Consider the following 57204-nt stretch of genomic DNA (forward strand, 5'->3'; position numbering starts at 1 on the left):
GGCGCCCCTCCACCCTCCTTCGCCTCTGCGAGGCTCCGGACGGTCCCCCTCCCCGCGAAGCGGGGAGGAGACTGGGGGTGCGCCCCTCCACCCTCCTTCGCCTCTGCGAGGCTTCGGACGGTCCCCCTCCCCGCGAAGCGGGGAGGAGCGTGCGGTCGGCGCCCCTCCACCACGCTACGCGTGGTCCCCCTCCCCGCGAAGCGGGGAGGAGACGGAGGGTGCGGCCCTCCACCCTCCTTCGCCTCTGCGAGGCTCCGGACGGTCCCCCTCCCCGCGAAGCGGGGAGGAGACGAGCGGTGCGCCCCTCCACCCTCCTTCGCCTCTGCGAGGCTCCGGACGGTCCCCCTCCCCACGAAGCGGGGAGGAGACGAGCGGTGCTGCCGCCGCTTGGCTTGTCGCCAGTCGCCGCATAGAAGGCCCGGATGATGAAGACCGAAAAACTGATCGCCGGAAACTGGAAGATGAACGGCCTGGGCGGGAGCCTGGGTGAGGTGGAGGCGCTGCGTGCCGCACTGGCCGAGGCCGCGCCGGCCTGCCGCGTCGCCCTGTGCCCCCCGGCGACCCTGATCGAGCGGATGGCGCGGGCGGCGGGTGAGGGTATCGAGATCGGTGGGCAGGACTGCCGGGCCGAGAGCCACGGAGCCTTCACCGGCGACGTCTCGGCCGCGATGCTGAGGGATGCCGGCGCGACGCTGGTGATTCTGGGGCATTCGGAACGTCGCCAGGGGCATGGCGAGACAGACTCGGTTGTCGCCGCCAAGGCCGAGGCGGCCCTGTCCGTCGGGCTGGAGCCGATCATCTGCGTCGGCGAGACACTGGAACAGCGCGAGGCCGGTCGGGCGGTCGAGGTGGTGCGGGGACAGGTCATGGCCTCCCTCCCGGCGATCCTGGCTGAAAAGGGCGCGTTCGCCGTGGCCTATGAGCCGGTCTGGGCGATCGGTACGGGGCTGACGCCATCGCTGGAGCAGATAGAGGCGGTTCACCGGGCCGTTCGCGCGGCGATGATCGAGCGACTGGGTCCGGCCGGTGCCGCCCGGCCGATCCTGTACGGCGGTTCCGTCAAGCCGGACAATGCGCGCGAAATCCTGGCCGTGCCCGAAGTGGGCGGTGCCCTGGTCGGCGGGGCCTCGCTGAAGGCGGCGGACTTTCTGGGGATTGTCCGGGGCGTGTGACGGGGCCGGGATCAGCAGGGCCGGGCGTCGATGCCCGCCATCCCTAATCCCTATTCCCTAGTTCCTCCCCAAATGTTAGACGCCGCCGCTTGATCGGTGCCGTCCCGCGCCACACATAACGGCTGCCATGCTCCAGACCATTCTCCTCGTCGCCATGATCCTCATCTCGGTCGCGCTTGCCGGCGTGATCCTGATCCAGCGTTCCGAGGGCGGTGCCCTCGGCATGGGGGGAGGCCCCTCGGGCTTCATGACCGCGCGCGGCGCGGGCAATCTGCTGACCAAGACGACCTGGGTGCTGGCGACGCTGTTCTTCCTGTGCGCCATCGGCCTGACCATCCTCGGCAATGTCGAGCGGGCCAATCGCTCGATCGTGGATGCGGACGCCGTGGGTGAGCTGATTGCGCCCACAGCGTCGGACGCGGTCCCGGCCGTTGATCCGGCGGTTCCGGCGCAACCGGTCGCGCCGTCGCTCCAGAATCTCGAATCCAGCCTGGCGGGCGTGTCCTCTGCTCCGGCCCCTTCCACGGCTCCGGCGCCGGCCCAGCCGGCCCCCGCAAACTAGAAAGGCGGGGACCTTATCCCCGCCTTCCTCGCCCGCCCTCACAGTCTTCGCATCAGCCCGCTCGAATCAGCGGTAGAGTGACCCCCCATGGCCCGTTACGTGTTCATCACCGGCGGCGTGGTTTCCTCCCTTGGAAAAGGCCTCGCCTCCGCCGCTCTCGGCGCGCTTCTGCAAGCGCGTGGTTACAAGGTCCGGCTGAGGAAGCTGGACCCGTATCTCAACGTCGATCCGGGCACGATGAGTCCTTACCAGCACGGTGAGGTCTTTGTGACGGATGACGGGGCCGAGACTGATCTCGACCTCGGTCACTATGAGCGGTTCACAGGCGTCTCCGCCGCCCGGTCCGACAACATCACGACCGGCCGCATCTATTCGACCATCCTGGAGAAGGAGCGGCGCGGCGACTATCTGGGGGCGACCGTGCAGGTGATCCCGCACGTGACCGACCAGATCAAATCCTTCTGCCTGACGCCCGCCCTGACCGACGAAGGTGAGGATGCGGATTTCGTGCTGGTCGAGATCGGCGGCACGGTCGGCGACATCGAGGGTCTTCCGTTCTTTGAGGCCATCCGCCAGTTGGGCCAGGACCTGCCGCGCGGCCAGTCGTGCTTCGTGCACCTGACCCTGCTGCCGTTCATCAAGACGGCCGGCGAGATGAAGACCAAGCCGACCCAGCACTCGGTCAAGGAGCTGCGATCGATCGGCATCCAGCCCGATATCCTGCTGTGCCGGTGCGAACTCCCGATCCCGCCCGAGGAGAAGCGCAAGATCGGCCTGTTCTGCAATGTGCGCCCGACCGGCGTGATCCAGGCGATGGACGCCGCCGACATCTACGCCGTGCCGCTGGACTATCACCGCGAAGGACTGGACGCCGAGGTGCTGGCCCATTTCGGCATCACCGATGCGCCGGAACCCGACCTGACGATGTGGCAGGAAATCGCCCGGCGTCGGCTGCACCCCGACGGCGAGGTCACGGTGGCGGTGGTCGGCAAATACACGGTCCTGAAGGACGCCTACAAATCCCTGATCGAGGCTTTGCAACACGGCGGGGTCGCCAACAACGTCAAGGTCAATATCGACTGGGTCGAGGCAGAGACCTTCGAGGGCGACCGCGAAGCCTGCGACGCGCGCCTGCAGACGGCCCATGCCATCCTGGTGCCCGGCGGCTTCGGCGAGCGGGGCTCGGAGGGCAAGATCGAGGCGGCCCGGTTCGCCCGTGAGCGCAAGATTCCCTATTTCGGCATCTGTTTCGGCATGCAGATGGCGGTGATCGAGGCGGCCCGGAACCTGGCCGGCTATCCCAAGGCCTCATCGACGGAGTTCGGACCCACGACCGAGCCTGTGGTCGGCCTGATGACCGAATGGACCCAGGGCAACCAGCGCGTCCTGCGTCAGCAGGGCGGCGATATGGGCGGGACCATGCGTCTGGGGGCCTATGACTCGACGCTGAAGCCGGGGTCGAAGATCGCGGAAATGTATGGTTCGACGACGATCAGCGAGCGGCACAGGCATCGCTACGAGGTCAACATCAACTACCGCGAGGCCATCGAGCAGAAGGCCGGTCTGATCTTCGCCGGCCTGTCGCCGGACGGCGTCCTGCCCGAGACGGTCGAGCGCGAGGATCACCCGTGGTTTGTGGGTGTCCAGTATCACCCTGAGCTGAAGAGCCGACCCTTCGCCCCGCACCCCCTGTTTGCGGGCTTCATCGAGGCGGCCGTGGTGCAGAGCCGTCTGGTCTGAGTGCGGGGGCGGGCCGGTGCAGCGGCCCGGGCGTCCCTCAGTCCTGCCCGGCCCGGGGATGGGCCGATGGATCGGCGTCGCCGGACGTCTCGCGCAGGCCTTCGAACGGTCGGCGGTCCTGGCAGCGGACACACACGCGGGTGCCGGGCTGACTGCGGCTGTCGACGTAGACATGCCCTTTCAGGCGGCACTGAACCGACCGGAACAGGGCCTTCGTCTGTTTGAACATGGTCTTTCCGCCCGAGGGAGATAGTTCCAGCGTACACCAAACACCGTTACATTTTCCATTTTGCAGGAAAATGGGCGACTCACCTTGCCGGAGCGGTTCATCGCCCTGCAGCGTTACTTCCGGAGTCGCGCCCGCGACGGCCCTGTGGGCTCAACATCCATAACCCAGCCGGAGCGCCGTTCCATGCCGTCCCTGAAAGCCGCCTACCCCCTCTACCTGGCGAACAAGGCGATCACACCCAACCAGGACCTGGAGGTGACCGACAAATACTCGGGCAAGGTGGCGACGCGGGTGGCCCTGGCTGACCCCGCCCTGATCGATCGTGCCATCTGCGCGGCGGTCGAGGCGACCGGGCCCATGGCGCGGATGGCGGCCTATGAGCGGCAGGCCGTGCTGGCCCATTGTGTGAAACGCTTCCAGGAGCGGGCCGACGAACTGGCCCATGCCCTGTGCATCGAGGCCGGAAAGCCGATCCGGGACTCGCGCGGCGAGGTGACCCGACTGATCGATACCTTCCGCATCGCCGCCGAGGAGTCGGTACGCATGACCGGAGAGGTCCAGCCGCTCGACATTTCGCCGCGCGCCAGGGGCTATCAGGGGATGTGGAAACGCGTGCCGATCGGGCCGTGCTCCTTCATCTCGCCCTTCAACTTTCCGCTCAACCTGGCCGCCCACAAGATCGCACCGGCCCTGGCGGTCGGGTGTCCATTCGTGATGAAACCCGCATCGCGGACGCCGCTGGGGGCCTTGATCATCGGCGAGATTCTGGCCGAGACGGATCTGCCGGCGGGGGCCTTCTCCATCCTGCCGGCCACGCGCGACGGGGCTGACCTGTTCACCACCGACGACAGGCTCAAGCTGCTGTCCTTCACCGGCTCACCGGAGGTCGGCTGGGCGCTCAAGGCCCGGGCCGGAAAGAAGAAGGTGGTGCTGGAGCTGGGGGGCAATGCCGCCGTCATCGTCGACCGCGACAGCGATCTGGAAGACGCGGCCGAGCGGATCATCTTCGGGGCCTTCTACCAGTCGGGCCAGTCCTGCATCGGGGTGCAGCGGATCCTGATCCACGACGATGTCTATAAGCCCTTGCGCGACCTGCTGGTCGGGAAGGCCCGGGCCCTGATCTGCGGCGATCCGCGCGAGGAGACCACCTTCATCGGTCCGATGATCGACGAGACGGAGGCGGCCCGGCTGGAGGCCTGGATCCATGAAGCCCGCAGTGCCGGTGCGACGGTGCTGTGCGGCGGCAACCGCTCCGGAGCGATGCTGGACGCGACCCTGCTGGAGGGTGTCGGACGAGGCTTGAAAATCCGTGAGGAGGAAGCCTTCGGGCCGGTGGCGATCCTGTCGCGGTTTTCGGATTTCGAGGCGGCCCTGGCCGAGGTGAATGACTCAAGGTTCGGTCTGCAGGCGGGCATCTTCACGCGCGACATTCACAAGGCGATGCGGGCCTGGGATGTGCTCGAGGTCGGCGGCATCCTGATCGGGGACGTGCCGAGCTATCGCGTCGACAACATGCCCTATGGCGGGGTCAAGGACTCCGGTCTGGGCCGCGAAGGCGTGAAATTCGCCATGGAGGACATGACCGAGATCCGGAACCTGGTCATCCGGCAGCGGCCGGTGGAGGGGTCGTCGGCAGGTCCTGCGACATAAGGGGGTTTGGTCGGCCCGACTTGCCGCAAAGCATGAACGCTTTGTCACGCGCTGACCGGTTGTGACCCTGTCCAGCCTGGGCCATGCTCGGCGGAACGGGATTGAGCCCGGTGGGGAGGAAAAGATGCGTGTCCGTATGATGTTGGCCGGCGTTGCGGCGGCGGGATTGTTTGCGTTTCCGGCGATGGCCGAGGACGGCCAGTACGCACCGCAGCTGACCCGGATCGTGACGGAAGCGGCCGCCGGGACCTGCCTGGCCGAGTTGATGGCCCAGCCGCTTCTCGATGCCTGCAATGCCCAGATCGCGGCGATGTCGCCGGGTCTGAACGCCCTCGGGCCGGTCGAGACGATGACCTTTGTGAGTGCCGAGGAAACACCCGGCGGCCGGGTCGAGTCCTACAGCGTCAAATTCGCCGGTGGCCGGACCATGACCTGGTTCATCGGCCAGGAGTCCGAAGGCAAGTTCGCCGCCGTCGGGGCGGGGGGCTAGGGATTTGGCGGCGTCCGCGGGCATTCTGCTGGCCGGTCTGATTGCGCTCACCGCAGGGCAACAGACGCCGCCGATCTTCCAGCCCGGCGCACCCGGGACCGCGTCGCGCGTGGTCACGCCCGCCGAGGCGATTGCGCTCGGTCGCTCGACCTTTACCCACGATGACGTGGCCTTCATGCAGCATATGATTGTCCACCATGCCCAGGCGGTGGAGATGGTCGAACTGCTCAGGACGCGGGGGGTCCACCCGACCGTGCGGCGGCTGGGGGAACGGATCGCCCTGAGTCAGGATGCCGAGATCGCCCTGATGCGGGGCTGGCTGAGCGATCGTGGCCAGCCGCTGGAGATGCCGGGCATGGGCGGCGGACACGCCGGAATGGACCATTCGCACCATGCCGGCCACGCAATGCCGGCCTCTGACACACCGATCATGGCCGGCATGCTGTCGCCGGCGCAGATGCAGGCGTTGGCCGCGGCGAGCGGTCCCGCCTTCGACCGCCTTTTCCTTGAAGGCATGATCCGGCATCATCAGGGTGCGCTCGACATGGTCGACGCCCTGCTGGCCAATCCGGGCGCGGCCGAGGATACGATGCTGTCCGACTTCACCACCTCCGTCGTCGCCGACCAGTCGGCGGAGATTCTGCGTATGCAATCCCTTTTGTCTGAGCTCTGAACCCCTTCCTGAAGGACCGGCCATGAACGTTCGCAGCAGCCTGCTTTCCACTGTCGCCGTGCTTGGCATCCTGTTGTGTGCCGGTGGCGCTGCGGCCCAGTCCGCCGCCCCGCCCGCTGCACAGGAAATCAGGGCTGACGGCCGCACCACCCTGTCGGCCGGCCTCGCTGATGCGGGCCAGCTGGCATCGGGCATCGCCCTGGAGCACGCCATCGGCAAGCCAGCGGGATTTGTCGACCCCGACATCGGCTTCTCGCCGCCGACCAGCCGTGAGGAAGGCGAGGCGATGATGGCCCGGGCGAGGGGTAATCCGAACTTCAGCGTGCTCGGCATGGCCAATACCGACATGGCGGTGTCAGACGGCAAGCTGTTCGTCGGCAATTTCAATGGTTTCAATGCCTATGACATCTCCGGCGACGGACCGCCGCAGCTGGTCATGTCGGTGGTCTGCCCCGGCGGCCAGGGCGATGTCTCTGTCCATGGCGACCTGCTTTTCATGTCGGTCGAGGAAAACCGGGGGCGGCTCAACTGCGGTACTGCGACGACGTCGGACGACGTTACCGCCCAACGGTTCCGGGGCGTCCGGATCTTTGACATCAGCGACCTGAACGCGCCGCGCCAGATTGCTGCTGTCCAGACCTGCCGGGGCTCGCACACCCATACGCTGGTTCCGCATCCGACCGACGCCAACGTCCTCTATGTCTACAACTCCGGTACCTCAGACGTCCGCGGCGCGGCGGAGCTGGCCATCTGCACGGACGGTCAGCCGGACCGGAATCCCGAAACCGCCCTGTACTCGATCGATGTGATCAAGGTGGAGCTGGACCGACCGCAGGACGCGGCGATCGTCAATCGCCCGCGCATCTTCGCCGACAGCCAGACCGGCCGTGTGGCGGGCCTCTGGCGCGGCGGCCGGTCCGGGATCGCGACCCAGGACACGGCCCAGACCAACCAGTGCCATGACATCACCGTCTATCCCGAGATCGGCCTGGCCGCGGGGGCCTGCAGTGGCAACGGCATCCTGCTGGACATCTCCGATCCGGAAAATCCGCGCCGGACGTCGGACATCTTCGATCCCGACATGGCCTATTGGCACTCGGCCACCTTCAACAATGCCGGCGACAAGGTCGTGTTCACGGACGAGTGGGGCGGCGGCATCGGGGCCCGTTGCCGGGCCACAGACCCTGCGACCTGGGGCGCCAATATGGTGGCCACCATCGAGAACCGGACCCTCGCCGGCAAGAGCTTCCACAAACTGCCGAGCGCCCAGGGCGCGACCGAGAACTGCGTCGCCCACAACGGGATGATCATCCCCGTTCCGGGCCGCGACCTGATGGTCCAGGCCTGGTACCAGGGCGGGGTCTCGATCATGGAGTTCACCGATCCGGCCCGGCCGGTCGAAATCGCCTTCTTTGATCGGGGCCCGATCGACGCCAGCCGGCTGTACGTCGGCGGTTCCTGGTCGGCCTACTGGTTCAACGGCAGGATCTATTCGAGCGAGATCGCTCGCGGCCTCGATGTGCTGCGGCTGGTCCCGAGCGAGCATCTGTCGGCGGCCGAGATCGCCGCCGCCGAGGCTGTGACGGCGGAGACGATCAATCCCCAGACCCAGACCCGCATCGTCTGGGCTGATACGCCGGATGTGGCCGCGTCCTATCTGGACCAGCTTACCCGGGTCGGGGGCGTGGAGGCCGGCCTTGCCGGGCAGGTTCAGGCCCGTATCGATACCTGGCGTCGGGGTCGGGCGGACAAGCGGGCTTCGGCAGAGCTGTCGACCGCCCTGGCCGCGGCGGCCAGCAGCGCGACCGGGCTGAATGCCACGCGGCTGAAAGCCCTGGCCGACCTGTTCGGACGCCGGGGTCGCTAAGGGACCCCATCGGACGCGGTCGCCGCCGGGTCGGGGCGGTGGCAAGATCCACACAGAGCGCTCAGCGCGACCGGCGGAGCTCCCGGGGGCGCTGTCGGTCCAGTGACGGCGTGTGTCCGCCAAAGGCCGCCCAGACCGCTGATGGAGATGGTGTTTCGCGAAGCTGATTTCGTTGAATCGCTAGCGATCGCCTGCCGATGTCATCCGACGGGCGGTGCGGCGTTAGCCCAGCCTCCGCCCGGGTTTGCGGAACGTCCCGGTCCGGCAACGACGGTCGGGCAGGTCGCACCCCGTTCCGCGATCCGGCCTGTCCGGCCCGGCGAGTGCAAAATCCTGTCAGTTTATGGCTGCAAGCTCGATAATCGGGGCCGGTCCGTTTGCAGGGTTCGTATTGTAGGATTCCGACATGACCGATCTGCCTGCATCCAACCCCGACATCCATCGCGACTATCCCATTGATGACAGTGTTCTGGCGGCCTTTCGCCGGGACGGCTTCGTTCATCTGCGGGATGTGCTGCCGGCCGAGGTGCTCGCTGACTACGGACGCGAGATCACACGTCTGACGATCGCCCTGAACACCCAGACGCTGCCGCTTGAGGAGCGCACGACCTATGATCGGGCGTTTCTTCAGGTGATGAACCTGTGGCAGCAGAGCCCGGTGGTGCGGGACTTTGTTTTTGGCCGGACGCTCGCCAGGATCGCCGCCGACCTGCTCGAGGTCCAGGGTGTCCGGCTCTACCACGACCAGTCCCTGTACAAGGAGCCCGGGGGTGGCATTACCCCCGCGCACGCTGACCAGTACTATTGGCCGCTGGCAAGCGACCGGACCGTGACGGCATGGATCCCCCTGCAGCCTGTTCCACGCGAGTTGGGGCCCCTGGCCTTCTATGCAGGCAGTCACCGGTCGGTCCTCGGGCGCGATCTGCCGATCTCCGACGAGAGCGAGGCGGCGATCACCGCCGCCATGGAGGCGCAGGCGTTCCCGATCGTCGATGAGCCCTTCGATCTGGGCGATGTCAGCTTTCATGCCGGCTGGCTGTTCCACAAGGCGGGCCCCAATGTGTCGAGGACGCCGCGATCGGTGATGACCATCATCTATATGGACGCCGCGATGCGTCTGGCAGAGCCGGTCAACGAGCCGCAGAGGGCGGATCGCGACCGGTGGTGCAGCGGTGTCGAAACCGGCGCGATTATCGATACTCCGGGGAACCCGCTGCTCTTTGACCGGGCCGCCGCATGAGGCCCGGGATCAGCCGACGCGGGGTGATCGGCACCTTGGCGGCTGCCCCGGTGCTGGGTGCAGGGCCGGTGCGGGCCCGGTCGAACGGCTCGTTCACCCGCTATGTGGACCCCTTCATCGGCACCGACGGCACCGGCCACGCCTTTCCCGGTCCCTGTCGCCCGTTCGGCATGATCCAGCCGGGGCCGGACAACGCTGACAGCGGCTGGGACTTTACCAGCGGCTATCAATACCGCGCGCCGCGCATCCTCGGCTTTTCCCAGACCCGGGCCAGCGGCACCGGCATCCCCGAGCTGGGCGACGTGCTGCTGCAGCCGGTTGCCGATCCGCGAGAGGATCTGTCGAGTGCCTATGACAAGGCGAGCGAGGTCGCGAGGCCGGGCTACTATGCGGTTCGGCTGACGGACAATGCGTGTCTCGTGGAGCTGACGTCCTCGCTCCGCGTCGCGCTCCATCGCTATCATTTTGCGCGGGCCGGGCGGGTTCATGTGCTGGTCGATACGCACCATCGGCTGCGGTTTCTCGAAGGCGAGCGGGTTACCGCCGCCAGCGTCACCCCCCGGTCAGACGGCGTCGACGGCACGGTGGATTCGACCAACTGGGCGACGCGGACGATGGCGTTCGCGCTCGATTTCGACCGTCCGGTCGTATCGGTGCGCGAGTTGCCGAAACGTCCCGGCCAGATCGCGCCGCGTTTCCTGCTCGGTTTCGATGTCGGGGACGATGGGCGGCTCGAGGCCCGGGTGGCCCTGTCGACGATCGACGTCGACGGCGCACGCCGCAATATGGCGGAGTTGCCCATCTGGGACTTCGACGCCGTGGCGCGCGCCGCGGACGCTGAATGGGACGCGCTGCTGGGCCGGGTCGAGATCGACGCCGATGAGACGACCCGGCGGATATTCTATACCGCGCTCTATCACCTCATGCTTCAGCCGAGCACGATCTCGGACATCGACGGGCGCTATCGGGGGGCAACCGGCTCGGTCGCCACGGCGCGTGGCCGCGTCTACTATTCCACGCTCTCGCTGTGGGACACCTTCCGGGCCGCCCATCCGCTCTACACCCTGCTGGTGCCGGAGCGGGTCGATGATTTCGTCCTGACCCTGCTGGACCATCATCGGGCCCAGGGGCATCTGCCGCTCTGGCCGATCTGGGGTCGCGAGACCTGGTGCATGATCGGAAACCCCGCCTTGCCGGTGATCGCCGATGCCTGGGCCAAGGGGTTCCGGGGTTTCGACGGCACCGAAGCCCTGGCGGCCATGATCAAGACCTCAACCACGAACCACCGGCTCGCGGACTGGGATGCGGTCGAGCGCTTCGGCTACTATCCCAACGATCTGTTTCCCAATGAGGCGGTCTCCAGGACGCTCGAAGCCGGGATCGGTGATGCTGCGACCGCCCATATGGCGATGATGGCCGGCGACACGAACGCCTCAGGCCGGTTCGCGGCGCGCGCGGGGACCTATCGAAATCTCGTGGATCCGGAGACGAGGCTCGCGCGGGGTCGGGACAGTTCGGGGGCCTGGCGCACACCCTTTGATCCGCTGCAAACGACGTCGCCGCTCGGCACCCCCGGCGACTACACCGAGGCCAATGCCTGGCAGTACAGCTGGACACCGGCGCTGCATGACGTCGATGGCCTGATCGCAGCCATGGGCGGGCGGCGGAATTTCACCGCCATGCTGGACCGCTTCTTCGCCCAGACCGGGGCGGGCGATGATCCGCACCAGGGGCAGGAGGGGCTGATCGGTCAGTATGCCCATGGCAATGAGCCCAGCCACCATATCGCCTGGCTCTATGCGCACAGCGACCGGCCTGATCGAGGTCCCGAACTGGTCAGGGAGATCGCCCGGCGCTTCTACAATGACACGCCCCGCGGCATCACCGGCAACGACGACTGCGGCCAGATGAGCGCCTGGTATGTTTTCGCGACCCTGGGTTTCTACCCGGCCGATCCGTTTCGCGGGAATTATGTGCTGGGGCAGCCACTGGTCGGGTCGGCACGCATCAGCCTCGCCTCCGGTCGTTCGCTGCTCATCGGGACCTCGTCGCGTTCAGCGGCGCGGTCGATGTTCAATGACGCGGTCATCCAGGAGCGCACCCTGCCGCATGGCCGGCTGGTCGAGGGCGGGTGTCTGGTCTCTGGTTCCGGGGCCGGATGATGAATGGGGGCTGACAGGATGAGCGACGTTGAGCTGCCGTTCGCCGGTGTCGAGATGGGGGGCACCAAATGCGTTTGTCTGCTGGCCACAGGGCCGGGTGACATCCGCGAGACGGTCCGGATTCCGACCACGACGCCGGCGGAAACCCTGGCGGCCATCGATGCGGTTCTGGTCCGCTGGCAGGCGCAGCACGGTTTTCGGGCCATCGGTGTGGCGGGCTTCGGCCCGCTTGAGCTGGACCCGGCCTCGCCGCTCCATGGAACCCTGGTCAATACGCCCAAACCCGGCTGGACCGGTGCGAACCTGCTGGCAGGCATGACACCCTTCGGCGTCCCGGTCGGTCTGGATACAGACGTCAATGGCGCGGCCCTGGCGGAAGGGCGGTGGGGCGGAGCCCGGGGGTTGGACAGCTATGCCTATGTGACGGTGGGCACCGGGATCGGTGTGGGCTCTGTCATCAGGGGACAAACGGTACGGGGGTTGGGGCATTCGGAAGCCGGTCACCTGCGGATCCCCCGTATGGCCGGGCGGAATTGGCCGGGGGCCTGTCGCTTCCACGGGGATTGCGTCGAGGGTCTGGCGTCCGGACCAGCGATCGAGGCGCAGGCCGGTGCTCGCGCCGCCGATCTGCCACCGACCGATCCGGTCTGGACGGAGGTTGTCCAAGCGCTCGCCGCCCTGATGCACAATCTGGTCCTGACGACTGCCCCGCAGAGGGTTCTGATCGGCGGCGGCGTTATCGCCGGGCAGCCCTTTCTGTTGCCCCCGGTGCGTCAGGCGCTCGTTGAATCCCTGAACGGTTATGGTGTGGCCCCCGCCATCGCCGAGGATATCGAGGCCTTCGTCGCTGCGCCCGCCCTGGGAACATCGGCCGGCCCCCTCGGTGCGGTGGCCCTGGCGCAGGCTGCCGCAACCCGGGTCGAATGACCTGTCTGACAACAGCCATCTGAAACGCCGGCAGCTGTTCTGTCGGCGGCCATTGTCTGGCGATCAGCCCATCAGGCGGGATACTTCAGCCGGTCGCGATACTCGCGCGCGGTCATGCCGAAGCGTTCACGGAACCGTGCCGAGAAATGCGACGGAGAGGAAAACCCCGATGCATAGGCGATCTCCGAAAGCTGCAGGTTCGTCGTGGCTATCCAGCGCGACGCGATGTGCAGCCGGAAGGCGGTGACATAGTCGGAGTAGCCACAACCAAACACCGCGGCGAACCGGCGGGAGAAATAGGCGGGTGACAGGTGACTGATCGCAGCGGCCTCGCGCAGTGGAACCGGATTGCCCGGGTCGGCGCGCAACCGCTCAAGGATCGGCATGAAGCGGGCGAGCTGGGTGGCCCGCCCAGGCATCGCCTCTGCCCTGACCTGCGGGATCTGGCAGAGCGCATGCATGATGAGGCCGACGATCTGATCGATCAGTGGATCGGCAGGGTTGCTTGTGGCGACATCGGATAGCCAGTCGGCGAGGACTGCGAGGCGTGCCTTCATGGCCTTGTCCGGGTTCACGCAGAACGGTCCAGCCGGAACGGGCACACTGGTCACCCGGGTCAGGACGTAGGGGTCGACCTGGATCAAGGTCCAGTTCTTGGGACCGGCCTCGAAGTGGAAGTCGTGATAGCGCATCGTCGGCGCGAAGACCGCACAGCCGGGCGTGATCGGAAAGCTGAGCGTGTCGCACTCGAAATGGCCGCGGGTCTCTCCGAACAGGACGATCTCTGCGACATCATGGAAATGCAGCAGCCGCGCGGGCGGCGGTGCTGAAGCCGACGCCGTTACACGGGTGACGAGCGCATTGATCCCCAGCGGAAGGCGAACAGGCTCGCAGATGGGTTGAACGACCATAGGACAATATGCTGACAGTCTTGCCGGGGTGGCAACGGCCCGGAGATCAGGGGATCAGGAACAGCGCCGTCTGCCAAGGCCGCAATGCGGCGGTGCCGTTGCCGATCAGGTCAGGACCTGAGCTGCCGGGGCCGGTGTAGTCGACCGCTTCCGCCGACAGATTGCTGACAATCACCAGCCGTTGATCAGCGGTGCTTCGCTCCACGATCAGCAATCTCGGGTCACCGTCGATCACGGCCTGCTCGCCCGCGACAAGCGCGGCATGGGTCCGGCGCAGGCTGGCCAGCCTGCGATAGTGGCTGAGCAGCGAGTCCGGACGAAGCTGCTGCTCCTCGACCGAAATTCCGTCGTGATCGCGGGCATAGCGCTGATCCCAGAACCGTTCACCCGGGCGCCGGTACCAGATGGCCTGCTCAGGCGCGGCATCGATTGCGGCCCATTTGAACGCTTCGCGCATCGGAATGTCGGCTTCATCCGTCTGATAGCCGGCGTCCTTCCGGCCGCGTATCCCCAGTTCCTGACCGTAGTAGAGGATCGGGGTGCCCCGGAGCAGAAAGACGAGGGCCGCCGCCGAGCGCAGCTTTTCAGGTGTCATCCCCGGGTCGGAGGCGATGCGGCTGACGTCGTGGTTCTCTGCGAAGATCAACTGGGCCTTGCCGGCCGGTGTGACCTCGCCGGTACGGGTGATGGCTGTGACCAGGGCCGTGCGGTCCCAGCTCCGGATGGCCTCATGGATTGGAAAGGCGAATACGGCGCTGGTATCGGCCCGGGTCAGGTAGTCCTCGCCGTACTGCCAGTCCCATTGCTCGGCGATGAGGGCAATGTCGGGATTGATGGCCCGCAGTCTGTCGAAGGCCGGTCTCCAGAAATCGGCAAACAGATTGGTCAGAATGCCCTTGGAATCGAGGTCGTCCATCATGTGGTCGAGCCGAAAGCCGTCGGCACCGTCGGTGAAGTCGCCGTCGCGGTTCGGATCCACCCAGTCGTGCAGATAGGCGTCAAAATAGGCCCCGACCCCGGGATGAACGAGGTTGACGGTTGTCACACCATGGGTGTCGCGGTTGAAGTTGCGGATCTCACGCAGACCGAAGGGCCCTTCCTCGGCGATGCCAGCGGCGCGGTCGTCCCAGAGCATGTAGTCGGCGTAGGGCGAGTTGCGATCGGCCATGGCAGCGGTCCACCAGGGGTGGCCGCCGGCCAGGTACTGGAACTCCATGTCGAGATAGATCTTCATCCCCGCCGCATGGACCGCTGCGACCAGGGCCCGATAGTCTTCCATCGTTCCGTAGCGGGGGTCGATGCCTTCAAAATCCGTGGCGAAATAGTTGTGATAGACCCGGCTGGGGTAGAGCGGGGTCAACAGGATGGCCGTGACGCCGAGGCTCTGAAGATAGGGCAGGCCCTGCCGGACGCCTGTGAGGTCGCCGTGACCGTCGCCGTCGCTGTCGCGAAAGCTGCGCTGGAAGATGTGATAGACGACCTCGTTCTCCAGCACATTGCGGGGAGGCTGGACGGTGTCGGAGCCGGGGACGCGGGCCGCGGCGGGGTGGGCGCACAGGGCCAGAAGGAGCGCCAGGCAGATCAGCAAGCGGTTCATTGCGAGGCGCCTTTCAGAGTGAGGGAGTTGCGGGAGACAAGGGACCAGAGCAGGGCCGAGAGACCGAGGAACAGGCCGGACAGGCCGAACACCACGCCCTTGTCATCGGCCGCCGCCACCAGGGTTGCGATCCCCAGGCTGGTTACCAGCTGGGGCAGGACGACCGACAGGTTGAACAGGCCCATAAACAGACCCATGCGCGTCGGCGACACCCGGTCCGACATGATCGCGAAGGGCAGGCTGACGATCGAGCCCCAGCCGAGCCCGCACAGGGCCATCAGGGCGTAGAGCTGCCAGGGTGCGGTGACGAACAACCAGATCGCCAGGCATCCGGCGGCCATCACGGCGACCGCCGCTACGTGGACCTGGAGTGCACCCGCGCGGCGCGCCAGTCGGCCAAGCAGGAGCGGGGCCAGGGCGGCGACTCCGTTCATCGCCAGAAAGGCGAGGGCGGTCACCTGGCCGAGGGCGGCATCGTCCAGCCCGGGCATCCGGCCCTGCAGGAAGCTGACCATATAGACGAAGATCGGCTGCACCCCGAGCCAGCAGAAGGCGCTTGCGGCGACCATGCGGCGAAAGCCGGTGTGTCGATCCTCCCGCCCCAGGAAGGCGTGGGCGACCAGCCCAAGGGTTGCAAGCGTACAAAGAAGCTCGGCCGTGCCGCCCGCCAGGTTTGCGCCTGTCATCCGGACCGTCAGGCCGTAGATGTCATAGATCAGGATCGCCCAGAGCGGAGACAGTGATCCTGCGCTCGCGATCCAGACGTTTTCCGGGGTCGGGAGGGGTGGGACCGGCGGCACCCCGGCCGGCGGTCCGGAGTCTGCCGGCAGGTCTGCCGCCAGCGTTTCGGGTTCGGTCACCAGCAGGGCCGGTACGATCGCAAAGAGCAGCACCAGCACGACTGCGACATAGATGAGCACGTCATTGCCGAGCAGGGCGCCGATCGCGTAGGCCGCGACGCCGAAGCTGCCCGACACAAGCTGCATGATGCTGTAGGCGGCCGCCCGTTCGGAACCTGTCCCGGTCAGGTCAGCGATAAGGGCGCGGGTGGGACTGAAGCCGACGTTGACGGCCAGATCCAGCGCCAGCGCCACTGTGATGGCGATGCCGAACACGCCGGGCAGGCCGACCACCCGGGAAGTCACGCCGATCTGCGGGAGCAGCAGGATCGACAGGGCAGCGACCGCGCCGCCGACGATGATGAAGACCCGCCGTCTTCCCCCCCAGAACCAGGTGCGGTCGCTGAGGCTACCGACCAGCAGCTGGCCAAGGATCCCGGCGAGGGGACCCGCTGCCCAGACCAGGCCGATCTCCTCGATGGCGAGGCCGTACCGTGTCGACAGCATCCAGCTCAGCACCGAAATCTGCACCGACAGGGCAAACCCCATCGCCGTGGCCGGCAGGCTGATCAGGACGAAGAACGGGAGGCCTCGGCGTTGCTGGAAGGTCAGCATGGGGGCGCTCCTGCCAACCACCGCAACGGGCGCGACAGGCCGGTCAGGATCAATCCGACCATCAGACAGCCGTCGCCTTCATGGCGTGCGTGTTGCGACAAGCCGCTCAAACCCTCGCCCTTCCGAATCCTCCCGGCGTTGGGTCTCAACCCCCGAAGGGCGGCCCGGCCTTGGCACCATCGTAGCCATCCTGCGAGGCCGGGTCCGGGGCGGGTTATGTCACCCGTGCGCCATATTCTGTCAGGAAATTGCGGTCCCGCGATGGGGTCGCGACGCCCTGTCGGCCTTTGGAAACGGAACAGAGGGCATGACAAGGCGTGTCATCGGTGCGGACAATCTGCCCCGCGGTGGCTACAGGGTGTTTAGCGCGCGGATGATCGAGCGGCTTCCACGCGTTCAACCAGCCGGCGCACCAGCTCCGTCGCATCCCTGTGCAACAGGTCATGGATGTGGGGGCCGTTGAGCCCGCTTCCACCGGCGGTGTCGATCCTTACGGACGTGACGCCCATTCGTCGTTGCAGAGGCCCGCGCCGGAGGGTGACGGACTGGATATTGCCATAGGGAACGGTCCACTCCCGTCGCTTCAGCACACCCCGACTGACCTGCAAGCTGGTTTCGGCCAGCGCGTAGCGATGGTGGCGACGCCGCAGGAGCGCCACGACCAGCGGCAGGGGCAGGGTGAACAGGAGAAGACCGACGAGCGGAAACCAGATGGCCGCCACGACCAGGATCAACGCCGGGATTGCCACAAAGCCGGTGAGGGCAATCCGGGTATGCCAGGCGGAAACCGGTCTGAGTCCGGACCGGTCGAAGACGGGGAGCCCGGCCAAGGCGATGAGCGGCTGGACCTCGGAGGCCCTGGCGAATGGCGCAAGCTCCTGACGGCCAGAGACGTGATCGCTGCCTCCGAGGGTCTGGACCTTGAATGCGCACCAGCCGAGTGCGCCGCTCAGCAGCCCCCATTCGACAAGGCCCAGCTGGATCTGCCGGCGGGCGACCACCACCTCGCTCCGCGTGAGAAGCCCGCGACTGTATCGGAACCGGCCGTCGGCAAGGGAGAGCTTGAAGCCATAGTATTGGAGGATCGTCCGGATGACCCCCGCCATCAGTCCAAGCCCGATGGCTACACCCGTCGCGCCAAGGGCGAACGCCAGACTGAGCCGCGACTGCAGTTCCTGCCGGGCCCCGTCCCAAACCTGCGCCCACCGGTCCCAGTCCAGATCCAGCGCCTGATCGAGGTATTGGGCGGCACCGAGAATGGCGGCGATCCAGAGCAGCGAGAACCTGAACAGCCCGAAAAACAGCAGACGTCCGAACCTCAGCTGAAACAGGATGGGCTCGTCAGCGTCACTGCTCAGGGGCGTGACTGTAGCGGAGCCCGCGGCGGCCCGGCTCATGCCGCGAAGAAGCTCGCGAAGCCGATGGGCTTCGGCGAGGCTGACGCTATCGAGGCGACCTTCGTCCTTCTCGCCGCCGCCGGTCTCGATGCGGACCTCGGCCAGCCCGATCAGGCGCGCCAGCACACCCTGTTTGATCGAGACATCCTGGATGCGTTGGGCGGGGATCGACCGGCGCGACCGATGGATGATCCCTCGCGAGATCACCAGCTGATCCGGCAGCACCTGATAGGTGAACATGCGCCAGCTCAGCCAGCCCGCGATGAGGGCGACTCCCATCAGCAGGGCCGAAATCATGAGAGCAATGGCGAGCGTCAGCCCGCTCCCGCGTGACGCGGCCAATACTACGGGCACGGCGAGAATGGCGGAGGGCAGGCCCGGAAGCGCTCTTATCAGGACCGTGCGGGGGTCGAGGCGGCGGGGCGGCAGAACCTGCTCTGCGGGTTGTGGATGGGTTTCGCTCACCAGGGTGCGTCGCTGATGCGGCTGCGGATCACATCCCGGATTTCCTCGGCCCGCTCGCGCCTTATGCCCGGGAGGACAACGAGGTTCTGTTCGGTCCCGGCCGTATGGAGGCTGAGCGTCGCAACCCCGGCGCTGCGCTCGAGGGGGCCCTGGCTGACATCGATGTGCTGCACGCGAGAGACCGGTACGACGGTATGCCGCCGCGTGAGCCACCCGTTCGCGACGTGCAGCTCCCTGTCGGTAAAGGCATAGCCCCAGCGACGCCAGCGACCCGGGACGAGAAAGACCACTGTGATGACGCCCCATCCGAAGGTGAGGCCGGCGAGATACCCGAAGGGGATGCCAGCGCGCCCATGCAGGCTGGCGTCGGCAGCTGCGGCGATGGCCGACAGTGTCAGCCACAGGAATACCGAACGAATACGCAGAACGCCCAGGTAACCGCGCTCAAGCGGGTCCAGCGGTATCGGTTCGATGGCCATCCCGCCTGTTGTAAGCCGGACGCAGGCCCTGGCTCAAGGACTGACCCATGAACGGGAAGCCCGTGAGTTGGTCGAGAGGTGCCGGCACCCGAACGACGGATCGCCTTCGGTCGGCTCGTCAGGGGCCTTTGCAACTTCCCGGATGAAAAGGAGCCGGCGATTTTCGAGAATGTGCGGGGCGGGCGTCAATCGACCCGTCACGACATCCCGTCAGCCGGGGCCGGGCATCGCTTGCGTGCCGCCTTGCCCGAATCGCCGTTCAAATGGCAACGTTCTTTGACGCCCGGACAAACCTTGGGCGGCTACTGTCGACATATTGCGCCTTCGCCTTGAGAAATCCGGGAGAGCCCATGTCTGCCCCTGATGCTGTCCGGGATTGTCGGTCGGCTTCTGTGATGACAGGCCGGGTGGATTTGATGAGCGCGAGGGAGGCATGATCTCCGGCCTTCGCCGTCGGGTTCAGGAGATAGTGCAGGGGCTTCTGCGCGAGACCCGGGGCTCCATCGCATTGAATTTCGCCCTGGCCGTGCCGGCGGTCGCCATGCTGAGCGTCGGGGCGATCGATCTTCTTGCCGTTATGTCCGCCAAGACCCGGCTCCAGGACATTGCTGACGCGGCGGCCCTGGCCGCAGCCCCCACCCTTGGCCTGGCGGCGGATGAAGCCGCGGCCCGTGGACGGGCCGAGGCCTTTGTGGTGGCTCAACTGAGCCAATGGGCCGGGGCACCCACGGTCGAGGCGGAATATGAGGTGATTGAACAGGACGAGGAGCGCGCGATCCAGGTGAGGCTTGAGGGTCACCGCATCTCATTCTTCGCCAATATGCTGCCGCCGGGCGGCTGGCGGTTCGAGGCGTTGGCCACGGCGGTATCCGTTGGGAAGACTCCCCTCTGTGTCCTTGGGACCGGGACTTCCGGCCGAATGATCGACCTGGTGGGCAGCTCCCGCATCATGGCCCCGGACTGTGGCGTTCACTCCAACGCGGAGATCATTGTCCAGGGCACGGCGCAGATCGAGGGCCGCAAGATCCAGTCCGTGCTGGCGGCAACCGGCGGCGGCATGACGCCGACACCGGGCCAGGGAGCCGCCTCCATTGCCGACCCGTTCGCCTCAATGGGTTTCCCCAGCCTGAATGGATGCCCCTTCACAGGAAACGGACAAAGTAACCCGATAACTTATGAAGATAACGGCACACACTATCTCGACCCCGCCATTCACTGTCGGCCCATAATCATAAAAAACCTGACGACCGTCGTGCTGAGGCCCGGCAACCATTTCTTCCGGAAGAATCTTCAACTGCTGGGCCACGGAAGGCTGCAGGGAGAGGACGTCTTCCTCTTCTTTGATCACGGCTCGGATCCACTTTTTGGCGGTATGTACGCCCGGGTGAATCTGATCGGCCGCAAGAGTGGACCGTATGCGGGCATGGTCATGGCAACGGTCGCGGGCAACTCACCGAACATCATCCTCCCGGGAAGCAACGTCGAGCGACTGCTGGGGGTCGTCTATGTCCGTAACGGCTTTCTTCAGGTCACCGGCAACGGCGTTGCGGCCGAGGACAGCGCCTGGACGGTGATTGTCGCGAGGCAGGTCCTTTCGAACGGCGTTGCGAGGATCCGCATCAATGCCGACTATGACGGCAGCGACGTACCTGTCCCCATCGGGGTTGGCCCCAATGCCGGCGGAATGGGTGCGAGCGGGACCCGGCTGGTGAACTAGGGCAAGGGCCTGGGCGTGTTCAACGGACTCCCAGGGCGAGGGCATCGGGTCTGCGGGTGTCGGCGGCGCCGAGGAACCGGTCACCGTCGATCATGATCGACTGGGTGCTGCCCATGGTGGCCGAGCCGCTGACTTCATGGCCGCGGGCCTCCAGCAGGCGTTCGATGTCGCGGGAATAGCCGGCTTCGAACTCCAGCGGCCGTCCGGCGCTGCCCTGATTGATCCGGGGGCGCATGGCGGCCTCGGCGACGTTGAGGTCATGGTCGATGATGTTGACGACCAGCTGGACCATTGTGGGCACGATATAGCTGCCGCCCGGCGTGCCGGTCACCAGCCAGGGCCGGTCGTCGCGGCCGAACACGATCATGGGCGAGATGGTCGATCTGACCCGTTTGCCCGGCTCGGGATGGTTCGCCGTGACCGCATCGTCGGCACTGCCCCACGAGAAATTGTCGAGGGAGTTGTTGAGCAGAATGCCGGTGCCGGGCGGGGCCACATGGGCACCGTAGGAGTTGGAGAGGGTGAAGGTGTTGCTGACGACATTGCCCGCGGCATCGGCGACGGAAAAATGGGTCGTGTCGCGGCTCTCGTGCGGCCAGGGGTCCCCGACCGGGACGTCTCCCTCGCCGAGGACCCGGTCGAGCCGGATCAGACCGGCCCGTTCACGCGCGAAGCTCTTGCTGGCGAGGCCGGTCGAGGGCGTGCGCCACTGGGGGCCTCCGCCCAGCAGGCGGCGGTCCGCCGCGACAACCTTCAGGGTCTCGGCCAGCAGGTGCAGGCTGTCGACACTGCCCCAGCCCATGTCGCGCAGCGGCCAGAGTTCGAGGATGTTCAGGGCCTCGGCAACGCTGACGCCCGAGGCGGTCGGGGGCATGTGGGCGATCCGATAGCCGCGGTAGTCGGACCACAGCGGCTCGCTGACCTCGACGCGATAGTCGGCCATGTCGCGGGCGTCCATGATCCCGCCGCCGGCCTCGACCCCGGCGATGATCCTGCGGGCCAGTTCGCCGCGATAGAAGGCGTCGGCACCGCCCGCCTGGACCTGGCGCAGGCTCCAGGCCAGCTGGGGCTGTCGAAAGCGTTCGCCGGGGCCATAGGGAGTGCCGTCGGGCTTCAGATAGGCTTCACGGGCTCCGGGATCGAGGGCCAGGACGGCGGCCCGGCCTGCGGTGGCCCCGGCCTCGCCGTCGCTCAGGAGGACCCCCTCTTCGGCCAGGGTGATGGCGGGCGCGACCAGGTCGGACCAGGGCAGGCTGCCGAAGCGTTGGTGGGCCTCCCAGAGGCCTGCCACCGTGCCGGGCACTGAGGCGTTGCGGAACCCGGCGGGCGTGGTCCGGTCGAACCGGCCATTGTCATCCAGCAGGAGGTCCGGGGTCAGGGCCCGGGGGGCAACCCCATAGTAGTCGATGGCCAGATCGACGGCGGGCTGATCGGCCGTCGCCGCCATATGCACCAGCATATAGCCGCCGCCACCGAGGTTGCCGGCGCGGGGCAGGGTCACCGCCTGGGCGAGGGCGACCGCGATCGCCGCGTCGACGGCATTGCCGCCCCGGCGCAGGATTTCGACCCCGACTTCGGATGCCGGGGCGCTCTGGCTGACCACCATGCCCCCCCGCCCGACGACCGGGTGATGTATCTGGTCGTAGCTGACGATATCGCCGCCCGATCCTGCGCCCGGACGAACGGGGGCGGGGACTTCCTGGGCGAGCACTGTGGTGGCCGACAGAAGGACGGCACACAGCAGGGACAAGGGCTTCAGCGACATCGGAGAGCTTACCTGTTGACGGCTGGCTGGTTCGGGGGAGGTCCCATCAGGGCAGGCGGGGGGCGAGGGCTTCGGCGAAGAAGATCGCGGCCTGTTCCCGGACATCTGCCGTGGCGCGCGCATTGGCCGGCACAGACTGGCGGCGGGTGCCCGGATCGTCGAAACTGTGGGTAGCCCCGCGATAGGAGGTGAAGGTCACGGGATGGCCGCGCGCCCGGCTGGTACCGATCAGGTCGCGACAGCGGTCGTGAGAGACCTCTTCGTCCTCGGTGCCCATGAACACGCGGACCGGCGCATAGGGGCGGTAGCCGGTTCGGTCGAAGCGGTTGTGCAGGCCGCAGGCCGGATACATGGCGAGGCCCGCGCGGAACCCCAGGCGGCGCATGTCGCCGGGCTTGTCGTCAGCCATGGTTGCGAGGGTGGCGCTGCCGCCGTTGGACCAGCCCATCACCCCGATCCGGTCATCGTCGACAGCCGGCAGGGTGCGGAGATAGCGCAGGGCGCCATAGGCATCGAGCGGGCGCACGGTCACCTCGTTCACTTCATCCGGACGTTCGCTGTAGCTGCCGCGCTCGAAGCCCCCCGGATAGCCCCGGGGACCAAAGCCGTCGACGACCAGTGCATAGTAGCCGCGCTCCGACCAGTATTGCGCCCAGTAGCGATGCCGCATGGTCAGGGTGGTCGCGTCATAGACCCCGTTGGCGAGGGAGGAATAGGCGCCGGCCCGCCCATGCATCAGGACGACCGCCGGGGCTGCGCCCTGAACGCCTTCGGGTGAATAGAGGTAGGCGACCAGCTCGGTGCGTGCGTCGTCCAGGCTGCGAAAGACCACCCGCTCCGGGAGGGTGGCCCGGGCCGGGGTTTCCGGCGCGGCCGTATCCTGGGCCGCTGCAGCCGTGACGACCGTGGCCGGCAGGACCAGAAGGGCCGCGGCGAACAGGATCGAATGCATCGTCTTCATCGGAGACTCTCCAGGACAATCGCTACCCCGTCGCGGCGGAGATCGGCAGCCCCCGTCAGTCCGGTCGACCAGGACTATAGCCCGGACGCTGGAGCAGACCGGCGGCACCGGTCATCCCGGTGCCGCCATCAGGTCAGAAGCGCTTGCGGAGCGTGGCGTAGAACCAGCGCCCGCGGTTGGAGTGCAGGCTGCCCAGATAGCCGGCCGACTGGTCAGCGAGCGGCGGATCCTTGCCCTCGATATTGCGGACCCCGACCCGGATGCGGGTGTCGTTGAGGACGCCCGGTATGTCGAAGTCGTACTGGGCATAGACGTTGTGCGTCAGCCAGTCGTCGACCACCCACTCGGTACCGTCGGCAAGGGTGGCGCTGGTGTCGACCACTTCGCTGACATAGCTGCTGTAGAGGCCGGCTCCCCAGCTGCCGTTGCGCCAGGTGATCGTCGAGGTCGCCCGCCATTCCGGCAAGCCGTTCTGGAGCCGCAGGTCGTTGGCACCGACGATCCGGACACTGGGGTCGATGTCGCCCGCAGCCTGGGCATCCAGCAGAAGCGCTGACTCCTCGCTGGGGTCCTGGAAGAAGGTCAGCAGCTTGGCGGCGTTGAGGCGCCAGCTGAAGTCGCCCCAGGGCGTATCATCGAGGTCATAATAGGCCCCGAAATCAATGCCATCGACGTCGCGCGGCTGCAGGTTGCGGTAGTTGTCGAGGACCCGGACCAGGGTACCGACCGGAGCGATTCCGGTGCCGACGGCAGCGTCAATCTGGGCCTGGGTCGGGGCGGCACGGATGACGTTGGGGTTTGAGCTGCCCCGGGTGCGCAGCAGATAGTCCAGCGTCAGGGCATTTGCGTCGCCAAAGATCCCGATCAGGCTTTCCTGCTGGATGTTCCAGTAGTCCACCGTGAGGGTCAGTTTGCCCCATTCAGTGGGCAGGAAACGCGGTTCAACGACCATGCCGACGGTGAAGTTTTCGGACTCTTCCGGCTTGAGCTCCTGGCTGCCGGAGCGCTGGCTGAGCGAACTGACACTGGCGCTACAGGCATTGAAATTGGCGATCCGTCCGGCCAGCACCTCGATCTCGCACCGGATCCAGTCCGTGCGGGTGTTCGAACGCTCAACGCCCTCCTCATAGAGCTGGGGCAGGTTCGGGGCGCGGAAACCCTCGGACCAGGCCGTGCGCACCATCATCCAGGAGGCCGGGCGCCATGCGAGGGCGACCTTGGGCTTGGCCACGGATCCGAAAATCGAATAGTTCTCGGCACGCGCCGCCAGCTGCAGGTCCAGCGAATGGACCAGCGGGATGTTCATTTCCGACGACACCAGCGGGACGGCCAGTTCGACGAAGGCTCCCTGGACGCTGCGCGAGCCGCGCGTGTCCGGCGTCGGGCTGGCTCCCATCACGTCGCTGCCGGTGGTCTGACCCGCATTGTTGGTGAAGGTGATGGTACCGTCGAGGCGATCGTCACGGTCATCGGAGAAGGTCTCGCGACGAAGCTCCAAGCCTGCCGCGATCCCGGCCGGCCCTGCCGGCATGAAGAAGAGGTCGGGCCGTGAGAGCTTGAAATCCCACATGGTCATGGTGGTCTCGCTCACCCGCGAGACATCCACCATGAAGCTGTCGATGATGGACTGGGCATTGCCGACTTCAGGGCCACGCGTGGGATCGATGAGACTGCCGCCAATGAAGGGATTGTAGGCATCCGGCGTCGTGCGCGACACCGCATCCTCGAACAGGGTGCTGCTGATCGTGCGCATGGAGTCATCGGTCTTCGAGGTCGAATAGACCAGGGCCGATTCCCAGTCGAAGCCGTTCCACGCGCCGCGAAGGCCGGTCAGGAACCGCGTCGAGAGGCTCTCGACATTGATCTTCTGCGGGCCCGCGTCGAGCACGCGGTAGTCCTGCATGATCAGGGGCGCGCCCTCGGCGGGGAAGGGGGTCGAACCGGTGGTGCCGGTCAGGAGTCCGGGCAGACGGTTGGGACTGCCGACCGGGCCGAGCGGGTTCCAGTAGGCGTTCGCGGCCATGATGATCGGAGCGTTCGCGAGTGAGGTCTCCGCCTCGCGCTGGGTGTTGTAGTCCGCATAGTAGACGCCGGCCTCGCCGAAGAACTCCAGGCCGTTGTCGAACTCGTGATTGACGAAGGCGAACAGGTTGTAGCGGTCATTGGCCCCGACGAGCGCCCGCACATCATTGACGTTATAGCGGAGATTGGCGTCCTCGGTGGCGGTCGTGAGGACGGAGTTGTCGAAACAGGTACCGGCCACGGAGCCCGGTGCCACGCAGCCCGGGTTGGTACTGGGCTGAAGATGGAAGACGCTGCTGGTGGTCAGGGTCTGGCCATTGACCCGGGTGCCCTGGGTGGTCGTACCGTAGGTGCTGGTCAGACGAATGAACTCGCCCCAGGGCGTATCGATCGAGCTGTTGTCGAAGTCGGTGTCACCCTCGAAAGGCGTGCCGGCAACCAGCCGACGGATATCGCTGGTGCGGGCATAGTCCCGCTCGCGTGCCCACAGCTCGCTGCGCGTGCTGTAGTCGCCCATGATCGAGATATTGGTGCGACCGTCATTGAAGTCACGACCGGCCTGCAGGCTGAAGTCGTACTGACGCATGCTGGTGCCTTCGGCACCGCCGCCACCGGCCTCGACGGACAGGCCTTCGAAATTCGACCTGAGGACTGTGTTGATCACGCCCGCGACCGCATCGGTGCCGTACAGGGCCGCGGCCCCGTCGAGCAGGACCTCGACCCGGCTGACGCCCATGGTCGGAATGGCGTTGGTGTTGACCGTGGCCACGGGCACCAGGTTTTCCGTCTGGGTGCCCGGGTGCAGGATCATCCGGCGACCGTTCAGCAGCATCAGGGTGTTGCCGGTGCCCAGACCGCGCAGGTTGATGGAGGCCGTATCGCCGCGCGCATCGTTGATGCCGCCCACGTCCTGGGATTCGTTGAAGGCGACGTCTGCCGCCTGGGGAATGGCGCGGAAGAGCTCATCGCCGTTGGTCGCTGCCACGCCGTCCAGGTCCTCTGAATCAAGGACCGTGACAGGCAGGGCGTCATTGACCCGCGCCCCGCGGATCTGCGAGCCGACGATGATGATTTCATCGAGCTCGGCGGCATTGGCCTGGGCCGGCTGGGTCGTGATGACCCCGGCTGTGCTTCTGACGATGCGGACGCTGTCCGGGCTGACGAACTGGGCTTCCAGCCCGCTGCCGGCGAGGAGCTGGTTCAGCGCCGCCCGGACACTCATCTGTCCGTTTACGGCCGGACCCGTGAGGCCCTCGACGAGGTCGGACGGGGCCGCGAGGGAAACCCGGGCCTGGCTGGCCAGAACCCGGACGCCGGACGACAGCCTCTGGGCCGGGACGTCAAATGCGGCGGTCTGTTCCTGGGCCATCGCCACCGGCGGCAGGCCGGCCGTAAGGGCGGTGGCTCCGACGCCCGCCATCGCCAAGCGGCGCAACATCGCCGTACCCATCAGTCTGCGCATTCGTTCCCTCCCAAGGACATTTCCTGACTTAGACGTTCAGAACCGCCGAACCCCTACCTCCCCGGGGGTGAGACGGTTCAGCCTGTGAGAGCCGGCGCTGCCACGAGGGAGTCAAAACCGGATCCGGGTTCAATCCGGGCGTCGAGCAGTTCGGCGACTGTCTGCAAGGTGCGATCCCGGTCCTCGACGCGGAGCCGCACCGTGATGCGGCGGTTCGCGAGGGCGGTCCCGTCGATCCGGAGCGGTCGGTCATAGAAACGGTTCAGCTCTGCAATCAGGGCCCGCACCGGGACATCATCGTATTCGAGGACCCGCATCCGCCACTGGGCGACGCTCTCGACGGGCACCGGCAGGATCGCCGCGCGCGTCTGTGCCGGCTCCGGCGGCAGGACGCTCATTTCCCCGGCGCGCAAACGCATCAGCTCTCGGCCGTTTTCACGGTCGATGATGGCGACCACGCCCTCGCTGACGGACACCTCCATCGCGTCGCCGCGCCGCCGCACGTTGAAGGCTGTACCGATGGCCCGGACATCATAGGCCCCGGCGGAGACGACGAAGGGCCGGTCCGGGTCCTTGCGGACGTAGAAGGCCGCCTCGCCGTCATCCATTCTGACCCGGCGGCGGTCGTCGAACTCATACTGGAGGCGGCTGTCAACATTCACCGCCATGACGCTGCCGTCGGGGAGGGCGCGGGTCTGTTGTTCCCCGATGCCGGTCCGGACCTCGGTCTGGATCAGCCGGGGCATCAGGACGGCACCCGTTCCCACGGCCACCATGGCGGCCGCCGAGGCTGCGATCATGAAGGCGCGGCGGCTTGGCACAGGCCGTGCGGCGGGCTGAACGGTCCGGGTCTTGAGGACAGCCAGTTCCCCCCAGAGCTCATGCATGGCGTCGAGGGCCCGCTGGTTGGTGGCATCAGCGCGCCAGCGGTCAAAGGCCTTGCGTTCTTCCAGCGTCGTTGCGCCACGACGCATGATCGCAAACCAATGCCCGGCCTCTTCACGCGCGCGCTCGTCCCTGATCATCGCGTCCGTCCGTGCCTTGCTGACCCCCATATAGACGCGCGGACGGTCTCCACCCCCACCCCGAAACCCGGACTCATTCGCGATCGATCTCGCGCGAGAGCTGGACCATGGCCAGGCTGACGTGTTTCTCGACCGTCTTGGTACTGATGCCGAGGCGGCGGGCGATCTGCAGATGGGTCAGCTCATCGATCCGGTGCAGGAGGAAAACCTCGCGCCGGCGGTGGGGCATGCTGTCGATGATGGCGAAGGCCCGATGCAGGCGCTCGCTGGCGACCAGTTGCCGTTCCGGCCCGACCCGCTCACAGGCGATATCCGGGGCTTCGGCGGGATGGAAAACCCGTGTGGTTCGGGCCCGGCTGCGCAGGTGATCGACTGCAAGGTTCCGCAGGATGCGACGCAGCAGATGAAGCGGCTTTTGAACCGGGGTCCGGCGTTCCGTCTCGATGGCGCGAAGGGCGGCGTCCTGAAGCAGGTCTTCCGCATCATTTGGATCGACGCGTGACGTGATCGCCCTGAGCGGACTCCGCCGCTCACTGAAGGCGGTCGTGAGAGTCTCCTCCAGTTCGGAGATCGCCGGCTTTGTCACCATGGCGCATAGTCCGGTGACAGGACCCGGGGTGTCAAGCGAGCAGCCCGCGGCGTTCCGGGGCACTCCCTGGAGCCGGCGTCGGCCCGAACGTGTGAGGTCAGTACAACGGCCAGTGACCTCCGCCGGCCCAAGCAGGTCAGGGCGCGTGACGTCGGTTTGGCAAGGGTGTTCCACCCGGCCAGTGCGGCTCAGGTGCGTGCCTTGAAACTGTTCCGGTGCCGTGGCGGTGGGGGCAGGCAAACGCCAACTTGTCTCTGCCCTCGACGGGTGCATCCAACGTTAGAGCGCGTGAAACGAGTCAAATTAGCAAAACTGTTCAATTGTTCTTGACGGGCCGGCGGTCGGTATCGCTATTCTGAACGGAGGTCGCCGAAGACTGGTCGGGAGGGTTGCGATCGAAATCTCCGCATGGCGTCCGGAGCGTTCAGTCCGAATTACAGCGCAATGGGTTGTGCAGCGGACCCTTCTGTCTGCACTCGTCTGAATCCCTAGCGGCATTGTGAAGACTTGGCGCAGACGGAACCACCAAGGTGGGTCAGTCAGGGCGCTGGTTCGGACGAATTGCCGAGCTGGCGGGAATCTCTTTTGGCCTGATGGCACCCGGCGATATCGCGACATGGAATGTACAGCTGGTGAAGTCAGAAGTCCTCGAGGGAACCGCTCCACTTAGTTCTCTGCATCATGGGTGATGTTCGGGGGAGGGGAGGCCAGGGGCTCGATGCTCCGCAGGTCGCCCATCAACTCCACCCGCCAGCGGCCCCGAAAATGGAACAGAACGCATGACAACGATTATCATCGGCGCGGGACACGGCGGCGGGGCACTCGCGGCGAACCTGCGCCAGAACGGATACTCAGGCCCCATCACAATCATTGGTGAGGAGCCACATCCGCCCTATCAGCGGCCACCGCTATCCAAAGGATGGCTGAAGGGCGATGTGGATGCGGACGGGCTGCTTCTGCGGCCCCGTGGTTGGTACGCGGACTCGAACATCGCGCTGCGAACCTCGACGCGCGTGATCCGCGTCGATCGGGCCAGCAAAAGCGTGACGCTGTCGACTGACGAAGTCCTGACCTACGACACCCTCGTCCTGGCGACCGGCGCACGGGCCCGCCGCCTGAGCCTGCCGGGCAGCGACCTCAAGGGCTTCCTCGAACTGAGGACCATCGAGGACGCCGAGGCGATCAAGGCCTGGTTCAAGCCCGGCTTCCGACTGGCGATTATCGGTGGTGGCTATGTCGGGCTTGAGGTCGCGGCCTCCGCCCGCAAACTCGGCGTCGACGTCCATGTGATCGAGCGAGAGGATCGGCTGCTGGCCCGGGTGGCCGGACCGGTGCTCTCGGACTTCTTTCGCGAGGTTCATGAAGCGTACGGCGTGCGCTTTCACTTCGGCGCGGTGGTCGAGGGGTTCGATGGCCTCGACGGTCAGGTGTCGGGCGTCCGGATTGCGGGCGCAGCCGTCCTGCAGTGTGATGCGGTTCTGGTCGGGATCGGTGCCGTTCCGAACGATGATCTTGCCAGGGATGCGGGCCTGGCTTGCGAAAACGGCGTGATCGTTGACGGTCAGGCCCGGACCTCCGACCCTGACATCTTTGCGATGGGCGACATGACGCAGAGGCCCATGCCTCTCTATGGACGCTCCGTTCGGCTCGAGAGTGTGCCCAATGCCCTTGAGCAGGCGCGACAGGCCGCCGCCGCCATTTGCGGCACCGCGGAACCGAAGTCCGAGACGCCATGGTTCTGGTCCGATCAATACGATCTGAAGCTCCAGATTGCGGGCATGCCGTTCGATGTGGACCAGATCGTCGTGCGTGGTGATCCTGCTGCCCGAAAGTTCGCCGTGTTTCACCTGTCGCAGAACAGGGTGCAGGCCGTGGAATCGATCAATGCCGCCCCGGAGTTCATTGCTGGACGTCAGTGGCTGGCGTCGCGTCGCGAGATCGATGTGGTCCGTCTCGCCGATGTTTCGATCCCGATGAAGGAAGTCTGAGCGCTTCCAGATCTGTCGTCCCGGGCCAGCTGCCCTGATCGCTCGGGCGAGCGCTTGCCGGTGGATTCAGACCGGACCGTCGTCCTTTCCGGACGAGCTGAGGTAGGCGGAAAGCTGATTGCGGTGCCGCTCGAAGTGATCGGGTCGTGTTTCCACCCAGATCCCTTCGGCCGTCGCGCGATCCCGCTGTTCGCCCTGAAGCCTCAGCGTTCCGGCCATCGTGATACGACGGCCCTCCCGGGACAGGATCCGGACCCCCACGGTCAAGGGCTGGCCGGTCGGCACCGGCATGAGATAGTTCACCGAGAGATTGGCCGTGACGGTTTTCACGTTCCAATGGTTCAGGAAGCGTCCGAGGACGTCGTCGAACACTCCTGCGATCCAGCCGCCGTGCGCGACTTCAGGGCCTCCGTCGAAATCGGGAGGGCAGACAAGGCGGACGAGACCCTCTTGTGGCGACAGCGCGACGAGGTTGTCGGCACCAAACCGGCATGGTCGTTCTCCGACACGACAGCCTCTGCAAAGCGCGATCTTGTTTTCCATCGATTGCCTGATCCTCAGCCGCGCGAAGCGCGACGCTATGCGGAATATGATTGTGATAACAGAACGTGCGGCGGACGGATGGCCAAGCCGACGTTTCGCGCCAGCCCCGGTTTCTGATAGTGAATCGCCCGATTGCGGAAGCGGTTGGTCAAAGGTGGGATGCGCATGGCGCGATCAGCGACGGAACAGGGCGTTCCGGCAGATGTAGAGCTTCGGGACGTGTCCGATGCGGCGTCGAACGATGCATCGGAAAAGATGGTGATCGTCAAGCCGGCCGCGAATGCCATCCGGATCCTGAAGTTTCTCGTGGAGGCGGGTGGGCCGACGCGTTCGGTCACGATCTCGCGAAGCCTCGGCCTGAATGCCAGCACCTGCTTCAACATCCTTCGCACCCTGGTGCTCGAGGATGTCGTGGAGTTCGATCCGGTAATGAAGACCTATTCCGTCGGCGTCGGACTCACGACCCTGGTGGGAAACCTTTTGACCGAAGGCCAACGGGTCGCGGCCGCTACGCCGCAAATGCGCGACCTCGCTGATCGCTTCAATATCACCGTCACCCTGTGGAAGCGGCTCGGACCCGACAAGATCGTTCTGATCAGGAGCGTGCCCAGCCCCGCCAATGTCCGCATCGAAATGGCCGAGGGGCAGCGTCTTCCGGTCCTTATGGCCTCTACAGGCCGGGTGATGGCTCCCCACCTGGGTTGGACCCGCAAGGAGCTGAAGGCCGCCTTCGATGCCTTGCGATGGCAGACGCCTCTCACTTTCGAGGAATACTGGGATCAGGTCGAGGCCGCTGACAAGCGCGGTTGGGCGGCTGACAAGGGCTATTTCACCAAGGGTGTTCAGACCATCGCGGCGCCGGTGTTTGACCGGGGGGGCGACGTAGCGTTCACGATCGTGGGCGTGATGCTGCTGGGTCAGCATGATGATGGTGCGCTTGAGGATATCGGCTCCGCCCTTCGCGAAGCCGGCCGACGGCTGACATCCGCGCTGACCTGAGCGGTTATCGAGGGCCCAACCCGGCGTGGGCTTTCCAGTCTTCGGGCGGCGTTTCATCCTGGGCAAAATCCAGTTCGACCTCCACACCGTTGGGGTCGAACAGGAACATCTGCCAGACGCTGAACGGGCGTGGCGTGCGGATCACGCGATAGGTCAGGCCGGCCGCAGTGATCTTTTCGGCCGTTCCGACGAAGTCCTCCGCGAAGAATGCCATGTGATCGAGAGCGCCGCGCCTCGGCTCCGGCATAAGGCTGGTCTCGACGATGTGAAGCACCGGATGGTCGTCAACATAGAGCCAGGCACCACCCACGCCGAAGTCAGGTCGTGGACCCGCCTTGAGGCCCAGCATGGTGTAGAAATTCACGGTCTCCGTGAGGCGGTCTGTGACGACCGTGAAGTGGTCCATCCGGCGGATCATGTCTCTTCCTCGATCCTGGCTGCGCCGTGCGGCGCGCCGTGATTCCTGCCGACAACCCAATCATATTTTCTAGACACTTTTGGCAATTTTGTAATAGAACGCAAATCTGAATGGCGCGGCGGCTCAAGACTGCGCCCGGATTGCAGGCGGCGCCAAGCCCGCCCGTGGAAACGAGGAAAAGGCCCCATGACCGTCGATGACATGATCCTTGTAAGCGTTGACGACCACGTCATCGAGCCTCCGGGTGCTTTCAAACCCCACTGGCCCGAGCGCCTCAAAGGGCGTGAGCCGCACATCGAGCAACGTGATGGCCGCGACGTCTGGATGTTTGAAGAGAAGGCCGCCGGCTATATGGGCCTGAACTCTGTCGTCGGACGCCCGAAGGAAGAGTACGGCATGGAGCCGCTCAACTATGAGCAGATGCGCCGGGGCACCTGGGACATCAAGGCACGTGTCGAGGATATGGACGCCAATGGCATCCTGGGTTCGATCTGCTTTCCTACCTTTCCCGGTTTCGCGGGTGCGCGCTTCCAGACGACCTCCAGACAGGATCCCGAGGTCGCCCTGGCTGCGATCCGCGCCTACAACGACTGGCATGTGCATGATTGGGCCGGCGCTGCACCGGGTCGATTCATCCCGCTGATGCTGACGCCGTTCTGGGACATGCAGGCGGCTGTCGCGGAAGTCGAACGGATGGCCAGGCTTGGCGTCCACGCCCTGTCTTTCTCGGACAATCCGGCTCTGTCGGGATGGCCCTCGCTTCACGACTCCTATTGGGATCCCCTGTGGAAGGCCTGTGCCGACAATCAGGTCGTCATCTGTTGTCACATCGGCACGGGATCTGCGGCTCAACACGCCTCGGATCTTTCGCCGATTGATGCCTGGATCACCTCGATGCCGATCTCGATCGCCAACTCGGCAGCCGACTGGATCTGGGGTCCGATGTGGAAGAAATTCCCCACGCTGAAGATGGCGCTTTCGGAAGGTGGAATTGGCTGGATTCCCTATCTGCTGGAACGTGCCGACTTCACTCACGGCCACCACAAGGCCTGGACCAATTCGAACTTCGGTCCGGGCGTCATGCCAAGCGACATCTACAAGAAGCATATCATCAGCTGCTTCATCGAGGATCGGTTCGGCCTGGCCAACCTCGATTACATCGGCGAGGACATGGTCATGTACGAATGCGATTATCCGCACTCGGACTCGGTCTGGCCGCACTCGGCCGAGAAGCTTTGGAACGATGTTCAGCACCTGTCGCGGGAGACGATCGACAAGATCACCCACCTCAATGCGATGCGTGAGTTTTCCTACGACCCGTTCTCGGTCCTCAAGAAGGAAGACTGCACGGTCGGCGCGCTGAAGGCTGCGGCGGCGGCTGTGCCGGTCCACACCGAGGCGCTGTTGAACCTCGGCGGCGCGGCGCCCAAGCGGGAGGCTGGAAAGCCTGTGACCTCCGGCGACATCAACCGGATGTTCGAGAACGCTTCCGCAGAATCGACCGTTTCGGGTCGCCGCTAACCCCCGAAAGACGATGACAGAGGCCGCCGGGTTAAGGCTCGGCGGCCTCTTTCACGTCGCCAGACCCTCGATCCAGCGTCCGGCGCGACCGAGCAGGCGCACAGCATTGCCGTGCAACCGCTCGCCGACCTCCAACGGTGCCTTGCCCGCACATGCGCGGGCCCATGACCCCTCCAGGATCAGAGCCAGCTTGTAGCAGGCGAAAACGCGATACCAGTTGAGGTTCGACAGGTCCGCACCGGTCAATCGGCCATAGGCATCGACCAGTTCCTCGGACTCGGGAAACCCTTCCCAGGGGTGGACGACGATGGTCGTCTGGCTCATGTCGCCACCCGGACCGGGCCAGGTGGCCAGCAACCAGCCGAGGTCGATCAGCGGGTCGCCGATGGTCGACAGCTCCCAGTCGATAATGGCCTCGAGTGTTGGCGCATCCTGTCTGAACATTACGTTCTTGAGGTGGAAGTCGCCGTGCATGAGGCCGGGGCGGAAGGTCTTTGGCCGATGGCTATTCAGCCATTCGCCGATCGCGTGGACATCGGGCAGGCCGTCCGGACCGGGCCAGCCGGCGAACTCAGCGTAGCCTTCGAGTTGCTTCATCCAACGTTGCGCCTGGCGTTGGAGGAAGCCCTCGGGCTTGCCGAAGTCGCCCAATCCTATGGCAGCGTAGTCGATCAGGGCGATGCTTGAGAGGCCGTCGATGACCGACAGGCCCATGGCATGGCGAGCCCCCGGCGATCCGGCGTGCAGGCTCGGCATGCCCACGGCGGCGTTGAAGCCATCGAGCGGCTCCATCAGGTAGAAGGCCGCGCCAAGCACCGAGGCGTCATCGCAGGCTGCAATCAGGCCTGCGTGCGGCACGTTCGATCCCTTGAGCGCCTTCAGCACCCGGGCCTCGCGCCGCATGGTGTCACTGCCGTCATGGCGGGGGTTGAGCGGCGGTCGGCGCAGGACGTATTCGCGCCCGCCGCGTTTGAAGCGGAGCAGGACGTTCTGGGAACCGCCGGTCAGTTGCACCACATCGATGATTGGGCCTTGGCCAAGGCCCTGATCGTCCATCCAGGCGGCAAGATCACCGAGATCAACCAGCTCGAGGCCGTGTGGGCGATCTATGCTCAAGCGACCGCTGCCTTCAGGCCCGCCTCATCGCCAGAGAGGCCGTATTTGGCGAGCGCGGCTTCGCGGCGGGCGGGCAGGTGGTAGTCCGGGAACAGACCCTGCGAGTGTCTGCGCCCGCGCAACAGCTGTTTGGCGAGCGTTACCTTGTGGATGTCGGTGGGGCCGTCTGCGAGGCCGATCTGGAAGGAGTCGAGGACCATCGCGGCCAGCGGCGTCTCGTTGGACAGACCCAGGCTTCCGTGGACGTAGACAGCGCGCGCGGCGATGTCGTGCAAAACCTTTGGCATGGCGGCCTTGACCGCGGAGATGTCGCCCCGGACCTTGTTGTAATCCTTCTCGCGGTCGATCTTCCAGGCGGTGCGCAGGACCAGCAGACGGAACTGTTCCAGCTCGATCCAGCTGTCGGCGATCTTCTCCTGAACCAACTGTTTGTTGGCCAGGGGCTCGTTGCGGGTCACGCGCGACAGGGCGCGGTCGCAGAGCATATCGAAGGCCTGTCGCGCCTTGCCGATCGTGCGCATTGCATGGTGGATACGCCCGCCTCCGAGACGAACCTGGGCCACGACGAAGCCGTCCCCCTGGCCTCCCAGCATATGGTCAAGAGGCACGCCGACATCGGTAAAGCGGAGGTAGGCGTGAGATGGGTCGCGATCACCGTAGCCGACGTTGCGAACGATCTCGAGGCCCGGCGTCCCCTTGGGGATGATGAAAACCGAAAGCCGGCGATGTGGCGGTGCGTCAGGATCGGTTACGGCCATGACCAGAAAGAAGCTGGCGTAGCGGGCGTTGGTAGCGAACCATTTTTCGCCATTCAGCACCCACTGGTCGCCCTTAAGGACGGCGCGGGCCAGGAAGGTCGTTGGGTCGGCACCGCCTTGCGGCTCGGTCATCGAGAAGCAGGAGACGATGTCGTTGGCCAGCAGGGGCTTCAGGTAACGGGCCTTCTGGTCCTCGGTCCCATAGACGGCAAGGATCTCGGCATTGCCGGAGTCCGGGGCCTGGCAGCCGAAGACGGTCGGCGCGAAGACGGATCGCCCCAGGATCTCGTTCATCAGGGCCAGCTTGACCTGACCGTAGCCGGGACCGCCGAGCTCGGGTCCAAGGTGGCAGGCCCACAGGCCGCGATCCTTGACCCGCTCTTGCAACGGCCGGACGAACCGGCGGTTCAGCGGATTGTCGACATCGAACGGACTCTGGAGAATGAGGTCCAGCGGCTCTACTTCCTCGCGGACGAAAGTGTCGATCCAGGCGAGCTGTTCCGCGAAATCGGGGTCGGTCTCGAATTCCCAGGCCATCGGCGTTTCCGTTCGTTTTGATGTTCAGGACAGGGTTCGGCCGCCATCGACGACGATGGTCTCGCCGACGATGTAGGCAGCGAGCGGCGAGGCGAGAAAAAGCGCCACGCCGGCGATTTCTTCCGGGCGTCCCAGGCGGTTCAGCGGAATGCCCTTGAGCCGTTCCTGCAGACGTACCGGGTTCGAGGTCGTGACCTCGGTCATCTTTGTGGCGATCAGGCCGGGCGCTATGCCGTTGACGCGGATGCCGCGTCCGGCCCACGCCTCGCCGAGGGCGCGGGTCAGGTGGATGGCACCGGCCTTCGAGGCCGAATAGGCGGGATTGCCGCGCGCTGCGCGCAGCCCCCCGACCGAACTGATGATGATCAAACTGCCGGCGCGGGCCTCCAGGGCCGGGGCCAGCTTCTGGGCACAAGCCATCAGGCTGTTGAGGTTGACCTCCACGACCTGGCGGAAGGCATCCGCTTCGAATTCCCGGCGACGGTACTGCACCGCGCCCTGGGACAGGACCACGACGTCGAGAGCCTCGAATGGGGGGGTCCAGCCTTCGATCGCACCTGGTTCCGCAACGTCCAGACGGGAGAAGGAAAAGGGGGCTAGGGCTTCGGCACCCTCGCCGTAAGCTTTTTTGCCGGCGCGGGTGCCTGTGACGGCGACGCAGGCACCGCGCGCAGCGAAGGCCTGGGCGCAGGCCAGACCGATTCCGCTCGAGCCGCCGACGATCAGGACGTTCTTGCCTGCGCAGTCGAGGTCCACGGCGAGCCTAAAACAAATAAATGAAACAGTTGATTTATTTTGCATGGCCGCGATAGACCGTCAATCCATGAAAGCAGATATCGCCCGGGATGCGATCAAGCGGGCCGCACAGAGTCTGTTCGCCGCGCGGGGCGTGGATGCAGTTTCGGTGCGCGAGATCCTGACGGCGGCGGGCCAGCGCAACGGCGCTTCGCTGCACTACTATTTCGGGTCCAAGGACGATCTGGTCGCACAGCTGGTAATCGATGGCGCGCGCCTGATAGACGACCGCCGGAACGCGCGGCTGGATGCAATGGAGACTGACGGCGGACCGCGAACACTTCGTGAGGTGATGGAGGTACTGATCATTCCCTCCACCGGCCTCGGGCAAGACGGAGGGGAAGGTGACTATCTTCGCTTCATCAGCACCTTCAGCCTGCAGAACCGCGCCGCGTTCGAGGCCATCGTCGGGGACGGCTGGAACCTCGGATATCAGCGCTGCCTTGAACACATCCGCCGACTGGCACCCTTGCCACCCCGGGTACTCGAGCGGCGGCTGGTGTTCCTGAGCCTTGGCCTGCGCGCAATCATGACAGCGAGAGAAGCAGGCCTTGCCGCCGATCAGGACCACGCATTCTGGAGCCCGCAAGGCACACTCGATGATCTGGTGCAGACGCTCGTCGGAATGGTCTCCGGGGCTGAAACCGGATCAGGACAGTGCTGATCCGGCTCTGATCCGCAAGCGACGCGGGACGCCCGCCCGGGCTGGCGCATTGTTGGCTCAAACGTATCTCTTCCGGGCGGCGCGTTTGCGCAGCCTCCGTTGGACCCGGGAAATGCCAGCAGCCTCGCCGGCCCTCGCGGCAACAGTAATTCCGGTCGCGAAGTCATGCTGCGGTTCACGGTCCTGCCGTTGTGATCTAACGTATGAATTCGCCTCTCGGGGCATGACTTGAGGCTTGTCGCGTTCTGATCTCGACGCGATGACCGCTCCATTTGGGTCCGGCCAGCTGATTCTGGCCAGCACAGGGTGAAACCATTGCGTCTGGTTACGTTTGAGCATGAGGGCCGCCGCCGGGCAGGGGCGTTCATCAACGACGACACGAGGGTTGTCGATCTGGCGGCCGCCCACGAGCAGAGGCACGGGATTTACGCACCGGAACTCGCGGACATTCTGGCCTTGATCGAGGGCGGCGACGACGCGCTCGACAAGGCGGCCGAGGCCGTCAAATCGGTCCCTGAAGCGGCACTCCTGCCCCGCTCGGCCGTCAAGCTGCGGGCCCCGATCCAGCCACCGCCGCAAATGCGGGATTGCAGCTGTTTCGAGCTGCACCTTCGCCAGTGCTACGCCGCTGCCCGCGAGATGCGGGCGAAGGCCAAGGGTGTCGAGCTCCTTGCCGACACCGGGCCGTCAGAAGCCGAGCAGCGTATCCTCGATCTCTTCAGCAAACAGCCGATCTACTACAAGGCCAACCGGTTCTCGGTCATCGGGACCGGGGAGACCGTGATCTGGCCAGCCTATTCCCGGATGATGGATTTCGAACTGGAGTACGGCGTCTACATCAAGAAAGCCGCCAAGGACGTGCCCGTCGAGAAGGCGCGTGACTACATCTTCGGCTACACGATCTACAACGATTTCAGCGCCCGCGACGCACAGGCTGCCGAGATGATCGGTCAACTGGGGCCCGCCAAGGGCAAGGATTTCGACACCGGCAATGCTATGGGGCCCTGTATCGTCACAGCTGACGAGATGCCCAATCCCTATGACCTGACCATGATCGCGCGGGTCAACGGCGAGGAGTGGGGCAGGGGGAACTCCGGCACAATGCACTGGAAGTTCGAGGATTTGATCGCCTTTATCTCGCGGTCGGAGACCCTCTATCCCGGAGAGTTCCTCGGCTCCGGCACCATCGGCAACGGCTGTGGCCTGGAGGCCCAGCGGTTTCTGAAGCCCGGCGACGAGGTCGAGCTGGAGGTCGAGGGGATCGGCGTCCTCAGGAATCGTATCGTCAAGGAAGCCTAGATCAGGCCGGAATACGCCCCGCCGTCGAGTTGCAGGTTCTGCCCGGTGATGTAGCCGGCACGGTCGGAACACAGGAAGGCGCAGGCGTCGCCGACTTCGCCCGGACGGCCGAACCGCCCGGCCGGTATCGAAGAGAGCATCTCGGCGCGCGCGTCAGCCTCATCGAGCTCTCGGACACGAGCCAGCGATCGGGTCATTCGGGCCAGCCGCTCGGTTTCGACCTTTTCCGGCAGGATGCAGTTGATGGTGACGCCGTCCTTGGCGACCTCACCGGCCAGTGCCTTGCAGAAGGCGGTCAAGCCGGCGCGTGGTCCAGTGGACAGGGCCATCGGAAATTTCGGTGTCTTGACCATGGCCGAGGTGATCGCGACCACCCGGCCGAACCCCCGCTCTCGCATGCCGTCGATGACCGACTGGATCAGCAGGATCGGCGAGATCATCTTGGTGGCGACGACCTCGCTCCAGGCCGCTTCGGTCCAGTCCTCGAGACGACCGGGCTTGGGACCGCCACTGTTGCAGATCAGGATGTCGGGGTCGGGACAGGCGGTCAGAACGGCTGCACGCCCCTCGGCCGTGTCGATGTCGGCAAGAACAGTATGGGGCCGACGTCCCGTCAGGGTGTTGATCTCGACTGCCGTGGCCTCGAGCCGTTCTGTGTCCCGACCGTTGATCCAGACTTCGACGCCTTCGAGAGCCAACGAGATCGCGCAGGCCTTGCCTAGCCCTGATGATGAGGCGCAGACGAGCGCGCGCTTTCCGGCGATGCCGAAATCCATGAGCCTGCTCCTGGTCGCCCATCAGAGAGTGCGGGCGATGATTTCCTTCATGATCTCGGACGTCCCGGCATAGATGCGGGCTACCCGCGCATCGACCCAGGCACGCCCGACGTCATACTCGCTCATATAGCCATAGCCGCCGTGCAACTGGAGCAGTTCATCGAGCAACTGGCCATGCAGTTCGGCACTGGTCAGCTTGGCCATCGCGGCGGTCTCGGGCGTCAGTTCGCCGTCCAGCAGTTGTTGCAGACAGTCGTCGATGAAGACCCGCAGCATCTGGGTCCGCGCCCTGACGTCCGCCAGTTTGAACCGTGTGTTCTGGAATTCGAGCAGGGGCTTGCCGAAGACGACGCGGTCCTTGGTATAGGCGATTGTCTTTTCCAGCATGGCTTCCAGCGAGGCCGCGGCACGGATGCCGATGACCAGTCGTTCCTTGGCCAGTTCGGTCATCAGGCAGGCGAAGCCACCGCTTTCCTCGCCCAGTCGGTTCTCGACAGGGACCCGTACGTCGGAGAAGAACAGCTCCGACGTATCCTGGCCGCGCAGACCGATCTTCTCCAGCTTCTTGCCCTTCTCGAAGCCGGGCGTGCCGTCCTCTACGCAGAACAGGGTAATGTCCTTGGGATTGGACTGACCCTCGACCTTGGCCGCTACAATGACGAGTCCGGAGTTGATGCCGTTGGTGATGAAGGTCTTCTGACCCGACAGGACGTAATGGTCGCCATTGCGGACCGCCTTGGTCTTCATGCCCCGCAGGTCGCTGCCGATCTGGGGCTCCGACATCGCGATGACGGCGATCAACTCGCCGGAGATCAGACGTGGCAGCCAACGGGCTTTCTGATCGTCCGTCCCGTAATTGCTCAGATAGGGAACGGCGACGTCGGAGTGGGTGGTGAAGCCGACGGCGGTCGCATTTACCCGCGCCAGCTCCTCGATCAGGACAGCGCTGTGGCCGAAGTCACCTCCGGCCCCGCCGTATTCTTCGGGCGCCGTGACGCACAGAAGGCCTTCTTCGCCCGCACGCAGCCAAAGGGATTTGGGCACTATGCCGTCGCGTTCCCACTGGGCGTGGTGCGGAACGATCTCGGTCTCAATGAAGCGCCGGACCTGATCGCGGAACATCTCATGGTCGTCGCGGAACACCTTGCGCATGGTCGTGGCTCCGTCAGCTGTCAGTGAAGACGGCCGGGCGTTTCTCGATCATCGCTGCGACCGCCTCGGCATGATCGTTGGTGTGGTGGGCCAGGGCCTGATAGGCGGCTGACAGCTCAAGCAGGGGTCCGAGACGCATGTGCTGGCCCTCGCGCAGCAGCCGTTTGGTCAGACGAAGCGCGTGGCCGGGGCTGGAGGCCACACGGTGGGCCAGGGCCATGGCGGTGCTCATCAAATCCTCGGGCGCGGTCAGCTGCGTGACGAGCGTCCAGTCCAGCGCGGTCTGGGCGTTCAGTGCGTCGCCGGTCAGGGCCATGTGGCTGGCGCGGGGCATGCCGACGATCCGCGGCAGAAGCCAGGCACCGCCGTCGCCCGGTACGATGCCCAGTTTGACGAAACTCTCGGCAAAGGTGGCGGTGGTAGAGGCGATGCGGATATCGGCCATACAGGCGAAGTCCAGGCCGGCCCCGATTGCGTGGCCGTTCACAGCCGCGATCACAGGGGTCTCCAGCTCATAGAGCGCCGTCGGAATTCGTTGAATGCCGTCGCGGTAGCGGTTGCGCAGGCGGTAGGGTGATCCCTCGAAGATTCCCGTGCGGTTTTGCATCGCCTTGATGTCACCGCCCGCACAGAACGACGCACCCGCGCCGGTCAGGACCACGACGTGGATCGAGGGGTCGGCGCGCACTTCCTCGCAGGCGTCTTCGATCTCGAACATGTCCTCTGGCGTCGAGAACGCATTGCGGCTTTCGGGTCGGTTCAGGGTCCAGACCGCGACGGGACCGTCGCGGGTCTTGAGGAGGAAGTCAGCCATGGTTCGGGGCCTCCGCAAATGCGCCGGTGACCAAGGGCCAAAGGCTGTCGTGGCCTGCCGCCGCAATGGTCTGCCCCAAACGCTCGGCCCAAAGGGCGTCAGAGCCGTATTCGGCGCGCCAGGCCCACAAGCGGCGGGTCAGGAAATGGAGGCTGTGCTCGTGGGTGAAGCCGATGGCACCGAAGACGGCATGGGCGATTCCCGCCCCCTTGCCGGCGGCCTCGCCGGACACCGCCTTGGCCGAGGCGGCGGTGAGGAAATCGGCACCCGGCCGGGCCATCAGGAACGCCGCTTCTGACGCCGCGACGGCAGCCGCGGCGTGGGTGGCGAGGACCGCCAACTGTTGCTGGACGGCCTGAAACTTGCCGATAGGACGGCCGAACTGGACGCGTTCATTGGCATAGTCCGCGCTCAGTTCGGTCAGCCGAGCCAGCGCCCCGGCCATTTGGGCCGACCGCAACATGGCCGCTGCCAGCATGACATGGTCCGTGGCCATCGACGTGGCGGCGTCGTACACAAGCGACCCCGACGCCAGGGTGATGCTATCGCGCGGTTCGCCCGCAACATTGAAATCAGCGGTGATCTGCGCACCGCTGAGTGAATGCAGGGCGATGCGACCTGCGGAGGCATCGTGGAGTGCCAGCCAACGGGCGTGGCGGCCCCAGGGGATGTCTGCCAAGGGTGCATTGGCTGAGCCGGTAGCGAAGACGGTCGGGCCGCTCTCCGGCGGTTTGAGGCGTGCTGCGGCCAGCAGGCTGTTGGCCAGAATGGCCTCGGGCAGGGGGACGGGCGCGGCCGCAGATCCGCAGGCACGGATTACGACGAAGATGTCGGTCCAACTCGCGCCTGTCCCGCCCAGATATTCGGGAACGGCGGCAAGGGGCAGGCCCAAGGCTTCGATTTCGGCCCAGAGGTCCGCAGACCAGTCACCGGCCTCGGCGGCGCGGAGAAGGTCGGGTGTTACGGCGTCGGCCAGCAGCCGCTCGATCGAGTCCTGCAGGAGGGTTCTCATCAGCGAACTCCCAGGCCACGCGCGAGAATGCCGCGCAGGATTTCCCTTGTCCCGCCGCGCAGGGAGAAGGACGGTGCCATGCTCTGGGTGATGGCCAGGACCTTGCGGGTGGTTGTCGTCTGCTCGCCGGGTGGCAGGGAGTCGATCAGCCGCATCGCCACCTCGACGGTGTCCTGTTCGTAGCCGGTGCCCAGGTCCTTGACGCACGAGGCACCCCAGACCGGGTCCTGGCCGGCGGCGAGCTGCGCGGTCAGCGAGACGGACATCGACCGAAGCGAGATCAGCCAGGCGGCAAGGCGCCCTATCTCCATCGCCTGACGCGCGTCCGGCGTGGGGCCGATCGCACCGACCAGGCAGGAGAACAAGGTCATGGCGCTGAGGAATCTCTCGGGGCCGCTGCGTTCAAAAGCGAGTTCAGAAGTCGCCTGAGTCCAGCCTTCGCCCTCGACTCCGATCAGGGCGTCGGCATCCAGCCGGACATTATCGAAGGTGACCTCGTTGAAATGTTCGTGCCCGGAAAGGTCCTTGATCGGACGTACAATGACGCCGGGCAGGGTCAGATCGACGATGATCTGGGACAGGCCCGCGTGCCGTTCGCTGGCGGGATCGGTGCGGACGAGGGCGATCATTGCGTGGCAGCGGTCAGCGTTGGTGGTCCAGACCTTCCGGCCGTTCAACAGCCAGGAGCCGTCGGGCTGGCGATCCGCCTTTGTGCGCACCGAGGCGAGGTCGGAGCCGGAAGCGGGCTCGCTCATACCGATACAAAAATACATTTCGCCGGCGCAGATGGGGGGAAGATAGCGCTGCTTCTGGGCCTCCGTGCCATGGCGCAGGATCAAGGGGGCGCTCTGGCGATCCGCGATCCAGTGGGCGGTGACCGGAGCGCCTGCTGCGAGGAGTTCCTCGCTGACCACGAACCGCTCAAACGGCGACGCGTCTTGACCGCCGTATTGTTTGGGCATGCTGAGGCCCAGCCAGCCCTTGGCACCGAGCGAGCGGCTGAAGTCTGCATCGAACCCCATCCAGGACAGGGCGCGCTTTTCGGGCGGGCAGGTCGGGCTCCATTCGGCCAGAAAGGCGCGAACCCGCGCACGCAGAGGTTCGAGGCCCGACGGCAGGACAGGCGGACCGAACTGATCGAACAGATTCACGAAGATTTTCCGAACTCTGGATCAGCTCCATCTGGAGCTTTGAGCAGCTAATACACTTCAGAATATCGTTCTGAACAGAGAATTTTGTTTGCGGGGCCGTTCAATATCCCGGTAGGGTTCGCCCACAACAATGGCGGTCGATCCGTCACTCGCGGGGGATCCCGGCCTCTGATGCAGCCGGCGACGGCGGCGTCAGGCCAAGCACCGGCTCCCGTCGATGCGGCGATCGGGCTCAGGAAGAGGTGTTGAGTTGGCCAAGGTAGCGGTGGTCGGAGCCGGTTTGATGGGCGTCGGGATCGCGCATGCGTTTGCGTCGTCCGGTCACGACGTCTGTCTGATCGATGTCTCGTCCGAACAGCTGGGCAAAGCAGAGAAGACCATCGCGGGCATTCTCGCCGACGGCGTGCGGTTGGGGAAGGTCGAGGAGCCGGCCGCTGCTGCCGCGCTGGCGCGGCTGACGACCTGCGAGAGTGTCACCGAAGGGGCGGCGGGTACCGATTTGCTGGTCGAGACGGTTTCGGAAAACCTGGCGATCAAGATCGATGTGGTTCGAAAGGCTGAGGCAGTGATGGCCCCGACCGGCCTGATTGCCACAAACACATCGGCGTTGAGCGTGACCGAGATAGCCGCCGCATGTCAGGACCCGACGCGGGTGATCGGCATGCATTTCTTCAACCCGGTCCAGAAGATGAAACTGGTAGAGCTGGTTCGTGGGCTGGCCACCACCGACGAGGCGGTTGCTGCCTGTCGCGACTATGTCGCCGGGCTCGGAAAGACGGCGATCGTCGTCAACGAGACGCCTGGTCTGACCACAAGCCGCATGTCGGCCATGGCCGGCAATGAGGCGATGTGGATGCTTCAGGAAGGCGCTGCGACGGCGGAGGACATCGACACCGCGCTGAGGTTGGGATTCAACCATCCGATGGGGCCACTGGAGCTGGGCGACCTGACCGGCTGGGACACGCGCCTTGCCGTTCTTCAGTACCTCCACGCCACCCTGGGGGACAAGTTCAGGCCCTGTCCGTTGATCATCAAGATGGTCAAGGCCGGACGGTACGGCCGCAAGGTCGGCTGGGGTGTCTACAAGTACGAAAACGGCGTCAAGGTGCCAGGCTCCGGCCTGCGCGGGAGCAGTTTGTGAAGCCGGTCTATGTGGTCGCTGCGGTTCGGACGCCGATCGGAAGGTTTCGCGGGGCGCTGGCAGGCGTTCGCGCTGACCATCTGGGCGCCCATGCGCTGAACGAACTGATCGCCCGTGCGGGCGTGGGTGCCGACGAGATCGATGATGTGATCTTCGGCAATGTGACCCAGATCGGCGAGCAGTCTGCCAATATCGCGCGGACGTCCTTGTTGGGGGCCGGCTGGCCCGAGGCCATTCCGGCCATGACTGTCGACCGCAAATGTGGGTCCTCGGAAGCCGCCATCCATATCGGCACCGCCCAGATCGCCGCAGGCCTGAGCGACCTGGTCGTCGCGGGTGGAGCCGAGGCGATGTCTCGCGTGCCGATGGGGTCCAACCGCGCCATTCATGGCGAGGCCTTCGGCTGGATGGTGTCGGATCGCTATGAACTGACGTCCCAGGGCGAGGCGGCCGAGCGGATCGCGGACAAACACGGCTTCGACCGCGACGCGATGGATGATTTCGCCGCCGAAAGCCATCGACGCGCCGCCGTCTCGACCGATGCGGGCTATTTCCGGGCCGAGACCGTTGCTGTTCCCGTCGCGGACCTTTGCGAGAAGGACTGGGACGGGCCCCGGGACGCGTTGGAAGCTGACCAGACCATCCGGCGCGACACAAGCCGTGAAAAGCTTGCGACCCTGAAGACCAGTTTCCGGGAGAATGGCCGCGTCACGGCCGGCAATGCGTCGCAGATTTCTGACGGAGCGGCCGTGGTCCTGCTGGCCTCGGAGGCCGCGGTGAAGAAATTTGGATTGACGCCGCTGGCTCTCATACGGTCCGTCGCCGTGGTCGGTGCCGACCCTGCGCTGATGCTCGAAGGTCCCATTGCAGCCAGCCGCAAGGCCGCCGCTCTCGCCGGCCTCTCGTTCGACGACATTGCCCTGTTCGAGGTCAATGAAGCCTTCGCCAGCGTCCCCCTGATGTGGATGCAGGTGACCGGCGTCGGTGCCGACCGGCTGAACGTGAATGGCGGTGCCATTGCTCTCGGCCATCCGCTGGGCGCGACCGGGGCCCGGCTGGCCACCAGTCTGATCCACGAACTGGGCCGTAGTGGCCGGAAATACGGACTTCAGGCGATCTGTTGTGCCGGCGGTCTGGCCACGGCCACGGTTTACGAGAACCTGATGCCGAAGCCGGGCTGACGATCAGGGACGAGGCAGGCTGGGGTCATCCAGACCGAGCGGCGTAGAGGCGTCCGGCTGACCGGCATCGATGGCGAGCGTCTTCGCGCGCTTGCTCTGAATCTCCCGGACCGTGATGTAGAGGGTAGAGACGACGATGACCCCTGCGCCGATCCATGTGAAGGCGTCAGGCCATTCGCCGAACACCAGCAGTCCGGCGATTACCGACAGCACCAGCCGAGCATAGTCGACAGGAGCCAGGACGGCGGCCTCGCCGACGGCCATGCCCTTGATGAACAGCACCTGGTTGGCGGCGCTGAGCAGGCCGATCAGGAACAGCGGGATCAGGTCGCCGGCACCGGGCCAACGCCAGTCTGCGAGGGCGAATGGCAAGGACAACAGCTCGCCCATGATGCTGGACCAGACCAGGATCGAGCTTGCCGACAGTGTGTTCGTCAGGGACTTTACGCCCGTGATCGTTCCGGCCAGGCAGAGGGCGGAAAAGAGCGCCGCGATGTGTGGCCAGCCAACGGCGACGTCAGCGCCCCACGGCCGCATGATGACGACCACGCCGACGAAACCCATCAGCACCGCCGCGATCCGGCTGGGACCAATGGTCTCGCGCAGGAACAGGGCGGCAAGCAGCACAACCCAGAGCGGACGGGTGAACGACAGGGCGTTCGCCTCGGCCATCGACATGGCTTCATGGCTGTAGAGCAGCAAGATCATGCCTATTGTCGCCAGCAGGGATCGCAGGAACAGCGCGGGCATTGTGGAACGCGGGACGAAGAGCACCTGCCGGGGGCTGCGCAGCATGAAGGGGATGGCGACGATCAGCGATCCGGTCTGGCGATAGAAATTCTGGACGTGCGACGGGTAATTGCCGCTCAGGTGCTTCACCAGGGTCGTCATGGCGACGAAGGTTACCCCGGACATCAACACCCAGATGGCACCTTGTGTATTTGGCGACAGGCGCGAGAAGAACGCCTTCAAGCCGGCGTGTCCTCATACCCCTTGAGGACATAGGTCATTCGCCCGCCGGCCAGCATCAGGCCGCTGAACAGGTGAAGTTCGACGATCTGTTCCTCGGTGAAATGCTCCCGCAGATGGTCGTAGACCTCGTCGCCCATGGCGAAATAGTCGCCGGCAAACAGTTCGGCGAAGCGCAGGGCGGCCTGTTCGGGTGGGCTGAAGCGGGGATCGGACCAGTCACTGCAGGCGACGATGTCGGCCTCGCTGACGTCGTCCGACTTTCGCGCGATCTGGCAAACCGGACACATCGTGATCGAGGCGATCTTCAGCCGAACCAGTTCGCGAAGGCGGTCGGGCAGGACGCCCCGCTCATGGATCTCGGCCATGGTGCCCAGCCATGCGTTGGCCGCCGCTGGTCGGCGGGCCCAGATCTGGACCGGCAAGGTATTGGACAACATGCGAGTCGCCGTTCCTCGGGCGATCGACGCGCGCAGTGGATCAGCCAGGCTGTCGAGGGGCAGGGGGCTCACGCGGGCCACCGATCAGCCCCGGTCTTCGCAGAACTCGAAAATTGCGCCGCCAAGCTCTGTCGGATCGACGCGCAAAAGGGGGCCCCCGACGGCCTGGCAGTCCTCGATCCGCTCGAACTTCACGCCCAGCCCGGTCAGACGGTCGGCCTTGGCGTCGAGGCCATTCACAGAGATGCGGATGTAGTGTGGTCCCGGTCCCCAGTTGTGCAGATAGCGGCCCGAGGGGCTGTCCCATTTCGTCGGCTGGATGACGTCGAGCGTGGCACTGGTCCCCAGATTGAAGCCGATGCGGGCCAGTTTGTAGCCCTCTCGATCGAGCTGTTCGACAGTACCGGCGGGCTGTAGGTCCAGGTTCTGGTCGAGGCGGCGCAGCACATCGTCCAGATCCCGGACCAGAAAGCCGCGCCCGACAACCCGGACCATGTCGCCGGGTTTGGGATCGCGCGGCCGGGGCGGGGGCGTGCTGAAGGCCTCGGCCGGCATCTGGATCGCAGCGAGCGGAATGACTTCGATGCACAGGCCGCCGTCGACGGAGGGCTCGTAGATCGGGTTTTCTGGTGTGCAGCCGACCCACAGACGATCGAACGGCATTTCGGGCGTCAACTGCGCGAGGCGGAAGGGCTGTCCCTTGCTGAGCAAATGCTCGACCACGCCGCCGATGTTGTCGGAGACCAGTACCGTGGCGTGGGTCTTGATCGGGCGGAACGGGCCCTGGAAGTCCTCGAGGCTCTTGAGAAAGCCCGGGAACATCGGGTCGCCGTGGTTCGGGAAATCAAGGTGGCCTTGCGGCTCGACCCGCGTCGGCGACACGGCCAGCGATTTGTGGACCCTTAGGAAGTGGGCGACGTAGGGGTGCCCCGGGAAGGCCTGACGCCAGTTGGCGTGACCGTGGATCTCAAGCTTGCTGACGATTTGCGCGGCCGTCTCGTCGGCGTCATGGACCATCAGATCGCCGCTGAGCAGCAGGTCGTAGAGGCTCATCTCATTCTCCTTGCGTCGGGCGCGTGAGCGCCCGCCGAATAATCTCTAGTCCTTGACCAGCAGCAGGCTGCCGGCGAGCGGTCCGCCGCCGGCGGCGCAGACGGCGACGCGCGGGTCGCGGATCTGTCGCTCGCCGCCGCGTCCCCACAGCTGGGTACAGGCCTCATGGACGTAGCCGAGTCCGTGTGTGCGTCCCCCGGACAACTGGCCGCCATTGGTGTTCAGGGGCAGTTCGCCGTCGAGGGCGATCCGGTGGCCGCCCTCGACGAAGGCGCCGCTCTGGCCTTTCGGGCAAAGGCCCAGTCCTTCCAGCCACATCATGGTGAGGATGCTGAAGCCGTCGTATAGCTGAGCCGTGTCGACGTCGGCCGGCGTGAGGTCTGTTCGCGCCCACATGGCGTTGCCGGCGTCGGGCATCGCGTTGGCGGTCAGATCGACCTGGTCCCAGAGATAGGGCTGGTTCATCGCCGCCCCGATCGCCTCGATCCGGATGGGCGGATGGCGCAGGTCCCTGGCGATGTCCTTGCGCGACAGGACAATGGCGGTTGAGGCGTCGCAATGGACGTCGCAGTCGAACATCCGCAGCGGCGTCGAGATCATTTTCGATGCGAAATAGTCGTCCATCGTCATGGGCTTGCGCATGACGGCCTTGGGGTTGAGGAGGGCGTTGCGGCGGGTGGTCAGGGCGATCTGGGCAAGCTGTTCCGGCGTCGTTCCATATTTCTGCATATGAGCCGCGGCATACATGGCGGTGATATTGACCACCGACAGCACGTTGAACGGCGTGCACCACTGCCACATGAAATTGCCGTCGCGCGGACCCGATTTGGCGGCGAGGCTCTGGTCCTTGCTGCCGGTCAGGCGGTTGCTGGACTCGGTGATGGTGCGGAAGACCAGCGCGTTGTTCGCCATGCCGGACGCTATGGCCATCGCACCGTTCATAAGACCGGCCAGCGGTCCCGCCGCCTCATAGCCCCCGCTGAACCAGTTACATTTCAGCCCGAGCATGGTCAGCACAGATAGCGGTCCGACCGGTGAGAAGCTGCTGCCGTTGGAGTTGTCGCCGGGCCAGGAACACACGCCGTCTATGTCCTTGGGCTTCAGGCCTGCGTCGGCGATGGCTTCAAGCGCGGCGTCCACGGTGAGCTGCATCGCCGAGCGCGAGGAGGGACGCCCGACCTCGGACTGTCCGATGCCGACGATAGCGACATCTTTTTCGAGAAATCGATTGCCCATCAGGCCGCGGCCCGTTCGAACATCGGGATCCAGACATCCTCGAGCTGCTCGAAAACGACGGTCACGGGCATGCCGAACTCGACGTCCTCCGGCGGGCAGTTCACGACGTTGGACAGGAAGCGCAGCCCTTCCTGCTCTTCCAGTTCAATGATGGCGACGACATAGGGTTCGACGAGATCTGGCGTCCAGACCTGATGATTGATGGTGTAGGTCAGAACCCGTCCACGCCCGGACACCGGCGTCGGCCCGACGTTCAGGCTCGTGCAATGACGGCAGACCGGCGCGGGCGGATGGAAAAACCGCGTGCAGTCTGCACAGCGATGCATGCGCAACTCGCCGACCGCGCCGCCAGTCCAGAATGGTCGCGTTTCCGCGTTGAGCAAGGGCAGCTTTCTCACGTTCCGGCCTCGGGTCTTTGCTGAAGACGACCCATCTAGCGCCCCGTGAAGACCGGGGGGCGCTTTTCCTTGAATGCGGCAGCGGCCTCCTTGCGGTCCCCTGTGGACATCAGCAGAACGAACAGGTCCTTTTCGAGCTTCAGTCCCGCGCGCAAATCCAGCTCCAGGCCGTCGCGAGCGGCCTCTTTCGCATAGGCTGTCGCATTGGCGGGTTTGGCTGCGATACGTTCGGCCAGGGCCTGCACCTCGTCGATCAGGCCCTCGTTCGACACCGCGAGGCGTGAGACCAGTCCAATCCGGAGCGCTTCGGCTGCATCGATCCGGTCCCCGGTCAGCAGCAGATCGAGGGCACGGCCAAGGCCTACGATCCGTGGCAGGCGCTGAGTGCCGCCTCCGCCCGGGATCAGTCCCAGGCCGGTTTCGGGCAGGCCGAAGACGGCATTGGGGGCGGCGACGCGAATGTCACAGGCCATCGAGATTTCCAGACCGCCACCGAGGCAGTAGCCATGTATGGCCGCGATGACCGGCTTTCGGACCCGATCGAGGATCTCGATCCAGCCGGGCGTCATGTTGTTCCTGAGCGCAGGCAGAGATGTCGCGTCGCTCTGGGCCTTGATGTCGGCTCCGGCGCAGAAACCTCGTTCGCCCGCGCCCCGAATGGCGATCACACCGACGTCCGGGTCATTGTCCAGGAGTTCCAGTGCCTGAACTGCCTCACGGCGCAGCGTGGAATTGATCGCATTGATCTGGCCGGGGCGATCAAGGATGACCCAGCCCACGCGGTTGATGCGCTCGACCTGTACCGCGTGTTCGACGGTTCCATCTGCCATGGTTGTCATGCTCCGGCTAATGCGACGGCGGTTCCGTGGGCGTCGGGAAGGTTCAGAAAAAGCGGCGTAGGGTTCGTCATAAGGCGGCTCCAGCAGCAAGCCGTTCCGGGCGGCGATTGGCCATCCAGGCGGCCGCGAAGTGCTTGCTGGACCGGCTCGATCACAATCGACATCAGCGTCGGGTCGAGCGCGTTCGGCACATAGTCCAGTGTCAGCATGGCAAATGTGTACCTGGCACCCGGGACGAGTGGCGCTTTCGAGGCGCGGGGCATTGCTGGTATCGTGCCCTGCGGTCCGGGCCCGAGCTCGCCGGGATGCGGGAAACGACAGGCACTGATATCCTCCGGGACGCGTCTCGAGTGTCGCCTCTTTGGGTGACGCTAGAACAGCAAGAAGAATTCGGCAAGAGAAACGCCGTTCTGGTGTTAGAATATTGCCAGTTGTCGATCGCGGTCACCCTCCTCAGTGGTCGGGCCTGTCGAAGCGCCTTCGCGTCCTGATCCGGAGTCTGCCGTGCGAGCCCTTCTCAGTCTTCAGGCCGGCGGTCCCGATACGCTTTCGATCCGCGAGATTGAGGAGCCAGCTCCGGGGCCAGGTCAGGTCGCCGTAACGGTCCATGCCTGCGGCGTGAATTATCCCGATGTGCTTGTTATCGAGGATCGATACCAGATGAAGCCGCCGCGCCCCTTTTCGCCGGGCAGCGAACTGGCCGGAATCGTTCGCGCTGTTGGAGCAGGTGTCGAGACACCTTCTGTTGGGCAACGGGTGTCGGCCTCGCTGCCGTTCGGGGCGATGGCCGAGGTGGTCGTCGTGCCGGCAAATCGCTGTACGGTCATCCCCGACACCATGCCATTCGACCAGGCCGCGGCGTTTCAGGTGACCTATGGCACAGTCTATTATGCGCTCGTGGGGCGAGGCGCGCTTCGGCAGGGGGAGACCTTGCTGGTTCTTGGAGCGGGCGGCGGCATCGGCCTGGCGGCTGTCGAACTGGGTAAGGCCCTTGGAGCAAGGGTGGTCGCTGCGGCCTCGTCCCAGGACAAGCTGGACGTTGCGCTGGCCATGGGGGCAGACGCGGGGGTGATCTATCCAGGGTCGCTTGACGCGGCCACTGAAGGAAAGGCGTTCACGGAGGCGGTGCGGTCCGCGTGCGGCGGGCAAGGGCCGGACGTCGTCGTTGATCCCGTCGGCGGCGCCTATGCCGAACCGGCATTCCGGTCTGTCGCCTGGCAGGCCCGCTATCTGGTTGTTGGCTTTGCTGCCGGCATACCGTCGATCCCGCTCAATCTGATCCTGCTCAAGGGTGCCCAGATCATCGGCGTCTTCTGGGGCAGCTACATGGCCCGAAGCCCGCACCGCGGCTCGGACGACATGAAGGCGTTGCTGGATCTGTTCGCAGAAGGCAGGGTCAATCCCTTGGTTTCGGAACGTTTTTCTCTGGAGCGCGGGGGGGAGGCGATCGCCCGGTTGGCGTCGCGCAGTGTCCACGGCAAGGTCGTTGCGGAGATTGTGGGTTCTGAAGACAGAATGAGCGACTAGAAGGAGAATGCATCTGGACCGGGTCTGGCGGTCCGTCTAGTCTGCGGTGAAGCAGTATAGGTCTGTGTGGCTTCGCTTTCTGCCCTGTATTCAGGTCGACTGAAAGGCAGGACGGCAGGGCCGCCCGGTAAGGAACGCGAGGCCGGCCACTGTCGCTGTCGGGCATCGCTCCGGCGCTGGTTCGCCCCGTCTGCGCCGAGGATGAACGAATGAACGCGATTGCCGATGTGACTGAAGCAGGATGGCGCACCGGGCCGCGCGACACCCCCATCGCTGCGTTGCGCAGGGCCGTCGCAGCTCATTCCGAAAAGATCTTTCTGGATTTCAGCGGTGAGACTCACACCTACGGCGAGTTTGACAAGACCAGCAACCGGTTCGCCCATTCCCTTCAGGCGCTTGGCCTGATCGCCGGCGCGCCGATCGTCTCGATGCTGGATAACAACGTCGACGCGGTCACCACCTGGATCGCTGCCAACAAAATATCCGCCATCAGCGTGCCCCTGAACACGGCCCTGATCGGTCAGTTCCTGCGCCACCAGATTGAGGACACGGGCGCCAGCATGATGGTGTGCGAGGCTCGTTATCTGCAACGGTTGCTGGATATCGAGGATCAGCTGACGACCCTGAAGACTGTCCTGGTCCGGGGTGCCTTCGAGCCTTCGGCGGAATCGAAGCTGGCCATCTTACCCTTGGACAGTCATCGAGGGGCCGACGCCAGCCCGTTCGACTTGCTGCCCGATCCGGGTGCGTTGAACGCCCTGATCTACACCTCGGGGACAACGGGTCCCTCGAAGGGCTGCATGATCACCGGCAATCAGATGTGCCATTTTGCGCGGATGTTGACACGGTCGGCACCGTTCGGACCGGACGACATCTATTGGACGCCATTGCCTCTGTTTCACATGAACGCGATCGCCACGGGGGTCGTTTCAGTCATGCTGGTGGGCGCAACAATCTCGTTCGCTCCGAAATTCTCGGTCTCGGGATTCTGGCCGGCCATCGAGAAGTCCGGGGCCACAGTGGTGTCGATCCTCGGTTCGCTTGGAACGATGCTGGCGCGCGCTGAAGATAATGACGCGATGGCTCGCTGCTTCGGCCAGGTTCACACGATCAAGGGCAATCCCTTCCCCGAAGAGATCAAGGAAATCTGGCGATCCCGCTTCGGCGCGAAAAACGTCGGATCCAATGTCTATGGTCTGACCGAAGGGCTGTTGACCTCCATGCCGGCCGACGGTGCCTATGCGGAGGGGTCTTCGGGCAAGGCCGCGCCGGAACTTGATGTCAGAATCTTCGACGACAACGACAATGAGGTTCCGACCGGGACCTCGGGCGAGGTGGTCTGTCGGCCGTTGCTGCCGGACATCATCTTCAAGGGCTATTGGCGCCGGCCCGAGGACACGCTGAAGGTCTGGGGAAACCTGTGGTTCCACACCGGCGACATCGGCAAATTCGATGAGAACGGCTTCTTCTATTTTGTGGATCGAAAGAAGGACTACCTGAGGCGAAGGGGAGAGAACATCTCAAGCTTTGAGATGGAGACCTCGATCCTGACCCATCCGGCGATCGAACAGGTCGCGGTTCACGCTGTGCCTTCGAGCCTGCAGGAAGACGACCTGAAGGTGACCGCCAAGCTGAAACCGGGCATGGCGCTTTCAGAGGAAGACCTCTGCCGTTGGCTGATAGAACGGGTGCCCTACTATGCGGTGCCGAGATTTATCGAGTTTCGAGCTGAACTGCCGGTCAATCCGCAGGGCAGGGTGCTGAAATTCCAGCTTCGTGACGAGGGCGCGACCCCGACGACCTGGGACATCGAGACCACGGACATCAAGCCCAACCGCTGACGGCGCATTGAACCGCGCCAGGAGGAATTCCGATGCGACTCCTGTCGTTTGACAATCACGGCACGGCGACTGTGGGCGTGCGCATCGGCGATGAGGTGATTGACCTGTCGGTCGCCGCGCCCGAACTGCCACGCGATATGATTGCGCTGCTTGCGGCGGGCCCGGACGCCCTGTCCGCGGCCAAACAGGCAGCAGCGTCGGCTGGAGCCGGCGCTCGTCGTCCAGTGGAGGGTCTGCGTCACCTGACCCCCATCCAAAGACCGGACAAGATCATCGGCCTGGGCAAGAACTATATGAAGCACGTCGAGGAGATGAAGGCCGATGTGCAGTCCTTTCCCGGGATGTTCCTGAGAGTCCCGGATTCTCTGGTGGCTCACAACCAGCCGATCTGGCGGCCCGAAGCCTCCGACACGCTCGACTACGAAGGCGAACTGATGGTCGTCATCGGCAAGGGTGGGCGGATGATCTCCCGCGAGGAGGCCCTGTCGCATGTGGCCGGCTACGCATGCCACAACGACGGCAGCGTTCGCGCTTACAACTACATCCCCTCGGCCGTGACCGCGGGAAAGAATTTTCTCAACACCGGCGGTTTCGGCCCGGAGATCGTCACCGCAGATGAACTCCCTCCGGGCTGCAAGGGCCTGCGGCTGACGACCCATGTCAACGGCGATCTGCGCCAGAGCGCCGATATCGCGGAGATGCATTGGGACGTCGCCCACCTCGTGCATCTGATGTCGACCATCTTCACCCTGTATCCCGGTGATCTGATCGCGACGGGAACGCCCTCGGGCTGCGCCGCAGGTTCGACCGACCCGCAGTGGCTGGTGCCGGGCGATGTGGTGCGGGTCGAGATCGAGAATGTGGGTGTTCTGACAAACCCGATCGTCGATGCGCCAAGGGTAAGGGGCGACTTCGACGTGCGGCGCTAGCGAACCATCATCAGGCCGCCGTCGACCGCCAGGGTCTGCCCGGTGATAAAGCGCGAAGCATCACTGGCCAGAAAAACCAGCACCGGAGCCATGTCGGAATCCGCATCTCCGAGCCGCCCACCGAGCGGGATCATCATGGCCATGCCGCGGTCGTGCGCTTCAAGCTGTTCGGCCGTCATGCCGGCGCGTGTGGTGTCATACATGGGTGTCCACATCCCCGGCGCGACGGCATTGGCCGATATTCCGTACTGGCCCCACTCCTGGGCGATGGTTCGGGTCCATGCCAGGACTGCGCCTTTCGAAGCGGAGTAGTGTGCGCAACCACGCAGGCCGACCGCCCCCGCCGCCGAAGCGAAGTTGATGATCCGGCCGCCCCTGTCCTTGAGATAAGGGAATGCCGCCTGGTTCGCGATCATCGTTCCCCGGGCATTCACGCCCAGGACCAGATCCCAGTCCTCATCAGTGATATCTTCCGCTGGCGTGTAACGCTGGATGCCGGCCGCTTGGATCAGAACATCCAGCCCGCCCATTGCGGCGACAGCACGGTCAAACGCCGCCCCGGTCGAAGCGCGCGAGGAGACATCGCAGACGTCACAGGTCAGGGACCCCCGGCCTGCGCCGGCGATTGATTCGACGGGTCCCCCGGTGAGGTCCAGGCCTGTCACTGTCGCCCCGGCCGCGGCCAACGCTCTCGCCGCACTCATACCGATCCCGCGCGCGGCACCGGTGACAATGATCCTCTTTCCCGTCAGGGTTCCAGCCTCGGTCATCTGTCGTCCATCCCTGCCGGGCTACCCCGAGCACCAACTGTTTCAGTCACTTCGTAGGCCCGATGTGACGAGTTCACATTCCACCGGGTCATGGTCGGCGTCCCGGGCGCCGGCCCCGGGGCGCGGATGCCCATTCCGGAATTCTTACCCTAGATTTTTATTCTTGCGACAGATTTCCAATTCTGTTTAGCTTCTCCCCAACGCATCACCGTCCGGTAGTTGCGATATGCGGGGCAACAGACCCCCTGGGGAGGTTTCTATGCGATCCAACCACAGCCGGCATGTAGCCAAATTCCTGCGGCGTGGCGGTGCCCTCGGCCTTTTGGCCTGCACAGCCTTGACCAGCCCCGCCTTCGCTCAGAGCGCGCAGGCTCCGCAGCAGACCGACCAACTCGATGAGATCGTCGTCACCGCGCGGCGTACCGAGGAAAACCTGCAGTCGACGCCTGTGGCCGTGACCGCCATTGGTAGCGAGGCCCTGGAGCGGGCGCAGGTCGCGGATGTGACCGACCTTCAGCGTACTGTGCCCAGCCTCTCGATCGCGACCGGAGCTCCGTCGTCTTCCGGCTTCTCCTTTGTCTCCATGCGCGGCCAGGGCAATCTTCAGGCTCTGGTCTCCAACGACCCGGCCGTCGCGATCTATGTCGACGGCGTTTATATTCCGCGCCCGTCCCAGGGTCTGACGGATCTGTTCGATCTTGAGCGCGTAGAAGTTCTGCGTGGACCGCAAGGAACCCTGTTTGGCCGGAACACCATCGGCGGAGCTGTGAACATTCTGACG

Annotated in this window: 51 protein-coding genes (1 of these 51 only partly in view); 22 read left to right on the forward strand and 29 right to left on the reverse strand. The window is 65.2% G+C overall.

The window, feature by feature from the left end; translation table 11 throughout:
• The first annotated feature begins 422 nt into the window (after positions 1 to 422).
• From tpiA to Q0053_RS08825, 3 genes are all read left to right on the forward strand, one after another.
• A complete protein-coding gene (gene tpiA, locus Q0053_RS08815; protein WP_298098948.1) occupies positions 423 to 1172 on the forward strand; it encodes a triose-phosphate isomerase in 750 nt (249 codons plus the stop codon).
• 127 nt (positions 1173 to 1299) lie between these two features.
• Positions 1300 to 1734 (forward strand): preprotein translocase subunit SecG, encoded by a 435-nt coding sequence (gene secG, locus Q0053_RS08820; RefSeq protein ID WP_298098951.1) that lies wholly within the window; start codon positions 1300 to 1302, stop codon positions 1732 to 1734.
• Between the two features lie 87 nt (positions 1735 to 1821).
• Positions 1822 to 3474 carry a CTP synthase gene (locus Q0053_RS08825; RefSeq protein ID WP_298098954.1) on the forward strand — a complete coding sequence of 551 codons (1653 nt, stop codon included), beginning with the start codon at positions 1822 to 1824 and terminating at the stop codon, positions 3472 to 3474.
• A gap of 37 nt (positions 3475 to 3511) precedes the next feature.
• Here the strand turns inward: Q0053_RS08825 and Q0053_RS08830 are convergent, their stop codons facing one another.
• Positions 3512 to 3703, reverse strand: a complete 192-nt coding sequence (locus Q0053_RS08830) for a hypothetical protein (RefSeq protein WP_298098957.1) — start codon at positions 3701 to 3703, stop codon at positions 3512 to 3514.
• Between the two features lie 183 nt (positions 3704 to 3886).
• Between Q0053_RS08830 and Q0053_RS08835 the strand changes: the two genes are divergently transcribed.
• From Q0053_RS08835 to Q0053_RS08865, 7 genes are all read left to right on the forward strand, one after another.
• The gene (locus Q0053_RS08835) at positions 3887 to 5353 is read left to right on the forward strand and encodes an aldehyde dehydrogenase family protein (RefSeq protein WP_298098960.1); all 1467 of its coding nucleotides are present in this window, start codon (positions 3887 to 3889) and stop codon (positions 5351 to 5353) included.
• 124 nt (positions 5354 to 5477) lie between these two features.
• Positions 5478 to 5843, forward strand: a complete 366-nt coding sequence (locus tag Q0053_RS08840; protein WP_298098962.1) for a hypothetical protein — start codon at positions 5478 to 5480, stop codon at positions 5841 to 5843.
• 4 nt (positions 5844 to 5847) lie between these two features.
• Positions 5848 to 6516, forward strand: a complete 669-nt coding sequence (locus tag Q0053_RS08845) for a DUF305 domain-containing protein (protein WP_298098965.1) — start codon at positions 5848 to 5850, stop codon at positions 6514 to 6516.
• Between the two features lie 22 nt (positions 6517 to 6538).
• The gene (locus Q0053_RS08850) at positions 6539 to 8383 is read left to right on the forward strand and encodes a hypothetical protein (RefSeq protein ID WP_298098967.1); all 1845 of its coding nucleotides are present in this window, start codon (positions 6539 to 6541) and stop codon (positions 8381 to 8383) included.
• A 406-nt stretch (positions 8384 to 8789) separates the two neighbouring features.
• Positions 8790 to 9623, forward strand: coding sequence for a phytanoyl-CoA dioxygenase family protein (locus Q0053_RS08855; RefSeq protein WP_298098970.1), 834 nt, complete (start codon positions 8790 to 8792; stop codon positions 9621 to 9623).
• The gene (locus tag Q0053_RS08860; RefSeq protein WP_298098973.1) at positions 9620 to 11785 is read left to right on the forward strand and encodes a GH92 family glycosyl hydrolase; all 2166 of its coding nucleotides are present in this window, start codon (positions 9620 to 9622) and stop codon (positions 11783 to 11785) included. The genes Q0053_RS08855 and Q0053_RS08860 overlap by 4 nt, the downstream gene beginning before the upstream one ends.
• A gap of 18 nt (positions 11786 to 11803) precedes the next feature.
• Positions 11804 to 12712 carry an ROK family protein gene (locus Q0053_RS08865; protein WP_298098976.1) on the forward strand — a complete coding sequence of 303 codons (909 nt, stop codon included), beginning with the start codon at positions 11804 to 11806 and terminating at the stop codon, positions 12710 to 12712.
• A 71-nt stretch (positions 12713 to 12783) separates the two neighbouring features.
• On the opposite strand, the gene Q0053_RS08870 is transcribed toward Q0053_RS08865, so the two are convergent.
• From Q0053_RS08870 to Q0053_RS08890, 5 genes are all read right to left on the reverse strand, one after another.
• A complete protein-coding gene (locus Q0053_RS08870; protein WP_298098979.1) occupies positions 12784 to 13623 on the reverse strand; it encodes an AraC family transcriptional regulator in 840 nt (279 codons plus the stop codon).
• 46 nt (positions 13624 to 13669) lie between these two features.
• The gene (locus Q0053_RS08875; protein WP_298098982.1) at positions 13670 to 15220 is read right to left on the reverse strand and encodes an alpha-amylase family glycosyl hydrolase; all 1551 of its coding nucleotides are present in this window, start codon (positions 15218 to 15220) and stop codon (positions 13670 to 13672) included.
• Complete coding sequence (locus Q0053_RS08880) at positions 15217 to 16674, reverse strand: MFS transporter (RefSeq protein WP_298098985.1); 1458 nt, start codon at positions 16672 to 16674, stop codon at positions 15217 to 15219. The genes Q0053_RS08875 and Q0053_RS08880 overlap by 4 nt, the downstream gene beginning before the upstream one ends.
• A gap of 362 nt (positions 16675 to 17036) precedes the next feature.
• Entirely contained in the window at positions 17037 to 18350 is a 1314-nt protein-coding gene (locus Q0053_RS08885; protein WP_298098987.1) for a PH domain-containing protein, read from the reverse strand.
• A gap of 182 nt (positions 18351 to 18532) precedes the next feature.
• The gene (locus Q0053_RS08890) at positions 18533 to 19015 is read right to left on the reverse strand and encodes a PH domain-containing protein (RefSeq protein ID WP_298098989.1); all 483 of its coding nucleotides are present in this window, start codon (positions 19013 to 19015) and stop codon (positions 18533 to 18535) included.
• Between the two features lie 433 nt (positions 19016 to 19448).
• On the opposite strand from Q0053_RS08890, the gene Q0053_RS08895 reads away from it, so the two are divergent.
• The gene (locus Q0053_RS08895) at positions 19449 to 20732 is read left to right on the forward strand and encodes a pilus assembly protein TadG-related protein (protein ID WP_298098992.1); all 1284 of its coding nucleotides are present in this window, start codon (positions 19449 to 19451) and stop codon (positions 20730 to 20732) included.
• Between the two features lie 19 nt (positions 20733 to 20751).
• On the opposite strand, the gene ggt is transcribed toward Q0053_RS08895, so the two are convergent.
• The 5 genes from ggt to Q0053_RS08920 form a co-directional block, all read right to left on the reverse strand.
• Positions 20752 to 22497 (reverse strand): gamma-glutamyltransferase, encoded by a 1746-nt coding sequence (ggt, locus tag Q0053_RS08900; protein WP_298098995.1) that lies wholly within the window; start codon positions 22495 to 22497, stop codon positions 20752 to 20754.
• A 46-nt stretch (positions 22498 to 22543) separates the two neighbouring features.
• Positions 22544 to 23458 carry a dienelactone hydrolase family protein gene (locus tag Q0053_RS08905; protein ID WP_298098999.1) on the reverse strand — a complete coding sequence of 305 codons (915 nt, stop codon included), beginning with the start codon at positions 23456 to 23458 and terminating at the stop codon, positions 22544 to 22546.
• A 133-nt stretch (positions 23459 to 23591) separates the two neighbouring features.
• On the reverse strand, positions 23592 to 26942 hold the full coding sequence (locus tag Q0053_RS08910) for a TonB-dependent receptor (RefSeq protein ID WP_298099002.1): 3351 nt from the start codon (positions 26940 to 26942) through the stop codon (positions 23592 to 23594).
• 77 nt (positions 26943 to 27019) lie between these two features.
• Positions 27020 to 27967 (reverse strand): FecR domain-containing protein, encoded by a 948-nt coding sequence (locus Q0053_RS08915; RefSeq protein ID WP_298099004.1) that lies wholly within the window; start codon positions 27965 to 27967, stop codon positions 27020 to 27022.
• Positions 27968 to 28040: 73 nt separating this feature from the next.
• Positions 28041 to 28556 (reverse strand): RNA polymerase sigma factor, encoded by a 516-nt coding sequence (locus Q0053_RS08920; protein ID WP_298099008.1) that lies wholly within the window; start codon positions 28554 to 28556, stop codon positions 28041 to 28043.
• Between the two features lie 779 nt (positions 28557 to 29335).
• Here Q0053_RS08920 and Q0053_RS08925 point away from each other — a divergent pair.
• Positions 29336 to 30544 (forward strand): FAD-dependent oxidoreductase, encoded by a 1209-nt coding sequence (locus tag Q0053_RS08925; protein WP_298099011.1) that lies wholly within the window; start codon positions 29336 to 29338, stop codon positions 30542 to 30544.
• Positions 30545 to 30610: 66 nt separating this feature from the next.
• On the opposite strand, the gene Q0053_RS08930 is transcribed toward Q0053_RS08925, so the two are convergent.
• Entirely contained in the window at positions 30611 to 31087 is a 477-nt protein-coding gene (locus Q0053_RS08930; protein WP_298099013.1) for a PaaI family thioesterase, read from the reverse strand.
• A gap of 165 nt (positions 31088 to 31252) precedes the next feature.
• On the opposite strand from Q0053_RS08930, the gene Q0053_RS08935 reads away from it, so the two are divergent.
• Positions 31253 to 32086, forward strand: coding sequence for an IclR family transcriptional regulator (locus Q0053_RS08935; protein WP_298099015.1), 834 nt, complete (start codon positions 31253 to 31255; stop codon positions 32084 to 32086).
• 4 nt (positions 32087 to 32090) lie between these two features.
• Here Q0053_RS08935 and Q0053_RS08940 read toward each other — a convergent pair whose 3' ends face one another.
• Entirely contained in the window at positions 32091 to 32504 is a 414-nt protein-coding gene (locus Q0053_RS08940) for a VOC family protein (protein ID WP_298099018.1), read from the reverse strand.
• Positions 32505 to 32690: 186 nt separating this feature from the next.
• Here Q0053_RS08940 and Q0053_RS08945 point away from each other — a divergent pair, with 186 nt between their 5' ends.
• Entirely contained in the window at positions 32691 to 34025 is a 1335-nt protein-coding gene (locus tag Q0053_RS08945) for an amidohydrolase family protein (protein ID WP_298099020.1), read from the forward strand.
• Positions 34026 to 34076: 51 nt separating this feature from the next.
• Here Q0053_RS08945 and Q0053_RS08950 read toward each other — a convergent pair whose 3' ends face one another.
• The 3 genes from Q0053_RS08950 to Q0053_RS08960 are packed head-to-tail and all read right to left on the reverse strand — an operon-like array spanning position 34077 to position 37192.
• The gene (locus Q0053_RS08950) at positions 34077 to 35141 is read right to left on the reverse strand and encodes a phosphotransferase family protein (RefSeq protein ID WP_298099023.1); all 1065 of its coding nucleotides are present in this window, start codon (positions 35139 to 35141) and stop codon (positions 34077 to 34079) included.
• Positions 35138 to 36436 carry an acyl-CoA dehydrogenase family protein gene (locus Q0053_RS08955; protein ID WP_298099026.1) on the reverse strand — a complete coding sequence of 433 codons (1299 nt, stop codon included), beginning with the start codon at positions 36434 to 36436 and terminating at the stop codon, positions 35138 to 35140. Before Q0053_RS08955 ends, Q0053_RS08950 begins: the two co-directional genes overlap by 4 nt.
• A 24-nt stretch (positions 36437 to 36460) precedes the next feature.
• Positions 36461 to 37192, reverse strand: coding sequence for an SDR family NAD(P)-dependent oxidoreductase (locus tag Q0053_RS08960; protein ID WP_298099029.1), 732 nt, complete (start codon positions 37190 to 37192; stop codon positions 36461 to 36463).
• A gap of 43 nt (positions 37193 to 37235) precedes the next feature.
• Between Q0053_RS08960 and Q0053_RS08965 the strand changes: the two genes are divergently transcribed.
• Together Q0053_RS08965 and Q0053_RS08970 are read left to right on the forward strand one after the other, a co-directional pair.
• Positions 37236 to 37895 carry a TetR/AcrR family transcriptional regulator gene (locus tag Q0053_RS08965; protein WP_298099032.1) on the forward strand — a complete coding sequence of 220 codons (660 nt, stop codon included), beginning with the start codon at positions 37236 to 37238 and terminating at the stop codon, positions 37893 to 37895.
• Between the two features lie 306 nt (positions 37896 to 38201).
• Positions 38202 to 39194 (forward strand): fumarylacetoacetate hydrolase family protein, encoded by a 993-nt coding sequence (locus tag Q0053_RS08970; RefSeq protein ID WP_298099034.1) that lies wholly within the window; start codon positions 38202 to 38204, stop codon positions 39192 to 39194.
• On the opposite strand, the gene Q0053_RS08975 is transcribed toward Q0053_RS08970, so the two are convergent.
• Genes Q0053_RS08975 through Q0053_RS08995 form a run of 5 tightly spaced genes read right to left on the reverse strand, consistent with a single transcriptional unit; the run spans position 39191 to position 44099 of the window.
• The gene (locus Q0053_RS08975; RefSeq protein WP_298099037.1) at positions 39191 to 39970 is read right to left on the reverse strand and encodes an SDR family oxidoreductase; all 780 of its coding nucleotides are present in this window, start codon (positions 39968 to 39970) and stop codon (positions 39191 to 39193) included. The two genes, Q0053_RS08970 and Q0053_RS08975, sit on opposite strands and share 4 nt — an antisense overlap.
• Before the next feature lie 21 nt (positions 39971 to 39991).
• Entirely contained in the window at positions 39992 to 41122 is a 1131-nt protein-coding gene (locus tag Q0053_RS08980; RefSeq protein ID WP_298099040.1) for an acyl-CoA dehydrogenase family protein, read from the reverse strand.
• A 13-nt stretch (positions 41123 to 41135) separates the two neighbouring features.
• Entirely contained in the window at positions 41136 to 41936 is an 801-nt protein-coding gene (locus Q0053_RS08985; protein WP_298099043.1) for a crotonase/enoyl-CoA hydratase family protein, read from the reverse strand.
• Positions 41929 to 42948, reverse strand: a complete 1020-nt coding sequence (locus Q0053_RS08990; protein ID WP_298099046.1) for an acyl-CoA dehydrogenase family protein — start codon at positions 42946 to 42948, stop codon at positions 41929 to 41931. The genes Q0053_RS08985 and Q0053_RS08990 overlap by 8 nt, the downstream gene beginning before the upstream one ends.
• Positions 42948 to 44099, reverse strand: a complete 1152-nt coding sequence (locus Q0053_RS08995; RefSeq protein WP_298099049.1) for an acyl-CoA dehydrogenase family protein — start codon at positions 44097 to 44099, stop codon at positions 42948 to 42950. The genes Q0053_RS08990 and Q0053_RS08995 overlap by 1 nt, the downstream gene beginning before the upstream one ends.
• A gap of 217 nt (positions 44100 to 44316) precedes the next feature.
• On the opposite strand from Q0053_RS08995, the gene Q0053_RS09000 reads away from it, so the two are divergent.
• Positions 44317 to 45240 carry a 3-hydroxyacyl-CoA dehydrogenase gene (locus Q0053_RS09000; protein ID WP_298099052.1) on the forward strand — a complete coding sequence of 308 codons (924 nt, stop codon included), beginning with the start codon at positions 44317 to 44319 and terminating at the stop codon, positions 45238 to 45240.
• On the forward strand, positions 45237 to 46421 hold the full coding sequence (locus Q0053_RS09005; RefSeq protein WP_298099057.1) for a thiolase family protein: 1185 nt from the start codon (positions 45237 to 45239) through the stop codon (positions 46419 to 46421). The genes Q0053_RS09000 and Q0053_RS09005 overlap by 4 nt, the downstream gene beginning before the upstream one ends.
• 3 nt (positions 46422 to 46424) lie before the next feature.
• Here Q0053_RS09005 and Q0053_RS09010 read toward each other — a convergent pair whose 3' ends face one another.
• From Q0053_RS09010 to Q0053_RS09040, 7 genes are all read right to left on the reverse strand, one after another.
• Entirely contained in the window at positions 46425 to 47393 is a 969-nt protein-coding gene (locus Q0053_RS09010) for a DMT family transporter (protein WP_298099059.1), read from the reverse strand.
• Complete coding sequence (locus Q0053_RS09015) at positions 47390 to 47830, reverse strand: carboxymuconolactone decarboxylase family protein (RefSeq protein ID WP_298099061.1); 441 nt, start codon at positions 47828 to 47830, stop codon at positions 47390 to 47392. The genes Q0053_RS09010 and Q0053_RS09015 overlap by 4 nt, the downstream gene beginning before the upstream one ends.
• An 84-nt stretch (positions 47831 to 47914) precedes the next feature.
• On the reverse strand, positions 47915 to 48883 hold the full coding sequence (locus Q0053_RS09020) for a lactoylglutathione lyase (RefSeq protein WP_298099064.1): 969 nt from the start codon (positions 48881 to 48883) through the stop codon (positions 47915 to 47917).
• 45 nt (positions 48884 to 48928) lie between these two features.
• On the reverse strand, positions 48929 to 50119 hold the full coding sequence (locus Q0053_RS09025) for a thiolase family protein (RefSeq protein ID WP_298099067.1): 1191 nt from the start codon (positions 50117 to 50119) through the stop codon (positions 48929 to 48931).
• Complete coding sequence (locus tag Q0053_RS09030; RefSeq protein WP_298099069.1) at positions 50119 to 50517, reverse strand: OB-fold domain-containing protein; 399 nt, start codon at positions 50515 to 50517, stop codon at positions 50119 to 50121. The genes Q0053_RS09025 and Q0053_RS09030 overlap by 1 nt, the downstream gene beginning before the upstream one ends.
• Positions 50518 to 50552: 35 nt before the next feature.
• Complete coding sequence (locus tag Q0053_RS09035) at positions 50553 to 51347, reverse strand: enoyl-CoA hydratase-related protein (RefSeq protein WP_298099072.1); 795 nt, start codon at positions 51345 to 51347, stop codon at positions 50553 to 50555.
• 5 nt (positions 51348 to 51352) lie between these two features.
• Complete coding sequence (locus Q0053_RS09040) at positions 51353 to 51565, reverse strand: hypothetical protein (protein ID WP_298099075.1); 213 nt, start codon at positions 51563 to 51565, stop codon at positions 51353 to 51355.
• 295 nt (positions 51566 to 51860) lie between these two features.
• Between Q0053_RS09040 and Q0053_RS09045 the strand changes: the two genes are divergently transcribed.
• The 3 genes from Q0053_RS09045 (at position 51861) to Q0053_RS09055 (ending at position 55653) form a co-directional block, all read left to right on the forward strand.
• Entirely contained in the window at positions 51861 to 52883 is a 1023-nt protein-coding gene (locus tag Q0053_RS09045; RefSeq protein ID WP_298099078.1) for an NADPH:quinone oxidoreductase family protein, read from the forward strand.
• Positions 52884 to 53092: 209 nt separating this feature from the next.
• The gene (locus Q0053_RS09050) at positions 53093 to 54724 is read left to right on the forward strand and encodes an AMP-binding protein (RefSeq protein ID WP_298099081.1); all 1632 of its coding nucleotides are present in this window, start codon (positions 53093 to 53095) and stop codon (positions 54722 to 54724) included.
• 32 nt (positions 54725 to 54756) lie between these two features.
• Complete coding sequence (locus tag Q0053_RS09055; RefSeq protein ID WP_298099083.1) at positions 54757 to 55653, forward strand: fumarylacetoacetate hydrolase family protein; 897 nt, start codon at positions 54757 to 54759, stop codon at positions 55651 to 55653.
• Here Q0053_RS09055 and Q0053_RS09060 read toward each other — a convergent pair.
• Positions 55650 to 56423 (reverse strand): SDR family NAD(P)-dependent oxidoreductase, encoded by a 774-nt coding sequence (locus Q0053_RS09060; protein WP_298099086.1) that lies wholly within the window; start codon positions 56421 to 56423, stop codon positions 55650 to 55652. The genes Q0053_RS09055 and Q0053_RS09060 overlap by 4 nt on opposite strands.
• Positions 56424 to 56682: 259 nt before the next feature.
• On the opposite strand from Q0053_RS09060, the gene Q0053_RS09065 reads away from it, so the two are divergent.
• Positions 56683 to 57204: the beginning of a TonB-dependent receptor gene (locus Q0053_RS09065; RefSeq protein WP_298099091.1), read on the forward strand. Its footprint extends 1938 nt past the window's final position; the window shows 522 of its 2460 coding nt (coding positions 1-522); the start codon lies at positions 56683 to 56685; the stop codon falls past the right edge of the window.

The organism is Brevundimonas sp. (assembly GCF_027487935.1).
In the GTDB taxonomy this organism is placed as follows: Bacteria; Pseudomonadota; Alphaproteobacteria; order Caulobacterales; family Caulobacteraceae; genus Brevundimonas.

Bases quoted from the DNA above. Each gene is read 5' to 3' on its own strand.
- tpiA (WP_298098948.1), top strand. From the start codon at position 423: ATGATGAAGACCGAAAAACTGATCGCCGGAAACTGGAAGATGAACGGC.
- secG (WP_298098951.1), top strand. From the start codon at position 1,300: ATGCTCCAGACCATTCTCCTCGTCGCCATGATCCTCATCTCGGTCGCG.
- Q0053_RS08825 (WP_298098954.1), top strand. From the start codon at position 1,822: ATGGCCCGTTACGTGTTCATCACCGGCGGCGTGGTTTCCTCCCTTGGA.
- Q0053_RS08830 (WP_298098957.1), bottom strand. From the start codon at position 3,703: ATGTTCAAACAGACGAAGGCCCTGTTCCGGTCGGTTCAGTGCCGCCTG.
- Q0053_RS08835 (WP_298098960.1), top strand. From the start codon at position 3,887: ATGCCGTCCCTGAAAGCCGCCTACCCCCTCTACCTGGCGAACAAGGCG.
- Q0053_RS08840 (WP_298098962.1), top strand. From the start codon at position 5,478: ATGCGTGTCCGTATGATGTTGGCCGGCGTTGCGGCGGCGGGATTGTTT.
- Q0053_RS08850 (WP_298098967.1), top strand. From the start codon at position 6,539: ATGAACGTTCGCAGCAGCCTGCTTTCCACTGTCGCCGTGCTTGGCATC.
- Q0053_RS08855 (WP_298098970.1), top strand. From the start codon at position 8,790: ATGACCGATCTGCCTGCATCCAACCCCGACATCCATCGCGACTATCCC.
- Q0053_RS08860 (WP_298098973.1), top strand. From the start codon at position 9,620: ATGAGGCCCGGGATCAGCCGACGCGGGGTGATCGGCACCTTGGCGGCT.
- Q0053_RS08865 (WP_298098976.1), top strand. From the start codon at position 11,804: ATGAGCGACGTTGAGCTGCCGTTCGCCGGTGTCGAGATGGGGGGCACC.
- Q0053_RS08870 (WP_298098979.1), bottom strand. From the start codon at position 13,623: ATGGTCGTTCAACCCATCTGCGAGCCTGTTCGCCTTCCGCTGGGGATC.
- Q0053_RS08875 (WP_298098982.1), bottom strand. From the start codon at position 15,220: ATGAACCGCTTGCTGATCTGCCTGGCGCTCCTTCTGGCCCTGTGCGCC.
- Q0053_RS08880 (WP_298098985.1), bottom strand. From the start codon at position 16,674: ATGCTGACCTTCCAGCAACGCCGAGGCCTCCCGTTCTTCGTCCTGATC.
- Q0053_RS08885 (WP_298098987.1), bottom strand. From the start codon at position 18,350: ATGGGAGTCGCCCTCATCGCGGGCTGGCTGAGCTGGCGCATGTTCACC.
- Q0053_RS08890 (WP_298098989.1), bottom strand. From the start codon at position 19,015: ATGGCCATCGAACCGATACCGCTGGACCCGCTTGAGCGCGGTTACCTG.
- Q0053_RS08895 (WP_298098992.1), top strand. From the start codon at position 19,449: ATGATCTCCGGCCTTCGCCGTCGGGTTCAGGAGATAGTGCAGGGGCTT.
- ggt (WP_298098995.1), bottom strand. From the start codon at position 22,497: ATGTCGCTGAAGCCCTTGTCCCTGCTGTGTGCCGTCCTTCTGTCGGCC.
- Q0053_RS08905 (WP_298098999.1), bottom strand. From the start codon at position 23,458: ATGAAGACGATGCATTCGATCCTGTTCGCCGCGGCCCTTCTGGTCCTG.
- Q0053_RS08910 (WP_298099002.1), bottom strand. From the start codon at position 26,942: ATGCGCAGACTGATGGGTACGGCGATGTTGCGCCGCTTGGCGATGGCG.
- Q0053_RS08915 (WP_298099004.1), bottom strand. From the start codon at position 27,967: ATGATCAGGGACGAGCGCGCGCGTGAAGAGGCCGGGCATTGGTTTGCG.
- Q0053_RS08920 (WP_298099008.1), bottom strand. From the start codon at position 28,556: ATGGTGACAAAGCCGGCGATCTCCGAACTGGAGGAGACTCTCACGACC.
- Q0053_RS08925 (WP_298099011.1), top strand. From the start codon at position 29,336: ATGACAACGATTATCATCGGCGCGGGACACGGCGGCGGGGCACTCGCG.
- Q0053_RS08930 (WP_298099013.1), bottom strand. From the start codon at position 31,087: ATGGAAAACAAGATCGCGCTTTGCAGAGGCTGTCGTGTCGGAGAACGA.
- Q0053_RS08935 (WP_298099015.1), top strand. From the start codon at position 31,253: ATGGCGCGATCAGCGACGGAACAGGGCGTTCCGGCAGATGTAGAGCTT.
- Q0053_RS08940 (WP_298099018.1), bottom strand. From the start codon at position 32,504: ATGATCCGCCGGATGGACCACTTCACGGTCGTCACAGACCGCCTCACG.
- Q0053_RS08945 (WP_298099020.1), top strand. From the start codon at position 32,691: ATGACCGTCGATGACATGATCCTTGTAAGCGTTGACGACCACGTCATC.
- Q0053_RS08955 (WP_298099026.1), bottom strand. From the start codon at position 36,436: ATGGCCTGGGAATTCGAGACCGACCCCGATTTCGCGGAACAGCTCGCC.
- Q0053_RS08965 (WP_298099032.1), top strand. From the start codon at position 37,236: ATGGCCGCGATAGACCGTCAATCCATGAAAGCAGATATCGCCCGGGAT.
- Q0053_RS08975 (WP_298099037.1), bottom strand. From the start codon at position 39,970: ATGGATTTCGGCATCGCCGGAAAGCGCGCGCTCGTCTGCGCCTCATCA.
- Q0053_RS08980 (WP_298099040.1), bottom strand. From the start codon at position 41,122: ATGCGCAAGGTGTTCCGCGACGACCATGAGATGTTCCGCGATCAGGTC.
- Q0053_RS08985 (WP_298099043.1), bottom strand. From the start codon at position 41,936: ATGGCTGACTTCCTCCTCAAGACCCGCGACGGTCCCGTCGCGGTCTGG.
- Q0053_RS08990 (WP_298099046.1), bottom strand. From the start codon at position 42,948: ATGAGAACCCTCCTGCAGGACTCGATCGAGCGGCTGCTGGCCGACGCC.
- Q0053_RS09000 (WP_298099052.1), top strand. From the start codon at position 44,317: ATGCGGCGATCGGGCTCAGGAAGAGGTGTTGAGTTGGCCAAGGTAGCG.
- Q0053_RS09015 (WP_298099061.1), bottom strand. From the start codon at position 47,830: ATGTTGTCCAATACCTTGCCGGTCCAGATCTGGGCCCGCCGACCAGCG.
- Q0053_RS09020 (WP_298099064.1), bottom strand. From the start codon at position 48,883: ATGAGCCTCTACGACCTGCTGCTCAGCGGCGATCTGATGGTCCATGAC.
- Q0053_RS09025 (WP_298099067.1), bottom strand. From the start codon at position 50,119: ATGGGCAATCGATTTCTCGAAAAAGATGTCGCTATCGTCGGCATCGGA.
- Q0053_RS09035 (WP_298099072.1), bottom strand. From the start codon at position 51,347: ATGGCAGATGGAACCGTCGAACACGCGGTACAGGTCGAGCGCATCAAC.
- Q0053_RS09040 (WP_298099075.1), bottom strand. From the start codon at position 51,565: ATGCTGACACTGGACTATGTGCCGAACGCGCTCGACCCGACGCTGATG.
- Q0053_RS09050 (WP_298099081.1), top strand. From the start codon at position 53,093: ATGAACGCGATTGCCGATGTGACTGAAGCAGGATGGCGCACCGGGCCG.
- Q0053_RS09055 (WP_298099083.1), top strand. From the start codon at position 54,757: ATGCGACTCCTGTCGTTTGACAATCACGGCACGGCGACTGTGGGCGTG.
- Q0053_RS09060 (WP_298099086.1), bottom strand. From the start codon at position 56,423: ATGACCGAGGCTGGAACCCTGACGGGAAAGAGGATCATTGTCACCGGT.